The sequence below is a fragment of the Centipeda sp. (in: firmicutes) genome (assembly GCF_057271695.1).
The window spans coordinates 1-46,701 of record NZ_DBHIVL010000007.1 but is presented as its reverse complement, the minus strand read 5'-3'; the positions used below and the strand labels follow the sequence as shown (position 1 = coordinate 46,701).

At 58.2% G+C, this 46,701-nt stretch carries 47 protein-coding genes; 9 read left to right on the top strand and 38 right to left on the bottom strand.

Annotation, left to right across the window (positions count from 1 at the left end; translation table 11 throughout):
• Window positions 1-74: 74 nt before the first annotated feature.
• The 11 genes from ACO6BQ_RS02415 to ACO6BQ_RS02365 all read right to left on the bottom strand — a co-directional run bounded on the left by ACO6BQ_RS02415 (window position 75) and on the right by ACO6BQ_RS02365 (window position 9,625).
• The gene (locus tag ACO6BQ_RS02415) at window positions 75-1,421 is read right to left on the bottom strand and encodes a GumC family protein (RefSeq protein ID WP_489119341.1); all 1,347 of its coding nucleotides are present in this window, start codon (window positions 1,419-1,421) and stop codon (window positions 75-77) included.
• A gap of 17 nt (window positions 1,422-1,438) precedes the next feature.
• On the bottom strand, window positions 1,439-2,197 hold the full coding sequence (locus ACO6BQ_RS02410; RefSeq protein WP_489119340.1) for a polysaccharide biosynthesis/export family protein: 759 nt from the start codon (window positions 2,195-2,197) through the stop codon (window positions 1,439-1,441).
• Window positions 2,198-2,274: 77 nt separating this feature from the next.
• Complete coding sequence (locus ACO6BQ_RS02405; protein WP_489119339.1) at window positions 2,275-3,216, bottom strand: AEC family transporter; 942 nt, start codon at window positions 3,214-3,216, stop codon at window positions 2,275-2,277.
• 100 nt (window positions 3,217-3,316) lie between these two features.
• On the bottom strand, window positions 3,317-4,096 hold the full coding sequence (locus ACO6BQ_RS02400) for a histidinol-phosphatase HisJ family protein (RefSeq protein WP_489119338.1): 780 nt from the start codon (window positions 4,094-4,096) through the stop codon (window positions 3,317-3,319).
• Between the two features lie 2 nt (window positions 4,097-4,098).
• Complete coding sequence (gene rsmA, locus ACO6BQ_RS02395) at window positions 4,099-4,977, bottom strand: 16S rRNA (adenine(1518)-N(6)/adenine(1519)-N(6))-dimethyltransferase RsmA (protein WP_489119337.1); 879 nt, start codon at window positions 4,975-4,977, stop codon at window positions 4,099-4,101.
• Window positions 4,977-5,513: a ribonuclease M5 gene (rnmV, locus tag ACO6BQ_RS02390; protein ID WP_489119336.1), complete on the bottom strand. Its 537-nt coding sequence runs from the start codon at window positions 5,511-5,513 to the stop codon at window positions 4,977-4,979. Before rnmV ends, rsmA begins: the two co-directional genes overlap by 1 nt.
• Window positions 5,514-5,666: 153 nt before the next feature.
• A complete protein-coding gene (locus tag ACO6BQ_RS02385; RefSeq protein ID WP_489119335.1) occupies window positions 5,667-5,966 on the bottom strand; it encodes a DUF2442 domain-containing protein in 300 nt (99 codons plus the stop codon).
• Between the two features lie 5 nt (window positions 5,967-5,971).
• On the bottom strand, window positions 5,972-6,238 hold the full coding sequence (locus ACO6BQ_RS02380; RefSeq protein ID WP_489119334.1) for a DUF4160 domain-containing protein: 267 nt from the start codon (window positions 6,236-6,238) through the stop codon (window positions 5,972-5,974).
• Window positions 6,239-6,253: 15 nt separating this feature from the next.
• Window positions 6,254-6,925 carry a dTMP kinase gene (locus ACO6BQ_RS02375; RefSeq protein WP_489119333.1) on the bottom strand — a complete coding sequence of 224 codons (672 nt, stop codon included), beginning with the start codon at window positions 6,923-6,925 and terminating at the stop codon, window positions 6,254-6,256.
• 1 nt (window position 6,926) lies between these two features.
• Complete coding sequence (locus ACO6BQ_RS02370; RefSeq protein WP_489119332.1) at window positions 6,927-8,378, bottom strand: aminotransferase class I/II-fold pyridoxal phosphate-dependent enzyme; 1,452 nt, start codon at window positions 8,376-8,378, stop codon at window positions 6,927-6,929.
• Complete coding sequence (locus tag ACO6BQ_RS02365) at window positions 8,375-9,625, bottom strand: sensor histidine kinase (protein WP_489119331.1); 1,251 nt, start codon at window positions 9,623-9,625, stop codon at window positions 8,375-8,377. The genes ACO6BQ_RS02370 and ACO6BQ_RS02365 overlap by 4 nt, the downstream gene beginning before the upstream one ends.
• A gap of 318 nt (window positions 9,626-9,943) precedes the next feature.
• Between ACO6BQ_RS02365 and ACO6BQ_RS02360 the strand changes: the two genes are divergently transcribed.
• Complete coding sequence (locus ACO6BQ_RS02360) at window positions 9,944-10,399, top strand: nitrous oxide-stimulated promoter family protein (RefSeq protein ID WP_489119330.1); 456 nt, start codon at window positions 9,944-9,946, stop codon at window positions 10,397-10,399.
• Window positions 10,400-10,445: 46 nt separating this feature from the next.
• Here ACO6BQ_RS02360 and ACO6BQ_RS02355 read toward each other — a convergent pair whose 3' ends face one another.
• From ACO6BQ_RS02355 to ACO6BQ_RS02320, 8 genes are all read right to left on the bottom strand, one after another.
• Complete coding sequence (locus tag ACO6BQ_RS02355) at window positions 10,446-10,970, bottom strand: methyl-accepting chemotaxis protein (RefSeq protein ID WP_488785178.1); 525 nt, start codon at window positions 10,968-10,970, stop codon at window positions 10,446-10,448.
• A 113-nt stretch (window positions 10,971-11,083) separates the two neighbouring features.
• A complete protein-coding gene (locus ACO6BQ_RS02350; RefSeq protein WP_489119329.1) occupies window positions 11,084-12,313 on the bottom strand; it encodes a copper amine oxidase in 1,230 nt (409 codons plus the stop codon).
• Window positions 12,314-12,344: 31 nt separating this feature from the next.
• Window positions 12,345-13,202: a polysaccharide deacetylase family protein gene (locus ACO6BQ_RS02345; RefSeq protein WP_489119344.1), complete on the bottom strand. Its 858-nt coding sequence runs from the start codon at window positions 13,200-13,202 to the stop codon at window positions 12,345-12,347.
• Between the two features lie 6 nt (window positions 13,203-13,208).
• Window positions 13,209-14,129 carry a DNA-binding protein WhiA gene (gene whiA, locus ACO6BQ_RS02340; RefSeq protein ID WP_489119328.1) on the bottom strand — a complete coding sequence of 307 codons (921 nt, stop codon included), beginning with the start codon at window positions 14,127-14,129 and terminating at the stop codon, window positions 13,209-13,211.
• Between the two features lies 1 nt (window position 14,130).
• Complete coding sequence (locus ACO6BQ_RS02335; protein WP_489119327.1) at window positions 14,131-15,426, bottom strand: gluconeogenesis factor YvcK family protein; 1,296 nt, start codon at window positions 15,424-15,426, stop codon at window positions 14,131-14,133.
• Window positions 15,427-15,429: 3 nt separating this feature from the next.
• Window positions 15,430-16,341, bottom strand: coding sequence for an RNase adapter RapZ (gene rapZ, locus ACO6BQ_RS02330; RefSeq protein WP_489119326.1), 912 nt, complete (start codon window positions 16,339-16,341; stop codon window positions 15,430-15,432).
• 11 nt (window positions 16,342-16,352) lie between these two features.
• Window positions 16,353-17,147, bottom strand: coding sequence for an HAD family hydrolase (locus ACO6BQ_RS02325; RefSeq protein ID WP_489119325.1), 795 nt, complete (start codon window positions 17,145-17,147; stop codon window positions 16,353-16,355).
• Between the two features lie 4 nt (window positions 17,148-17,151).
• Complete coding sequence (locus ACO6BQ_RS02320; protein ID WP_489119324.1) at window positions 17,152-17,985, bottom strand: Cof-type HAD-IIB family hydrolase; 834 nt, start codon at window positions 17,983-17,985, stop codon at window positions 17,152-17,154.
• Between the two features lie 134 nt (window positions 17,986-18,119).
• Between ACO6BQ_RS02320 and ACO6BQ_RS02315 the strand changes: the two genes are divergently transcribed.
• The 4 genes from ACO6BQ_RS02315 to fumC all read left to right on the top strand — a co-directional run bounded on the left by ACO6BQ_RS02315 (window position 18,120) and on the right by fumC (window position 21,276).
• The gene (locus ACO6BQ_RS02315) at window positions 18,120-18,569 is read left to right on the top strand and encodes a hypothetical protein (protein WP_489119343.1); all 450 of its coding nucleotides are present in this window, start codon (window positions 18,120-18,122) and stop codon (window positions 18,567-18,569) included.
• Between the two features lie 434 nt (window positions 18,570-19,003).
• Window positions 19,004-19,342 carry a NusG domain II-containing protein gene (locus ACO6BQ_RS02310; protein WP_489119323.1) on the top strand — a complete coding sequence of 113 codons (339 nt, stop codon included), beginning with the start codon at window positions 19,004-19,006 and terminating at the stop codon, window positions 19,340-19,342.
• 1 nt (window position 19,343) lies between these two features.
• Window positions 19,344-19,829 carry a Gx transporter family protein gene (locus ACO6BQ_RS02305; RefSeq protein WP_489119322.1) on the top strand — a complete coding sequence of 162 codons (486 nt, stop codon included), beginning with the start codon at window positions 19,344-19,346 and terminating at the stop codon, window positions 19,827-19,829.
• Window positions 19,830-19,911: 82 nt separating this feature from the next.
• Window positions 19,912-21,276, top strand: a complete 1,365-nt coding sequence (gene fumC / locus ACO6BQ_RS02300) for a class II fumarate hydratase (protein ID WP_489119321.1) — start codon at window positions 19,912-19,914, stop codon at window positions 21,274-21,276.
• 64 nt (window positions 21,277-21,340) lie between these two features.
• Here the strand turns inward: fumC and ACO6BQ_RS02295 are convergent, their stop codons facing one another.
• Complete coding sequence (locus ACO6BQ_RS02295; RefSeq protein WP_489119320.1) at window positions 21,341-22,033, bottom strand: Crp/Fnr family transcriptional regulator; 693 nt, start codon at window positions 22,031-22,033, stop codon at window positions 21,341-21,343.
• Window positions 22,034-22,195: 162 nt separating this feature from the next.
• Between ACO6BQ_RS02295 and ACO6BQ_RS02290 the strand changes: the two genes are divergently transcribed.
• Both ACO6BQ_RS02290 and ACO6BQ_RS02285 read left to right on the top strand, forming a co-directional pair.
• On the top strand, window positions 22,196-23,560 hold the full coding sequence (locus ACO6BQ_RS02290) for an FAD-dependent oxidoreductase (protein ID WP_489119319.1): 1,365 nt from the start codon (window positions 22,196-22,198) through the stop codon (window positions 23,558-23,560).
• Between the two features lie 13 nt (window positions 23,561-23,573).
• The gene (locus tag ACO6BQ_RS02285) at window positions 23,574-23,927 is read left to right on the top strand and encodes a hypothetical protein (RefSeq protein ID WP_489119318.1); all 354 of its coding nucleotides are present in this window, start codon (window positions 23,574-23,576) and stop codon (window positions 23,925-23,927) included.
• A 184-nt stretch (window positions 23,928-24,111) separates the two neighbouring features.
• On the opposite strand, the gene ACO6BQ_RS02280 is transcribed toward ACO6BQ_RS02285, so the two are convergent.
• From ACO6BQ_RS02280 to ACO6BQ_RS02195, 18 genes are all read right to left on the bottom strand, one after another.
• Window positions 24,112-25,737, bottom strand: a complete 1,626-nt coding sequence (locus ACO6BQ_RS02280; RefSeq protein ID WP_489119317.1) for a peptide chain release factor 3 — start codon at window positions 25,735-25,737, stop codon at window positions 24,112-24,114.
• 8 nt (window positions 25,738-25,745) lie between these two features.
• Complete coding sequence (locus ACO6BQ_RS02275) at window positions 25,746-26,498, bottom strand: exodeoxyribonuclease III (protein ID WP_489119316.1); 753 nt, start codon at window positions 26,496-26,498, stop codon at window positions 25,746-25,748.
• Between the two features lie 12 nt (window positions 26,499-26,510).
• The gene (lepB, locus tag ACO6BQ_RS02270; protein WP_489119315.1) at window positions 26,511-27,038 is read right to left on the bottom strand and encodes a signal peptidase I; all 528 of its coding nucleotides are present in this window, start codon (window positions 27,036-27,038) and stop codon (window positions 26,511-26,513) included.
• A 71-nt stretch (window positions 27,039-27,109) separates the two neighbouring features.
• The gene (gene rplS, locus ACO6BQ_RS02265; RefSeq protein WP_485654935.1) at window positions 27,110-27,451 is read right to left on the bottom strand and encodes a 50S ribosomal protein L19; all 342 of its coding nucleotides are present in this window, start codon (window positions 27,449-27,451) and stop codon (window positions 27,110-27,112) included.
• Between the two features lie 117 nt (window positions 27,452-27,568).
• Window positions 27,569-29,374, bottom strand: a complete 1,806-nt coding sequence (locus ACO6BQ_RS02260; protein ID WP_489119314.1) for a GGDEF domain-containing protein — start codon at window positions 29,372-29,374, stop codon at window positions 27,569-27,571.
• Between the two features lie 56 nt (window positions 29,375-29,430).
• Window positions 29,431-30,516, bottom strand: coding sequence for a 3-dehydroquinate synthase (aroB, locus tag ACO6BQ_RS02255; protein WP_489119313.1), 1,086 nt, complete (start codon window positions 30,514-30,516; stop codon window positions 29,431-29,433).
• 1 nt (window position 30,517) lies between these two features.
• Entirely contained in the window at window positions 30,518-31,039 is a 522-nt protein-coding gene (locus ACO6BQ_RS02250) for a shikimate kinase (protein ID WP_489119342.1), read from the bottom strand.
• Entirely contained in the window at window positions 31,036-32,205 is a 1,170-nt protein-coding gene (gene aroC / locus ACO6BQ_RS02245; RefSeq protein WP_489119312.1) for a chorismate synthase, read from the bottom strand. Before aroC ends, ACO6BQ_RS02250 begins: the two co-directional genes overlap by 4 nt.
• A gap of 160 nt (window positions 32,206-32,365) precedes the next feature.
• Window positions 32,366-32,911 (bottom strand): type 4a pilus biogenesis protein PilO, encoded by a 546-nt coding sequence (pilO, locus tag ACO6BQ_RS02240; protein ID WP_489119311.1) that lies wholly within the window; start codon window positions 32,909-32,911, stop codon window positions 32,366-32,368.
• A 9-nt stretch (window positions 32,912-32,920) separates the two neighbouring features.
• Window positions 32,921-34,093, bottom strand: a complete 1,173-nt coding sequence (locus ACO6BQ_RS02235; protein WP_489119310.1) for a PilN domain-containing protein — start codon at window positions 34,091-34,093, stop codon at window positions 32,921-32,923.
• The gene (locus ACO6BQ_RS02230) at window positions 34,071-34,535 is read right to left on the bottom strand and encodes a hypothetical protein (RefSeq protein WP_489119309.1); all 465 of its coding nucleotides are present in this window, start codon (window positions 34,533-34,535) and stop codon (window positions 34,071-34,073) included. Before ACO6BQ_RS02230 ends, ACO6BQ_RS02235 begins: the two co-directional genes overlap by 23 nt.
• A complete protein-coding gene (locus tag ACO6BQ_RS02225) occupies window positions 34,525-35,058 on the bottom strand; it encodes a prepilin-type cleavage/methylation protein (RefSeq protein ID WP_489119308.1) in 534 nt (177 codons plus the stop codon). The genes ACO6BQ_RS02230 and ACO6BQ_RS02225 overlap by 11 nt, the downstream gene beginning before the upstream one ends.
• Window positions 35,018-35,404 carry a type II secretion system protein gene (locus tag ACO6BQ_RS02220; RefSeq protein ID WP_489119307.1) on the bottom strand — a complete coding sequence of 129 codons (387 nt, stop codon included), beginning with the start codon at window positions 35,402-35,404 and terminating at the stop codon, window positions 35,018-35,020. The genes ACO6BQ_RS02225 and ACO6BQ_RS02220 overlap by 41 nt, the downstream gene beginning before the upstream one ends.
• A complete protein-coding gene (locus ACO6BQ_RS02215) occupies window positions 35,385-35,903 on the bottom strand; it encodes a prepilin-type cleavage/methylation domain-containing protein (RefSeq protein WP_489119306.1) in 519 nt (172 codons plus the stop codon). Before ACO6BQ_RS02215 ends, ACO6BQ_RS02220 begins: the two co-directional genes overlap by 20 nt.
• Window positions 35,903-36,472, bottom strand: a complete 570-nt coding sequence (locus tag ACO6BQ_RS02210) for a prepilin peptidase (protein ID WP_489119305.1) — start codon at window positions 36,470-36,472, stop codon at window positions 35,903-35,905. Before ACO6BQ_RS02210 ends, ACO6BQ_RS02215 begins: the two co-directional genes overlap by 1 nt.
• Before the next feature lie 12 nt (window positions 36,473-36,484).
• Window positions 36,485-36,901, bottom strand: coding sequence for a competence type IV pilus major pilin ComGC (locus ACO6BQ_RS02205; protein WP_489119304.1), 417 nt, complete (start codon window positions 36,899-36,901; stop codon window positions 36,485-36,487).
• Window positions 36,879-38,543, bottom strand: coding sequence for a biosynthetic-type acetolactate synthase large subunit (gene ilvB, locus ACO6BQ_RS02200; RefSeq protein WP_489119303.1), 1,665 nt, complete (start codon window positions 38,541-38,543; stop codon window positions 36,879-36,881). Before ilvB ends, ACO6BQ_RS02205 begins: the two co-directional genes overlap by 23 nt.
• Window positions 38,544-38,767: 224 nt before the next feature.
• A complete protein-coding gene (locus ACO6BQ_RS02195) occupies window positions 38,768-39,640 on the bottom strand; it encodes an RpnC/YadD family protein (RefSeq protein ID WP_489119302.1) in 873 nt (290 codons plus the stop codon).
• A 266-nt stretch (window positions 39,641-39,906) separates the two neighbouring features.
• On the opposite strand from ACO6BQ_RS02195, the gene ACO6BQ_RS02190 reads away from it, so the two are divergent.
• Both ACO6BQ_RS02190 and ACO6BQ_RS02185 read left to right on the top strand, forming a co-directional pair.
• On the top strand, window positions 39,907-42,063 hold the full coding sequence (locus tag ACO6BQ_RS02190) for a PTS sugar transporter subunit IIABC (RefSeq protein ID WP_489119297.1): 2,157 nt from the start codon (window positions 39,907-39,909) through the stop codon (window positions 42,061-42,063).
• Between the two features lie 431 nt (window positions 42,064-42,494).
• Window positions 42,495-46,701, top strand: a 4,207-nt coding sequence (locus ACO6BQ_RS02185) for a beta strand repeat-containing protein (protein ID WP_489119294.1), incomplete at its 3' end; no start/stop codon positions are given.

Genomic DNA, 46,701 nt, shown 5'->3' with positions numbered 1-46,701 from the left:
ACTCTGTGACCTGTTTTCGTGTGCCTTTATTTACCGGCTGTACTTTCAACCTTATGCTCTCCTCCTTTCCTGTATTATGCTTCACGCCGATAGGCAAGCAGACTGTACCCCATGGCAAGAAGAACTCCCGTTACAAAGCCAATCGCTGTAATCAATTTCTTCCGTGGTGCAACAGGTCTCTCGATGTCAGGCAAATTCGCCGCATCGATGATCTGGATATCCATGCTCTCCATCGCCGCCTGTATCTTGTTCTGCTCGTACTGCTTGACGAGGTTCAGATAGACCTCATTCTTAATCGTAGAATCACGGCTAAGACGCATATACTCCATGACATCATCTGGGAATGTGCCAAGCTCTTCTTCCTTCTTCGCCTGCTGCTCTTTCAACGCGCTCTCACTCGCCGTTGCAACAGCAAGGTTGACGGCAGCAAGTGCACGGCTACTGAGAAGCTGCGACTGCGTCGGGTTTAGTGTTGTTGCATCGGATTCAACCGTCGCACGCACTTCTGCGTCGAGGCTGTTCTGCAGTTGCTCTAATTCCTTTTGCGCACGCTGAACGCTCGGATGAAGATCAGTATAGTTCTGCTCAAGGCTGACGATCTCAAGGCGCTTGGCTACAATCTGGTCGCGAATCTTTTGTACGATAGAGTTATCCGAGATGTTATACGCCTTGCTTGCGGACTTCTGCTCGCCGAGTTTCTCGTTCGCTGCGTCAAGGGAGGCCTGTGCCGACCGTGCGGCGACCTCTACTTCTCCAATCGCCTTATCGTATGCCGCCATTTGCTCGATCGCAGCCTTTGCCTGATCGTCAGGGCTATACAACTTGTGTTCACGACTAAACGCGGCCAGTTTCGCCTCCGCCTCCTCAGTTTCACGCTTTGCGGTTCCAATGCGTTCATCGAGAAATTTCATGAGGAGTGACTGCGTCTGCTGGTTCATATCGGTCTGCATGAGAAGGAAGTTATCTACCACAGCTTGTGAGATTCTCTGTGCTTCTTCGGGCGTTTTACCGCGTGCAGCAACCTCAATGAGATTCGTTCCCTTTGTATTGCGAATATCAAGGTATCCCTTTGCAAAGCCCTTCGCGTCGGGTTTCTGATCCTCCTCAAAACCAAGAGAGTCGATAATCGGATCAAGCACAGTTCGGGTTTTCATCAGCTCGATATAATTCGTGGTCGGGGAGGAAACACTCCCGCCGCCTATGCCAAGTGCAGCCATCGCAGCAACTGTCCCCGAAATGTCAACCTTTGCCGCGCTGCGTGTCTGGACAAGTGTCGTGGACTCATACTGTTTCGGCAAGACAAACGCAATCACGAGAGCGACAAGTGCGCAGATTGCTATAATGCCAAAGAGAACGACCTTGTGATCCCCCATCACCCGAAAGAGGCGCGAGAGGTCAATCGTGTCTTCATTGTGTTCCATAAGCTATTCCTCTCCCCTCAGTCCTTCATTGCCTTATACATCGTCCACACGTTGATATACGGCAAAATGTCCTCATCAAACTTGATGCCGTTCGAGCGCGGCACGTAGACGATATCGCCATCCTGCAGAACGACATTCTGTGTGAGATCGTGTTTCTTGATATAGTTCTTGATGTTCAGCGTCTTATAGTACATGGTATCGCCCACAACGCGCAGCACCTGTACCTGCGTGCTGCGACCGCGGCGTTTGATGCCGCCGGCAGAGGAAATCGCTGCATATGCGTTGAGATTATCCACACCGAGATCGTGTATGCCCGGTGAGCCGACCTCCCCCATGACATAGACCTTACGAGGGCCATAGGATTTCATGATAAGTGACATGTCCGGGAAACGCAGATACTGCCCCATACGTTCCATCAGGATCTCCTTTGCCTCATCCAAGCTCATCCCCGCGAGTTTGACCGATCCTGCATAGGGAAGCTGGGCATAGCCGTCGGGACCAACCATAACATCGCTCATGTCGGCACCGCCGGGGAGTCCGATGACCTGGATATCGATAACATCGTACTTCGTCAGACGATAGGTCTCAAGCAGACGATCCGGTTGGAGCGTCGCGACTTTGAAGTCGCCGCCCTCAACGATATGATACGGCATGTCGCTCACCGCCTCTGCACGGACAGGCATATTACCTGCCGCATATGCGGGCATATCCGACATCGCAGGACAGCCGATCAGCGTACATACACCAACAACCGCAAGACTTTTCTTCCCTATCATGAGTGTCTGACTCCTTTATATCGTAATCCAGTCCTAATTATATAAAATTCAAACAAGCTGTCAAGGTATCCATGTTTTCAAAAAAGCTCCAACATCTTAAACAAAAACACCCAACCAAAGATGGTAAAGCAGGCGAGGGCACTGCTGTAGACGACGCTATTACCCGCAAGCTCGGCATCCGCCTGCATCTGCTGCGCCATGGCAAAGCCGGCGACGGCGCAGGGTGTGGCAAACACGGCGATGAGTGTCACGAGCTCGACACCGCGAAAGCCAAGTACGATTGCAAGCGAAAGCACGATGGCAGGCACAATGATGAGCCGTGAGGCAACCGAAAAGATGAGTTGGCGCAAATGTGCGTGATAGCTCCCACCATGAAAAGATGCACCGAGAATGATGAGTGCAACGGGCGTGGTCGCCGCCGCGATCTGTGCGACAGGCTTCAGCACAGGCGCAGGAATCGGCAGCTCTACGAGGCGACACAGTGCCCCCGTAATTGCTCCCAAGATCATGGGATTCATGAGAACGCTGCGCAGGATCGGCAGGAGGTCAAATCGTCCGCCGCGAAAGGTCTCAAGTACGAGCACACCGAGTATATTATAGATGGGAACGATGACTGCAATCATCATGGTCGGAATCGCAATCGCCGCATCGCCAAAGATGTTGCTGACGAGCGGGATACCCATGAGGACGTAATTGCCGCGAAAGGCCGCCTGGATCATCGGACCTCGCCGCGCATTTTCCGGCTCAATGCGGCAGACAATACACGTAAAGACGAGTGCCGTGAGCAGCACACCGGCCGCACCAAAGAGCATGAGTGTGGGTTGGAATGCCGTCCCCGGATCGGAGATGTAGATGTTGTAAAACATCATAAAGAAGAAGAACACACGGAACACCATGCGATTCATATGCCGAAGTTCTTCCTCACTGAGAAGACGCGAACGTTTCACGAAAACGCCGACCGCCATCAGACAGAAGAGGGGAACAACGCCGCCGAGCGCGACAAAAAAATTGCTGAGCACAAAAAAGCCTCCCCACCCATTCGACTGTATTATAACAGGAAAGAGGTGGAGAGGCAACGTATAAAAGCACTTGCACCGAAGTCGATAAATTCGCTGTGTTTTACTCACAGATCTGCATCTGCCGCTCACGAAACGTAACAATCTGCAAATCAAAGGCGCGGGTAAGCTCACGTGCGCGGTCATAGTTCCGACCGACACCGTCGGGGACGTGTGCATCCGAGCCGACGGTGACATAGCGTCCGCCAAGTTCATAGTAACGGCGATAGATAGGCGCAAGTTCCTTGATGCCACGCGGGGTACCGAGGCGGCGCGTATTGATCTCGATGACGGTATCCGTCTCGACGAGGGCGCGCAGGACGGCATCGATGTCGTCGGTGAAATCCCCGTAGGAAAGCTCTGGATTGTCAAAGGGGGCGTTGCGTGCGATGTAGTCAATGTGCGCGAGTGCATTGATAAAGGGATGCGCATAGATCTCGTCGCGCATGACGGTGAGGTACTCGTGATACATCTCCCGTTTCTCACGCCCCTCGAAGGTCTCGGGATAGTAGAGATCCTTCACATCCAGAAAGTGAATCGAACCGAGCACGAAATCAAATGGAACACGCCGCAGGAATGCGGCATTTTTTTCGCGTGCACTCGCCATCATGCCCATCTCGACACCGAGCGATAGATTACCCTTGGCGCGGAGCGGCTCATACGCCGCCCAATACGCCGCAGGATCGAAGATAAACTCCTCCGTGCCCGCCGATGGAAAGTCATAGTCCAGATGCTCAGTGAATACGAGTCCGAGTCCCTGCTTCGCCGCCTCTCGAAGCGCATCCGCCGCCTTCATCTCAGAATCAGCGGAAAACTCCGTATGAACATGACTGTCAAAAAACATCTTCACACCTCCTGCATCTCCAGATTCCCTACCGCATCGGACAGGCGTGCAAAATCCGCAAGGGAGAGCTGCTCGCCGCGCATATTCTCCGCGATACCCGCCGCCAGAAGCCCCGCACGGCTCATTTCCTTGGTCAGCCCCGCCCCCGTAAGGGCATTGAGAAGTGTCTTGCGCCGCTGCATAAATGCGGCGCGAACGAGACGGAAGAAGAGTTTTTCATCGTGCGGCTGAACCGTCGGTACATCCTGCACCTGGCAGGCGATGACGGCACTCGTCACCTCGGGCGCAGGCAGGAAGGAGCGCGGCGGCACGTCCATGACCATACGCGGAACGGTGAAATACTGGACAGCGATGGAAAGTGCGCCGTAGTCCTTCGAGCCGGGACGTGCCGTCATGCGGACGGCGACTTCCTTCTGCACCATTGTAACGAGCCGCTCGATCGGCAGCCGCTGTTCGAGAAGCGTCATAATGATCGGCGTTGTGATGTAGTAAGGCAGATTTGCGACAACCTTGAATCGTTCTCCCGCAGGAAGCCCGAGCGTTTCCATGATGTTCAGCTTCAGAATATCGCCCGGTATAATCGTGACATTATCGTAGCCCTTCAGTGTCTCCGCGAGTACGGCGGGAAGCTTTTTGTCCAGCTCAACGGCAACGACGCGCGCACCGCTCTCGGCAAGCCCCTGCGTGAGCGTCCCGATGCCGGGTCCGATCTCAAGCACAGTGTCCTCTGGGGAGAGTTCTGCCGCGTCGACAATGCCCTGCACAACACCTCGATCAACGAGGAAGTTCTGCCCAAGGCGTTTGCTCGCACGCAGATGAAATGCGCTGAGAATATGGCGCGTAACCTTGGGGTCGGCGATAACGGGAATACTTGCGTTCATTATAGCTCCTCTATTGCAGATATAAATTCCTCGCGGGTAATCCCGTAGGTGTTCAGACGACGGAGAAATGTTTTCGCGTTGGCAAAACCAAGCCCGAGAACGCGTCCAAGACGTGCTCGCCGTGCGGCGGCATCCTCCGTGCCCGTCAGCCCGTGCGCCATCATATCCGCCATTGAGAAAATCTCTACGGGTGCATCCATCGGTGTCCGCACCTTTTCAAGTGCGGCACGGATTGCTGCAGGGCTTGCCTGTTCGATGCCAATATCGCCATCGCCCAGATTCGTCGCATCCTCGACGGGAATGAAGGCATGACGGGCACGCGGGAACATCTCTGTGAGGCGTGCCCGAATGCGCTCCCCCACTGTATCGGGGTCGGTGAGGACGATGATGCCGCGTTTCTCGTACGCGGCGCGGATGTTCTTGATCGCCATGCTGCGCAGGCGAAAGCCATCTGTGATGATGCAGTCCGCCTCGACCGCACGCCGCACCGCCCGCACATCCATCTTCCCCTCGACAATGATGACTTCTTTAATCACAATCGGCTCTTACGCTCCTTGCTCTCATGAGTCACAGAATTCGCCCCTTCCACCACGCTTCACGTGGTCCCCCTCCCCCGTTATGACGGGGGAGGCTTTTTAGTTTATGGTACACCGACTTCTCCACCATAACACAAGACAGGCTTGAGGGAATTATGCGGATTCCTCAAGTGGATCCTTTACTACAGGGGATTCATAGAGGACAAAGGGATCGATGTCAATACACTTCGACGCATCACGATTTCCTTCGAGATCCCATGCCACAGAGCCATTCATAACGGTCATCGTATTGACAAAAATCTGCTGGTCGCGCAGCCGTGCAAAAACGCCCGTCCCCATGACAAGCTCCGAAGCATCATAGCGTCGCACCGTACCGTCGTTGAAATAGGCGTAGACGATATAACTATCCCCCGGCACAACCTGTAACACCTCGGGGAAAAAACGAGAATCCATCGTGGTCACATCCTTCGCATTGGCGGAACTGGATTGGGAGACTTTCCGCTCTTGACCAATTCCCAGTTCTGCATTAGTTCATCCTGATAGAGAACACACCAAGCAAGAACAATCTTCAGCTGCCTATTGGGAAGAAATCCGCTTAGAACACACGCATTTTGTATATCAATCGCCGCTTTGTTGTCTGCATATTCTGCATGGATATGCGGCGGGTTGTGGTCGTTGTAGTAAATCGTGATACGAATGCCAAAGAACAAACTGATTTCAGGCATATTACGCCCTCCCATTCACAAAAATCTCTGTACCTCCCCATACAGTCTCTCATGAATCTCCTCGATCGGCAGCGGCTCTCCATCCATACTTGACGGAATCCGCACCCAGCCGTAACGCACGGCTAGGAGGACGTAGGCATCGTGGGCACGTGCGAGGTAGGCGGCATCGCGCTCGTGGATGTCGGGCGCAGCCCCCTTTGCCCTCGCACGCGCCGCAATCAGGCGCTCTGCCGCGCGCGGCTCCATGTCGAGGAAGAAGACGGCATCGGGCACGGGCAATCCCATCTTGCGGAACTCAAGATCACAGAGCCAGTCCAGAAACGTGTCGCGTTCCTCCGGATCTATGAGCTTCACCGCCTGATGCACCATGTTGGACGTGGTGTAGCGGTCAGCAAGTATGATCGCTCCCGCCGCATAGTCCCTCCCCCACTTTGTCCGATAGGAGGCGTAGCGGTCAACGGCAAAGAACGTCGACGCGGCGTATGCGTTCACGTCATCCGCATGTGCGCCAAAGTCGCCGCGCAGATACATCCGCACGAGCATGGAGGAGTCCGCCGCGTAGTCAGGAAATGTGACAGGCACAACACGATGCCCCTCGCGCACAAGCCGCTCCGTGAGAAGCCGTGTCTGCGTCTCCTTGCCCGAGCCGTCCCCCGCCTCGATGATAAAGAGTTTTCCGTTTGCCATATCAGCCTTTCGCAATCACCATGAGTGTTCCGAGCGACGCATCCGCCGCCCCGACAACACGCGCACCGACCGCCTTCATCGCGCGCAGATACGCGAGCGTCGCACCGTCGATCACATCGCCCGGTGCGAGCACGGGAATCCCCGGCGGATAGAACACAATCGTCTCTGCCGCGACCCGCCCCTCAGCCGCCCCGACATCGATATGCTCACTGCGTGCAAAATACGCATCGCGCGGCGCGAGAGCCGTCTCCGGAATCGCCGGCAGTGCCAAAAAGGATGCTGCCCCGCGTGAAATACACAGCGGAGCATTCTCCTCTGCCAAGCCCCGAAGTGCCGCAAAAAGACGTTCCGTCTCCCGTTCCCCATCCGCGTACGAGAGGAGCAGCAGCACATTCCGTGCATCGGCAAGCTCGCACGCGATACCGCGCCGCCGCAGTTCCGCCTCCGCCGCAAAGCCCGAGAGTCCGAGTCCCGTAACCTGCACCGTGATCTTCAGCGGATCGAGTGCCGCCATCCCGTCCGCACCCATGTGCTCTGCGCCGAATGCCCAGAGCCCTTCGATTTCGTTGATGCGGCGGCGCAGCTCCTCTGCTGCACGAATCGCAACGGCGAGACGTTCCCGCCCCTCTCCCGCCATCTGTGCGCGTGCGAGATCGAGCGAGGCGAGCAGGATTTCATTTGGACTGGTCGACTGCACAATGCCCGACGCCGCACGAATCCGCTCCGTCGGCACGCGTTCGCCGCGTGCGAGGAGCATTGAGGTCTGCGTCAGCGAGCCGAGCAGCTTGTGTGTACTCTCTGCCGAGAGATCCGCCCCCGCCGCCATCGCAGACGGCGGCAGTTCATCGGAGAACGCAAAGTGCGCCCCATGCGCCGCATCCACGAGGAGGAGTTTATCCTGTGCGTGGAGGAAATCCGCAATGGCAGCGAGCTCCGTCGCCACACCGTAGTACGTCGGATAGACGAGGAGCGCGGCGCGTGCCTCGGGGTGCTCGCACACGGCACGTTCCACGGTACGCAGCGACACCCCCATCGCAATGCCGAGCCGTGTGTCAATCTCCGGCTGCATATAGACGGGACGTACGCCCGTAAGGATCATCGCCCCCACAACCGCGCGGTGCACATTGCGCGGTACGAGGAGCACATCTCCCGGCGCAAGCGCAGCGAGCAGCATTGTATGGAGCGCGCCCGTCGTCCCATTCACCATGAAGTATGCCGCATCCGCACCGTACGCCTCTGCCGCCAGCTCCTCCGCCGCACGGATGCAGCCCGTCGGCAAATGGAGATCGTCGAGCTCTGCCGAGAGCGAGACATCCGCACGCAGCCCCTCCTCTGTAAAGAAGCGGTGCAGCAGGGGGTGAGCCCCGCGCCCGCCCTTGTGCCCCGGCGTGTGACATGGCAGAACACCAAGTCCCGCATAGCGGAGCACAGCCTCGGCGAGCGGCGCGTTCAAGCGTCCTCCATCATGCGATTCTGCACGCGCAGATGCACCTTCGTTCCCTTGCCCGGCTCGGAGAGAATCTGGATCGCCGCACCGATGATCTTCGCACGCTCCTCCATACCGATCACACCGAAGTGACGCCCGCGCAGACGCCGCTGCGTTTCCATGTCGAGCGCATCCGGCTTCTCCTTTTCCTCCGGCACACGGTTCGTATCGAAACCGACGCCGTCGTCCGCAATCAGCACCGTCAGAGCCTGTGCCGTATAGTGCATGCGCACACGCACCTTGTCCGTTTTCGCGTGATGCACGACGTTGTTCAGAGCCTCCTGCACAATGCGGAAAATGGCAATCTCCACATGCTTCGGCAGCGCGTAGTGCGTCCCCTCAAGGCTGAACGTCCCGCGCAGCTTGCCGCGCTCGCCGAACAGACGAATCAGCTGCTCCACCGCCTGCGGCAGCCCCAGATCGTCAAGTGCCATCGGACGCATATCGAAGATGATCTGCCGCACACCCGTGAGGCATTTGCGAAGCTCGCCGCGCAGCTCCACAAGCGTCTTTTTCGCCTCATCCATATCCTGATCCATGAGGCGTTCCGTGATGGTCGTCATAAAGAGCACGTTCGCAAGTTCCTGTGCGGGACCGTCGTGGATCTCGCGCGAGATGCGGTAGCGCTCCTCCTCCGTTGCTTTGATGATGCGCGCACCGACGAATTTGTCCTTCTGCACCGCCTCGATCTTCCAGAGCACACCGCTCACCTGCGTGCTAAGATAGCTGAGCACCGAGCCGATGGAGAGTGCCATATGCTCCGCACGTGCTACAACATTGTAGAGATAGCGCAGACGGATCTCGAGTTTGTCGCGCTCCACGCGCATCGTCTGCTCCTTCTCGCGCTCGATTGCGAGATTGATCTGGATGATTGAGACCGTCTCGTACGCACTGCGGATCTCATCCTCCGTGTGCTCGGCAAAATTGCGGCTCACCTCTGCAAGCCGCTGCTTTGCCTTCTGCTCCTCTGCGGCAAGCGAATCCACACGCGCGATTGTCTCCGCGACACGCTGTTTCAACTCCGTCAGACGCTCCCGCGCATCATCCACCTCGCTGCGTGTATTCTGATAGATGTCGAAAATCTGTGTCTTATTGTCCTCAATCGCATCAATCGTACTGGTCAGCAGTCTGCGCAGCTGCCCCTCCTCGAGGCCTTCCCCGATCTGCTCCTCCGGCAGGTACGCATCTCTCCGCCGTCTTCCACTCGTTCGCATCGCACCCTCCTAAGGGAATCGCTGATAAAATGAAGTCCGTCAGATTGGCGTAGATTTTTTCGTCCGAACAAGGAGGCAAACCGGACGCATAGCCAAAGCTATGTGGAGGATTTGCCGACACAGTGCGGGCAAAAAAGATGCGTCAAGATGATGGTGCTGAATTTATCAGGGCTTCCTAAGCACTCCAATATTTTTCATTGTACCCCATTTCAGGGCAAAAGTCACGCAGACTTGCTTTTTCCTTAAAAAATCGGTAAAATATCGGAATGGAGAGAAATACAGTCCTACATATATGAGACGAAAGCACAGGTGAACGCAATGAGCATCTTTTCCCGCTTCCTCCCGAAGCGCAAGCCCCCCGAACTGAAGAACAACATCCCGAAGGAGAAAGAGAACATTCGCAAGACCTTCGGTGTCTATTGCAGCAAGCATCACAACCCGAAGGGCGGCAAGCTCTGCCCCTCCTGCACGGCACTGCTCGCCACCGTCTTTACGAAGATCGACCGCTGCCCCTACGGCATCACGAAGCCGATCTGCGACCGCTGCGACCGTCCGTGCTTCGGTGCGAAGGCGACACAGGAATTCCTCACCATCATGAACAGCACGCAGCGCGGCATGTTCCTGCGCCACCCGATCATGACGATCAAGCACAAGCTGGCGAGCATGGGGGTCGACTACGCCAAGTACCAGCAGGAAAAGAAGGTCAGCGACAAGGTAAAGGCAAAGGAGAAGGCGGCAAAGCCGCGCGCAAAGGAAAAAGAGAAGAAGAAATAAGCATAGAAAAAGCCTCCCCCGTATCGACGGGGGAGGCTTTTTTCGATTATGCAAGGTTGCGGATGTAGTCCTTGAGCTCGTCCGCCGCGCGCGTCACGCGCGAGAGGTTCGCCGTGATCTCCTGCGTCGATGCCGCCTGCTGCTCACTGATGGAGCCGGTCGTCTCGATGGATTTCGAGATATCCTCGACGGCGCGGTTCATCTCGTTCAGCGTGACCTGGATGCGCTCCGTCGCCTCGCGTGACTGCTCAGCGAGCTTGCGTACCTCCTCGGCAACAACGGCGAATCCGCGTCCCTGCTCACCGGCACGCGCCGCCTCAATCGCCGCATTCAGACCAAGCAGGTTCGTCTGTCCCGCGATGTTCGTAATGAAGTCGATGACCTTGATCGTGTCGGCATTGCGCTCCTGCAGGAACTTCGCCTGCTTGACGGACTCCTGCCCTGCACTTGCGAGCTCCGTCGCGCTCTTTGCCACCTGCTCGATCGCCTCGTAAACCGTCTGCGTCGAGGTTGCGATTCGCTCAATCGCTTCGAGCAGGCGCTCGTGGTCAATCTTCGTCTCTTCTGCCATTTTTTGCTTCCTCCCTGATCCACCCGTGTCTGAATGATTTCATTGCAGTGTTTGCTATGTTTTTAATTCAACGTACATAAGAAAAACCCTTCTCCTATGAAAAAATTTATATGTTATTTTTCAGGCATAAGGATGATATTCACCGGCAGATTCGATGCGCCCGGCGGTGAATACTCGAACGCCACAGACTGTCCGGCCGCATACGTCCCGAGATCGGAAAGCTCCGTGTACTGCGTCAGAAAGAGCAGCCCCTCCTCACGCGCCTGTACGACATTCGGTGCTTCCGGCAGTGTCTGATCGCCGAAATAGGCACGCGTCGCCGGTGTCTGGAGGAGAGCACGCTTCCCGCCGCTCTCGACGCGCATTGCGCCCGCATAGACTCCGCCCAACGGACTGAGGAAGTAGCGTATATTTTCACGTCCCATCGTCGGAATGTCGATCTGATAGAGGATGCCATAGTTGCCGTAGTTCACGACCGTCGATCCATCCGTCGCATCGATGCCGTGCCGATAGACATCGTGAAGATTGTCGCCGATGGGGAAGTAGACAGCGCCGTCCATCGAGGGGCGATACGGTTTCTGTGCTGTGATGACGCGGTTCATCCCGTGGAACGTCCCGCGCAGGGCGATCTCATCGCGCGGCAGGACGCGCGCGATCCGCAGAAAGGCAAAGGGATCGACATCCGCGCCATACATGATAACCGAGACGCGCACGGGCGCATTCGTGTGGAAATCGTAGACTCCGTAGACGAGCTGCCCCGGCGCGAGCAGGGTTTCGTTCATTGTGGGCACGAGAAGGCGCGGACGCTCCTTCGTCACATAGATGCGCTCGTTCAGCTCGTGCGTGTCAAAGTAGCCGATCTGCGTCTCCTTGCCGACATGCAGATAGTCCGTACTCGGTGCAGCGGCAGCCCCGCGCATCACGGAGACGGTCGCAAGATCCGCCTCCGTCTCGAGGACGACGGCGAGCTTCTTCGGCTGTGCCGTATCATTCAGATGATAGTAGAGGACGCGCGCGTCCCCCGTCACCATGTCCCGATAGAGAACCCCGACCTCCTTGACATACTCGGGGCTGTCGGAGAAAAGCAGCGTGCCGCCCGTGTCGTAGGACTCCACCGGCCAACGGTGCATGAGGTGCGATGTACCGGGCGAAAAGATACGGTTGCGCGGCGGCTCCGTCGATCCGAGAATATGCGTGATGCGGTCGCGGATATTCGCCTGTGCCGTACCGCGCTCGCGTACAATCGTCGTACTGCCGTCATGCTTCGCCGCGTATGCCTGCCCCGCCGCACAGACGAGTGCAAGCGTCGCCGCTGCTATTCTCCAAAACCTTGCCTGTTCCATCGCCCCTGTTTTACACTCCCTTCATTTCTCATTACTCCCCACGCAACACCATGCGCAGGTGTGCGATACCATCGCGCACGCCGTCCGGCAGCTGCGCGAGGCGCACATTCAGACGCGCCGCGATGTCTGCCTTCATGAGGCGCAGACGAAACTCTGTCCGCCCGAAATGCGGCCGTGGAATATTCACACGATGCAGGAGATACGGATTCGTCTCCACATTGTTCAGCCCCGCCTCGCCCGTCACCGCCGTCAGGTAGTCCTCCTCGGCAAGCATCGCAACAATCCCCGCATCATACGCCCCCGTCGGATAGGAGAAGCTGTAGATGGTTTTCAGCCCCTTCCACTCGAGCATCAGCTTCGAGAGCCGCAGCTCCTCGCGCTGTTTCTCGGGAGGCAGTGTCGTCAGCGGAATGTGGTTCGCCGTGTGGCTGCCAATCTCCATACCGCGCCGCTCCATGTCAAAGAGATTGTCCCATGTCATGTAGCCCGGAAGACCGATATCATTCGTCACCACATAGAACACCGCTTTCATGCCGCGCTCTTCGAGCATGGGCAGAACGACACGGTGGTTGTCCTCGTATCCATCATCAAAGGAGAGGATGACGGGTTTTTCGGGCAGCTCCTGTTTGCCCTTGCGCGCACGTGCATAGTCCTGCGGCGTGATCGTCGTATACCCCTCCGCCGCGAGGTAGTCCAGCTGCGCGGCAAACTCCTCAGGCGGCACGACGTAGCGTCGTTCGTCAGCAGATGCGTCATCCTTTACCATATGATACTCGAGAATGGGAAAGCCCGTCGGCAGCGTTGCCGTCAAAATCCATGCGGCAAACGCAGCAAGCAGCAGCACAGGCAGAGGCAGCCCGCCCGAAAGCTGCCGTGCGATACCTCTCATCAATACTCAAACCTCCTCTGCCATCGTGCATAATTTCCGCAGACGATGGCTCATGCCCGACTTGCTGATGTGACACAGCGCGGCGAGCTCCGTCATGCTGATCTCTGGATGTGCGCGGCGCATCTCTGCCGTCTCACGCAGCTCCTCGGAGAGCGCGGCGAGCCGCCCCGCAGCCGCGAGCCGCTCGATTGCCGCCAGCTGATCCGCAGCGGCATCCACGGCACGTTGGAGATTCGCCGTCTCCACATTGACGAGACGGTTCACCTGCGCACGCACCTCCTTGAGGTTGCGCGCGACCTCAATTTCCTCCGCCGCCTCCTCCGCACCGATGAGCGCAAGAAAGTCCATGACGGCATCGCTCTCCTTGAGATAGACGACGTACGTCTCACGCCGGTCAGTCATCCCTACAGGGAAATGCAGCCGGCGCAGGAGTGTGTGGAGCGCACGTCCCAGTGCCGCGCTCTTTGCCGTGATTTCGAGATGGCAGCGTGCCTCGGGACGGTTCACACTGCCGCCTCCCAGAAACGCCCCGCGCAGATACGCCGCGCGGCAGCACTTTTTCCGCAGGAGCTGCACATCCGTGCGCAGCGTCTCGCCGCCCGTGAGAAAGCCGAGGCGTATGAGGAGCGGCGTGACGCCCTCCCCTGCCGCAATGTTGACAATGTATGTGCGACGACGCAGCTGCGGCGTGCGCTCCATTGCAACTGAGGTCGCAAGCGAGGCATCCATCGCGCGCAGCAGACGGATCATGCGGCGTGCGACGGCGGCACTCGCGGCCTCAAAGCGCAGCCCGAGACCATGCTCCCCGTCCGTCCCCATGGATGCGCCCATGCGCAGGAGCGCGGCAAGCTCTGCCGTGCGGCAGCAGTCACGCTCCGCATCTGTACGCGAGAGCGCATTTTTGACATCCGAGGCAAACGACGGCATTTCAGCTCACCCGCAGATCGTAGATCATGCGCATGACGTTGCGGCTGAGCTTGTCGGGATCGTGCCGCACCGCATCGGACTGGTTGATGATGTCCGCCGCGACGAAACCGATGCCAAGCGCATTGATCGCCGCCTCGTCTACCGCAACGGGCGCAATCCCCTCCGCCGCATATTTCTCGCGCAGTTCGTCCGAGATCGGCGCACTGTTCACGAGCATGAAGTCGATTGCCCCGCGCCCCGCGTGCTTGATGATTGCCTCTACGTGCATCGCAGCGGTATAGCCGTCCGTCTCGCCCGGCTGCGTCATGACGTTGCAGATGTAGATCTTGAGTGCGCGGCTTTTCCGGAGCTCCTCGGCAACGCCATTGACGAGGAGATTCGGCATGATACTCGTGTAGAGACTGCCGGGGCCGAGGATGATCGCGTCCGCCGTACGAATCGCCTCGAGTGCGGACGGGACGGGCTTGACATCCTGCGGATAGAGGCGCACGCGGCGGATGCGTCCCGGCACCTCCGGGATGTGCGACTCGCCCTCGACGACCGTACCGTCCTCGAGAATCGCATCGAGGCGCACGGACTGCTTCGAGGCGGGGAGCACGCGCCCCTTGACCGCGAGAACCTTTGAGGATTCGCGCAGTGCCGTCTCCATATCTCCTGTGACCTCCGCCATCGCCGCGAGAAAGAGATTGCCAAAGCTGTGCCCTGCGAGATTGCTCTGCCCCTCAAAGCGATGCTGAAAGAGCTTCTCCATCAGCGGCTCGGTATCGGCGAGCGCGACGAGACAGTTGCGCAGGTCACCGGGCGGGATAATGCCGAGCTCCTCGCGCAGCCGCCCCGACGAGCCGCCGTCATCCGCAACCGTCACCACCGCCGTCACATTACTCGTCAGTTCCTTGATCCCGCGCAGGAGCACGGACAGACCATGCCCGCCGCCGATCACCGTGACCGCAGGGCCGCGGCTCAGGCGTGTTTTTTCATAGACAAGATCAACGAGGCGCGCCGATGTCCCTTCGGGCATCAGCGCGGTGATGACGGAGCGGATGATGTGCCGCGTGGCCAACAGCATAAGACCGCTGCCGAGAAGTGCAATGAGGCCGCCCGCAATCGCCGTAAAGCCGTAGTCATAGCTGCCCTGCCATGTATAGACAAAGCGGAAGATCGCCTCCTCGATGCTGTCAATGTATTTGTAGTTGAAGATCAGTGCCGCTCCAAGCCCGACGCAGAGCGTCCCGATGGCAAAGACAAAGAGCCATCGTTTGAACCCCATGCCGGGATAGAGCCATTTTATGAGATGCATCCGTCAGTCCTCGCTCACATGCTCGTGCACCTCATTCTTCATGAGGTCGCGATGTTCGAGATGCGCCGCATAGCTGCCCTTGATGCAGTCGTAGAGATGCTTTGCGATAAAGACACTGCGGTGCATACCGCCCGTGCAGCCGATGGCAATGACGAGCTGCGTCTTGCCCTCCTTCACATACTGCGGGAGGAGGAAGTCGATCATGCCGTCGAGGTACTGCTCGAATTTCTGCGTCACCTCCCACGACGCGATGTAGGACGCAACCTGCGGAACAGTACCGCTCCTCTTGCGCAGCGCGTCCACATAGAACGGATTCGGCAGGAAGCGCACGTCAAAAACGAGATCAGCGTCGAGCGGAATACCGTACTTGAACCCGAACGAGAGGATGTTGACGTTCATCTCCGCATCCCCGCCGTGCGTATCGTAGTGCTGACGGATGATGTCGCGCAGCTCCGACTTGCGCAGATTCGATGTGTCAATCAGCTGTGTCGCTCGCGCACGGATGGGGGCGAGCTGTCCGCGCTCGCGCGTCACGCCCTCCGAGATGCGCGCATCGGGCGCGAGCGGATGGGGACGGCGCGTCTCCTTGTAGCGGCGGATGATCACATCATCGGACGCCTCGATAAAGAGCAGCTCATAGGAGACATCCCCCGCATCCAGTTCGCCGAGAATCCGCACAAAGTCATCGAAGAACTCGCGGCTGCGCGTGTCCACCACAATTGCCGCACGGCTGATCTGCCCGTGTGTCTCACGGCAGAGGTCAATGAATTTCGGAATGAAGACCGGCGGCAGGTTATCCACACAGAAATAGCCCAGATCCTCCATATAGCGCGCTGCGAGCGACTTCCCGCCGCCCGACAGTCCCGTCACGATCACAGGGCGGAACTTCTCCGCCGTACGCTTCGTTTCTCCCATTGCCGATCACCTCACAGTACAAATTTCTCAATCGCAAGCGCGATTCCGTTCGCATCGTTCGATGCCGTCACATAGCGGGCGCGTTCCTTTGCCTCGGCCAGCCCGTTCTCCGGTACGACGGAGAACGCCCCCATCTCGAGCATCTCGAAGTCGTTGTCCGCGTCGCCCGCGACCATGACCTCGTCGAGGGTCAGCCCCATCGCATCCGCGAGAGCCTGCACACCGACCGCCTTGTTCACACCCAGCGGATTGATGTCGACGCTCGTGCCCGTATTCTGCTGCGGCACAAGGCGGTCGCCAAACTGCGCCCGTATCTCGCGCACATAGGCAGCAACGCCGTTTTCCATCTCACGCAGAACGAACTGCGGGACATTCTCCGTATAGGGCAGATAGTCATTGCCGACCTCTGTCACCACGAAGTTCGCTGTCGTGCGATAGGCGGTAAAATAGTCCGCACGGTACTCCGGTGCGTAGATGGCGATGCCGCTGTACCAGTTCACATACCAGTTTCGTTCATAGGCAAAGGTCAGGAACTCACGCGCGAGTGCAGGATCGAAATAACGTGCAAAGACAGGTTCTTCCTCCGCGCGTCCAACGTAGCCGCCGTTACAGCAGATGACCGGTGCATCGGAGGCGAGGAGGCGCGTGAAATAGAGTGCCGAGCGCAGCATCCGCCCCGTCGCGATCGTCACCGTGACACCACGTGACATGGCGCGTGCAATGATGTCCTTCGTGCGCGTCGTGATTTTCTTGTCCGACGTGAGGAGCGTCCCATCCAGATCGAGTGCAATGAGCTTGATCGCCATTCCGTTACCCCTTCATGGGCACGGGCGCATCCGCCCCCATGCCGAGCACATAGTGATAAATCGCCGCCGCGAGACCGTTCTTCTCACAGGTCAGCGTCTCGTAGTCCGTCACCTCTTTCACCTCGGGGAATGCGTTCCCCATGGCGATGCTCCTCCCCGCCGCCTTCAGCATGGGAAGATCGTTGTACGCATCGCCGATCGCCATCGTCTCCTCAATCGCGATGCCGAGCTTTTCCGCGAGGGAGCGCAGTGCCGATGCCTTCGAGATCCCCTTGGGAACGATCTCAATGAGGCAGTCCGCCGAGCGCGTCACATCCACGCGTTCGCCGAACGCAGCGAGCACCGCCTCTGCACGCGCGAGCGTCACCGCGAGCTCCTTCGTCACGAGGAGTAGCTTGCAATTCCCCTCCGTGTGCGCAAAGAGCCCATCCCAGCCGACCGCCTCGCCCGTGAGCTTCTGTGAGTTCTCGTAAAAGCGGGACTCATCGCATGCCTCCACATAGCGCAGAACACCGCCGCTGTAACTCTGGATGTACCAGCCGCGCGCCTTGCAGAACGCGATGATGTCGTGCGCGAGCGCGGGATCGACCGTGTGCTCCTCGTAGACGCGTCCGCTCGGGCTCTTAATCAGCCCACCGTTGTAGGAGATGATGGGGACATCCACACCGAGTGCGCGGGCAACGGGCAGAGCCGCCTCGAACATGCGCCCCGTCGCAATCGTCACCGTGACACCCGCCTCCACCGCGCGGCGCACGGCGGCAATATTCTCCGCCGACACCACATTCCCGTCCGGCAGCATCGTCCCGTCCAAATCCGATACGAATAATTTGATCGCCATATTATCCCCCTGTTTCCCATTTCCATCAGTTGCTGACAAAGTGCTTTCCCCTATGTTATAATACCCCGAAATGATTCATCGAAAGGAGGAGCATCTTGCAGAACGTATTCCGCAATTTTATCATCCTCGTCGGTATGCTCCTCATCCTCACGGGCATCTTCGGACTCTCCTACACCTACCAGATCGACCATCGCACGGCACGCAGTCTCTCCGCGTATGCGCGCATCGACTTTCAGGCATCCTATACCGGCGAGGGGCGGCTTGAGGGTGCGACCCTCGCGCTCTGGGACTACCGCTTTGACGAGGCAAAACTCCTGCCCGATGTCGTTCTCTACACAGACGGTGCCGCATGGGAGATGAAAGCCGCCACCAAGTACACGCCGCGTCCCGTCGAGGGAGCAGACAGCCCCTACAAGAATGAAAACAAATTCTTCGTCGAGCTTCCCCGCGCCAGCCTCCCCGCTGTCCGCAAGGCGACGGGCATCCGCCTCCGCTTCTACTACGACAACGGGCAGACCATCGATCTGCCGCTGAACGAGCCCGACCTTGCCTACTGGCAGCGCGAACTCGGGAAAGGCATCTGACCGATGCGCATCTCTGCTTGAGACATTGTAACACCTCCACCGAAATTTTTCCAGTCACCGCATTCTTGATCTCACTCCCATTTCCGCTATGGCGAAATTCCCATATACACTTGAAATGCTTTTCTATCAATGCTATAATGATCATGAATCAGAGGTGGGCATGCGCCAACCAAATAGAAAGGCCTCGGGGAGTGATGACCCCGAGGTCTTTTTTGTGCGCTGATGAGACGCACCCGGCTGATGCCACAGTGGAGGCTGCTTCTACCTCCTCAGCCTCTGCACAATCAGTGCGCCAAGAACACTCCCGACAACACTGATGAGCAGCGAAAGCAATAGATCAGAGATGTGCACGTCACCAACCCCCCTCCCGTGCCTGATTGACCGGATGAGAGCCGTGGCAAGGGGATTATATCACATAAGGAAAGGAAACATCAATGAAGAAACACGACCTCGTCCTCATCGGCGCACTGCTCCTTCTCTGTGGGATCGGTGCCATATTTTTTTTCACACGCACGGACAAAGAAATGCGTCATGCCGTTATCACACAGGACAACGTGCAGCTCTACGACATCCCGCTCACGGGGCACACGGGCACGGAGGACATCGTCATCGCGGATGGGGACGGAGCGAACACGATCCGCATCGAGGATGAAAGCATCGCCGTCGTCGATGCGGACTGCCCCGACCTCGTCTGCGTCAAGACGGGAAAGGCATCAAAAAAAGGCGACGTGATCGCCTGCCTGCCACACAAGCTCCTCATCGAAGTGAAGTAATATGAACCTTCACCGCATGACGCGCATTGCGCTGCTCACAGCACTCTCCCTCATTCTCTTTGTACTTGAGGGATTCCTCCCTCTGCCGCTGCCCGTCCCTGGCGCAAAGCTCGGGCTCGCCGCCATCGTCACACTCATCGCACTCCATCTCCTGCCGACACGCGACGCAGCACTCATGCTCACGCTGCGCATCCTCCTCGCATCCGCTCTCGGGGGAGGACTTGCGCCCATGCTCTACAGCTTCGCGGGCGGCGTGGCGAGTTTCGCGGCAATGATGCTGCTGAAAAAGCACACGCAACTGTCCATCGTCGGCATCAGTGCGGCGGGCGGCTTCCTACACAATATGGCGCAGCTCCTTGTTGCCGCCGCCGTCATGCAGACGACCACCCTCTTTTTCTACGCTCCCGTGCTCGGCTTCGTCGGGATATTGACGGGCATCGGCATCGGCATCGCTGCACAGACAATTTTACAGAAAATTTTACGATAAATATTCTCAATTTCAATATTTTGTGCTATACTACATTTCACAGATTTTTCTTTCTACAATGAATTTAAGGAGGACAATCCAAATGGAGTATCGCATCGAACACGATTCCCTCGGTGAGGTCAAAGTGCCCGCAGACAAGTATTGGGCGGCGCAAACGGAGCGCAGCTTCGAGAACTTCCCCATCGGCATTGAGAAGATGCCCGCCGAGATCATCCACGCGTTCGGCATTCTAAAGAAATCCGCCGCCATCGCAAACAACAAGCTCGGCAAGCTCGACGACAAACGTCTCGATGCCATCAAAGCGGCGTGCGACGAGATCATCGCCGGCAAACTCGCGGAGCACTTCCCCCTCGCCGTCTGGCAGACGGGCAGCGGCACGCAGTCGAACATGAACGTCAACGAGGTCATCGCGAACCGCGGGAACGAGATTGCGGGAGAGAAGATCCTGCACCCGAACGATCACTCCAATATGTCGCAGAGCTCGAACGACACGTTCCCAACGGCGATGCACATTGCAGCGGTCATCGCCATTGAGGACGGGCTCTTCCCGAGCATCGACCTCCTCGCCGATACCTTCCGCCGCCTGATGAAGGAGAACGAAGGTATCGTCAAGACGGGACGCACGCACCTGCAGGATGCCGTTCCCATCTCGTTTGCACAGGAGATCAGCGGCTGGCTCGCGATGCTTGAGCAGTCGAAGAAGCAGCTGCAGGCATCGCTCCCCTTCCTCCACGAGCTCGCACTTGGCGGTACCGCCGTTGGCACGGGGCTCAACACGCCCAAGGGCTTCGATGTCGCCGTTGCACAGGCAGCGAGCGAGCTGACGGGCAAGAACTTCGTCACTGCACCGAACAAGTTCCACGCACTCACGAGCAAGGATGCCGTTGTCTTTGCACATGGCGGTCTCAAGGGGCTCGCCGCAAACATGATGAAGATCGCGAACGACATCCGCTGGCTCGCCGCAGGGCCGCGCTGCGGTCTCGGCGAGATCACAATCCCCGCGAACGAGCCGGGCAGCTCCATCATGCCGGGCAAGGTCAACCCGACTCAGTGCGAGTCCGTCACGATGGTCGCCGTACAGGTCATGGGCAACGACGCCACCATCGGCATTGCCGCGTCACAGGGCAACTTCGAGTTGAACGTGTTCATGCCCGTCATGATCTACGACTTCCTCCAGTCCGCACGTCTCCTCACCGACTCCATCAAGTCGTTCAACGACCGCTGCGTCACGGGCATCACGGCGAACCGCGAGAAGATGCACGAGAACCTCCACCGCTCGCTCATGCTTGTCACGGCGCTCAATCCCTACATCGGCTACGAGAACGCCGCAAAGACCGCACACAAGGCATTCGACGAGAACATCAGTCTCAAGGAGGCATGTGTCGCCCTTGGCTTCCTCACCGCCGAAAAATTCGACGAGGTCTTCCACCCCGAAGAGATGGTGTAAGATTTACGTTTCCTCACTCAAAAAGACCTGCTGCAAAAAAGCGGCAGGTCTTTTTGAGTATTTCCTAAACTGCTAAAAAATCCGGATTGAGCACACGCAGGGTCTTGCGGTCGTAGTCGATGATCCCCTCGTCGCGCAGATGGCTCATCTCGCGGCTGAGCGCGCTGCGCTCCACGCCGAGATAGCGCGCGAGCTGCGTCTGGTTCAGCTCACGCAGTCCTTCTCCGCCCTCGCTCGAAATGGCTTGGAGATAGACACTGAGCTTTGCGCGGATGCTCTTCTGCCCCATGATGCGGATCTTGTGCTGATAGAATATGCCCTTCTGCGAGATCCTGCGCAGCATATTCAGCGTGAACCGCCAGAGATGCGGGTCACTGCATGAAGAACGCTCGTAGAGCTGTCGGAACTGCAGACGCAGGATCAGCGTATCACTGAGTGCCTTGACGAACATACGGCTCGCCGCAAGATTCGCCCCCTCCATCGTCTCGCCGAAACTCTTGCCCGCTTCGAATATATTCATGTCGATCTGGTCGGCGTTCTCGTTGAGGAACGACACCTCGATTGCCCCCGTGAGGATGATGCCCGTCACAATCGGCGCACGCCCCATGCGCATGATGTCTGTGCCTGCCGCATAACGCTTCAGCTCGCCACCGAGCGCATTCAGAAGTTCCGGCAGAGCTTCCGCAGGGATTCCCTCGAACAGATCGTGCTGCAGCAGGAGTTCTGTATGCGGTGCCAGTATTTCACGCGTCAGCATAGTCCACTCCTTTCCATGACAGAGAATAATTCTCTATCATTATAGGAGGAATCCACGAATTTGTAAATGAGACGCACATTTTTTCCCACAATCTTTCTCTTCATTGTCAAAAATGCTATAATGGCAGCAGTCATACAACGTTCAACAGAAATGGAGCATACCATGCAGAACACATCATATCAAAATCTCATCATCGGCTTTGGCAAGGCGGGCAAGACACTCGCAGGCTTCCTCGCAAAGAGAGGCGAGACGGTCGCCCTCGTCGAGCGGTCAAAGGAGCGTTACGGCGGCACCTGCATCAACGTCGCCTGCATCCCGTCGAAGTCGCTGGAGTACAGTGCGCGGCTCTCGGCAGCGGCGGGCGGCGACTTCGCGGCAAAGGCGGCGCGTTATCGTGCGGCGATTGCAGAGAAACGCCGCCTCACAGCGATGCTGCGCGAAAAGAACTACGCCAAGGTGACGGGCACGGGTGCTGTCGTCATTGACGGAGAAGCATCCTTTGTCGATGCGCATACCGTACGCATTGTCGGCGCAGACGGAGAGCAGACCATCACAGCAGACCGCATCTTCATCAATACGGGTGCACTGCCCTTCGTCCCGCCGATCGAGGGTGCGGCAGAGAGCACGCACGTCTACACAAGCGAGACGATGATGGAGCTGGACGAGCTGCCCGAGAAGCTCGTCATCATCGGCGGCGGCTACATTGGGCTTGAGTTCGCATCGTACTACGCGAACTTCGGCTCGTCCGTCGCCGTCGTGCAGGACGGCGACGCCTTCATCCCGCGGGAAGACACGGAGATCGCCGCACGCGTCCTGCAGCATACAAATGATCGAGGCATCCATATTCTGATGGGGGCGAAGGTACAGCGCATCGAGGACAATGCCGGCGGTGCGAACGTTGTCGTGCAGACGGCGGACGGAGAGAAGACGCTCGCGGCGAACGCCATCCTCATTGCAACGGGTCGCCGCCCGAACATCGAAGGGCTGAATCTTGCGGCGGCGGGCGTTGCTGTGACGGAGCGTGGAGCGGTCGCTGTTGACGAGCACCTGCGCACGAACGTACCGCACATATGGGCGATGGGCGATGTCGCGGGCGGTCTGCAGTTTACCTACATCTCCCTCGACGATTTCCGCATTGTAAAGGATCAGCTTGCGGGCAGCGGAACACGCACAACGGCAAATCGCGGAGCCGTCCCCTACTCCGTCTTCCTCGACCCACCCCTCTCACGCGTCGGCATGACGGAGGCACAGGCGGAGGCGGCAGGCTTTGACGTACGCATCCTCCGCCTTGAGGTCGCCGCCATCCCGAAGGCACAGGTCTACAAGAAGCCCGTCGGCATTCTCAAAGCAGTCGTTGATGCAAAGACGGACACGATCCTCGGTGCTCATTTCTTCTGCCCCGAGTCGCAGGAGATGATCAACCTCATGAAAATGGCAATCGAGCACGGCATCACTGCCGCCGTGCTCGGCTCTGCCATCTACACCCACCCGACCATGACCGAGGCACTGAACGATCTGTTCAGCTAAAAAGGAGACGACGATGACATTCGCGCACAAAGCCACGCGGTACTGCCTCGCCGTCCTGTTCGCCCCACTGCTCTTTCTCGGTGCGGAAGCTGGGGCGGCACCCATACAGTCGCCAAGAATTCCCCCGTCCGAGCACACCGAAATTCGGCAGCTGACAATGGAGTTCCGCCACCCCGTCGCGGACGGTGCACGCGCGGAGACCGTGACGAATCCCGCCTACAACATCCTCATCGCCTATGCGGACGGACGCAGCCTCTATATCACCTCGGAAGGACAGACGCTGAACGAACATGAGACGGGTGTCGAGGATGCCCTCCTCACATGGGCAGACGAGGCATTTGCCACAGGCGGGAAACAGATGCCATGAGCATATGGGGTGGATATATCGGTGACATCGCCCTTTTCCTTGGGCTTGCCGTCCTTCCGCGCCGTGCTTTTGGAGGGACATCCGCCCCCGATGGCCGGGTATAAGAAAAGACCTCCGGCGAAATGAATCCATATAACAAGCGGGAGATATTGCCACTACGACAATATCTCCCGCTTGTTTTCTATCATGCCTCTCTGCGATCGAACGGTACCTGTCCGAGCTGCAGATCGGGGTTGTTCTCGCGAATCCAGCCGAGCGCCCACTCGTTGCTCACGAGGAGAACGGGGTTGCCCTTCCTGTCATGGACGAACATACCGCGATCCGCACCGCGCAGATCGGCGGGCTTGATCGTGCGCCCGTCGGGGAACGCCAGCCAGCGTGCCGTCTCGAACGGCTGCATCTGCATGGTGATCTCCGTGTTGTACTCGTTCTTCAGACGGTACTCAAGCACCTCAAACTGAAGTGTACCGACCGTGCCGACGATGTAGCTGTCAAGCCCCGCACCGACCTGCTCAAAGAGCTGAATCGCGCCCTCCTGCGTCAGCTGTTCGATGCCCTTGACGAACTGCTTGCGCTTCATCGTGTCCTTTGCCGCAACACGCGCAAAGCGCTCGGGTGGGAACACGGGGAAGTCCTCGAACTTGAACTTGTGCGCGGGGTCGCAGAGCGTATCCCCGATGCCGAATACGCCGGGGTCGAACAGCCCCACGATGTCGCCGGGATATGCCGTGTCGATGATCTGGCGATCCTGTGCAAGGAACTGCTGCGGCTGGGCGAGCTTGATGAGCTTGCCCGAGGGCGCGTGCCAGACGCTCATGTTGCGGTCGAACTTGCCCGACGAGATGCGGATAAACGCAAGGCGGTCGCGGTGCGCGGGGTTCATATTTGCCTGGATCTTGAACACGAAACCGGAGAATTGCTCATCGTCCGGTTCGATCATGCCCGCCGAGGACATACGCGGCGCGGGTGTCGGTGCGAGCCTGATGTACTCCTCAAGGAAGTTCTGCACGCCGAAGTTCGTCATCGCCGAGCCAAAGAACATGGGCGTGAGTTCGCCCGCATCCACCGCTGCACGGTCGAACTCCTCGCCCGCGTCGCGCAGTAACTCAATGTCGTCAAAGAGTGCGGCGGCAGCCTCCTCTCCGACGCGCTCCTTCCACGCGGGATCATCCATCTCGAACACCTCGGAGACACGCGTCTCCTGTCCGTGCGTCACATCCTCGGCAAAGAGCTCAATGCGGTTCTTCTCGCGGTCATACACGCCGCGATAGGTGCCGTCCGTGCCAATCGGCCAGTTCATCGGATAGGAGCGGATGCCGAGAACATTTTCGAGCTCATCCATCAGATCGAGTGGAGCCTTGCCAAAGCGGTCGAGCTTGTTGACAAAGGTGAAGATGGGGATGCCGCGCTGACGGCAGACGCGAAAGAGTTTGCGCGTCTGCGCCTCGACCCCCTTCGCCGCGTCGATAATCATGACGGCACTGTCCACCGCCATCAGCGTTCGATAGGTGTCCTCGCTAAAGTCCTGATGCCCAGGGGTATCGAGGATATTGATGCGATAGCCGTCGTAGTCGAACTGCAGGACGGAGGACGTGACGGAGATGCCGCGCTGCTTCTCGATCTCCATCCAGTCGGATACGGCGTGACGCTGTGTCTTGCGCGACTTGATCGAGCCGGCGAGGTGGATCGCCCCGCCGTAGAGCAGCAATTTCTCGGTCAGCGTCGTCTTACCCGCATCCGGATGTGAGATGATGGCAAATGTGCGCCGTTTTGCGATTTCGCGCGCGAGTTCTTCTTTCAATTCTGCCATAGTCTCCCCTATTTCAACGTCAATGATACGGGGCAGTGGTCGCTCCCGAATACATCCGCATGGATCTCTGCCGCCGCGATGCGATCCTTCAGCTCCTCCGAGACGAGGAAATAGTCGATGCGCCATCCCGCGTTCGTCTCACGCGCATGGCGCAGGTACGACCACCACGTATACGCACCTGTCTTGTCAGGGTACAGGGCACGGAAGGTATCGACGAATCCCGCAGCAAGGAGCTCCGTGAATTTGCCGCGCTCCTCGTCCGTAAAGCCCGCATTGCGCCGGTTGCTCTTCGGGTTCTTGAGGTCAATCTCCGTGTGTGCGACATTGAGGTCGCCGCATAGGGCGACGGGTTTTTTCGCACGCAGGTCAAGCAGGAACGCACGAAAGGCATCCTCCCAGACCATGCGGTAGTCGAGCCGTGCGAGCGCGTTCTTCGAGTTCGGCGTGTAGACGGTGACGAGATAGAGATCCTCGTACTCCATCGTAATGACGCGGCCCTCGTGATCGTGCACCTCGATTCCGATCCCATACGTCACCGAGAGCGGCTTTATGCGCGTGAAGATCGCCGTGCCGGAGTAGCCCTTTTTCTCCGCACTGTAAAAATACTGCTCATAGCCGGGCAGATCGAGGATCGCCTGTCCCTCCTGCATCTTCGTCTCCTGCAGACAGAAGGCATCGGCATCCAGAGCCTTGAAGGACTCCATAAAATCCTTCTTGAGAGCAGCACGCAGTCCATTGACGTTCCATGATACAAAACGCATATCGTTCCTCCGTCAGAGCGTCTTATACTGTGAAATCGGCCAGAATACAAGGAGCGCCTTGCCCTTGATGAGATCGTACGGCACAAAGCCGACGTCGGCAAAGCGGCTGTCCTCGGAGTTGTTGCGGTTGTCCCCCATGACGAAGATGCGCCCCTCGGGGACGGTCGACTTCGGATACTCGCTGCGCGTCTTTTCGAGGATGTAGTCCTCCGTGAGCAGCCGGTCGTTGACGAGCACGCGCCCCTCGCGGATCTCGATCGTATCGCCGGGGGTCGCGATCACACGCTTGATGAAGTCGCGGCTCGGGTCGCGCGGATACTGAAAGACGAGGACTTCGCCCTTCTCCGGTGGACGGAAGCGGTAGATGAATTTATTGACGACGAGACGCTCCTCCGACTCGAGCGTCGGGCGCATCGACGGTCCGTCGACGACATAGAGCTCCACGATAAAGGTACGGATGAACATCGCAAGCGCGACAGCGACAACAATGGATACGATCCAATCCTTGATCTCCGATGCAGTTGATGTTTCCTGTTCCATAAAAGCCTCCTCTCATACGGCGAATACAGCAAAAATAGGGACTGCCGCAGCAGTCCCTATCCATCGTACAGTTAACGCTTTTCCCGAATACGAGCCGCCTTGCCCGTGAGTCCGCGCAGATAGTAGAGCTTCGCACGGCGGACGATACCGCGGCGCGTCACCTCGATCTTTGCGATACGCGGGGAGTGCACGGGGAAGAGACGCTCAACACCGACCCCCGATGCAATGCGGCGCACGGTGAATGTCTCACGGACACCCGCGCCCTGACGCGCGATGACAACGCCCTCGAACACCTGAATGCGCTCGCGCGTGCCCTCGACAATGCGCGCATGGACGCGAACCGTGTCGCCCGGCGCAAACTTCGGGATGTCGGAGCGGAGCTGCTCCTTCTCAAGGATCTCGATGATATTCATATGTTTTCCTCCTTTGTTCGGACGTTCATAGTCGGCTCATGCCGCCCAGCGGACCATCCACACACATACCCAGTGACTATAGCACAAGATGCGCCGTCGTGCAAGAAAAATTTTTCATCAGCGTGTGTGCGTTCCCGGTCTGCCGCTCTCCTGCTGCGCTGCGCCCTCTTTTTGCTGCGCCTTTGGGCGCGTACGACGCGGCGGCATATGTGCCTTCCAATCCGGCTCGCAGGTGATCTGATTGCGTCCGTTCTCCTTCGACTGGTAGAGTGCCGTATCCGCACGCTTGACCATGTGGTCTGCCGTGTCCTCGGATGTGCCGTACCAGACAGCCACACCGCCGCTGCACGTTACCTGATCCGACGGATGGATGCGCGTCTCGGAGACCGCCTCACGGATCGTATTTGCAAACGCCGTCGCCTCCGTCCCGTCATAGTGGAGACAGAGCAGGATGAACTCCTCGCCGCCCCAACGGATGAGGATGTGGCGGCGGTCGAGGAATCCGCTGATCGTCTGCGCAAAGCCCACAAGCACCACGTCGCCGACATCGTGTCCGTAGGTGTCATTGATCTTCTTGAAATGATCGATGTCGAACATGATGAGCGCAAACGGCTCCTTGATCTCGAGCGAGATCCGCATAAAATCACGCGTCGCCGCCGGGAATTTGTTGCGGTTGAACGCGCCTGTAAGAGGGTCAACCTCCATCTTTTTCGTCACAATACTGACCTCGTTTTCGAGACTCGCAGAGAGGTCGGCGAGATAGTGTTCGTACGCCGCACGTTCCAAAATCAGTTGGACAATGAACAAACTGATCGTATAGATGCCAAAAGGGAAAAAATAAATATGCCACGCAAATACACGATACTGAAGCGACAATTCATCGATCACAGCAAGGACGGAGAGCGTTCCAAACGCGATGAGAAGAGGACGGCAGTACTTGTTTCCGTCCTGGTGGCAGTTCCACAGCCAGAAGCCCGTCATGAGACCGCAAACCACAAGCGCAGGACAGAAGAAGAAGCCCATGAGATAAAGACCGTTATGACCGAGGAACTCGAGCACTGCAGCGATGCCAAAGATGAGCACATAAACGACGGTGACGCACAAAACCTTTCTTTTGTAATCGTCGTCAATGATGCGGTAGATCAGAAGATTCGCTGCAACGGGAATAAGATAAGAGGAGACGAGTTCCAAGTTCCACAAAAAAACAGGCCAGTCTGCCCAGAGAAGCACAAGGCTCGAGGAACTGATCATCCAGACAAAGAGCACAAGGAGCAGAACAATCAGGCATAGGTACACATCCCTGCGTTCCTTCTCCGTAAAGAAGTAGACACCGAGCAGCATGATGAAGATCACGAGTGCCGTAATGCCGCTCACGTAGGGGAGATCATAGAGAAAGATATCCTCGATCAAAGGGGCGACCCGATCCAGTCGGATGCGGTCGAACTGCCCAAGCACCCAGATGTTGTCGGAGTGTACCTGTATATAGAGCTGACGACCGATCGCCCATGCGGGCAGGTCGATGAGATGCCACTTGCGCCCGTAGGAGGAGCCGTAGCGATTGGGATTGAAATCGCCATAGCGGTAAATGGACACGCCATCCAGAAAGATCTGAATCGCTTGATCAACCGTGGAAAAAAAGAGACTCTCATCGACATCGGTATCCGGCGGAATATAGACACGCACCCAGATATAGTGCGTTCCCTCGGGAGCCGCGACGCCAAACTGCGGGTTGAACCGCCGCCAACGGCCCTCCTCCTTCGGAAATGCAGGAACTGTACGCGCGGCTTTTTCATCTGCAGAAGGCGCAGAGGGCTGCCAGTACTCCCACACAAGCGACGAGGTCTCAGCCGAGGCCGCATGTCCCGTGCACAGGAGCAAGACAAATAGAAATATCTGCAATAACCTACACAATCGCTGCTTCATCCGCCGATCACCTCCTTACTTTTATTCGTTGTGAAATGAAGTAAACTTAAATAGACCTAGGAAGAAAGTCCCGATAATATTTTGCGTACGATCTCCTCCGGCACGTCACTGTGTACGCAGACGCGTCCGATCTCCTCCGCGAGCACCCAATGAATGCGACCGCCAACGGTTTTTTTATCATGAAAAAGATCGTCGTACATCGCATCTGCCGTCACGTTCTCAGCAGAAAGAGGCAGCCCCATTGCACGGATCAACCCGATCATGCGAGCCGCGTCCTCCTCCGCGAGAAGCCCCATCTGTACACTGATATCTGCCGCACCGACCATACCGATCGCCACAGCCTCACCATGACGATAGCGCACATAGCCCGTCTCCTTCTCAATCGCGTGTGCGATCGTATGGCCGAAGTTCAGGATGCGGCGCAGCCCGCCCTCGCGCTCATCCTGCCGCACGACATCCGCCTTGATCGCACAGGAACGCGCAATCATATGCGCCGCCGCAGCCGGTTCGAGAGCGAGCACGTCCGCGCAGTGCCCCTCGAGCCACGCAAAGAAGTCTGCGTCGTAGATGATGCCGTACTTGATGATCTCCCCGAGCCCCGTCGCAATCTCCCGCGCGGGCAGCGTTCGGAGCAGGTCCAGATCCATAAAGACGGCATCGGGCTGGTAGAACGCACCGATGAGGTTCTTGCCGTGCGGATGATTGACGGCGACCTTGCCGCCGACGCTTGAGTCCACCTGCGCGAGCAGGCTCGTCGGCATCTGGATGAAGGGCACGCCGCGCATATAGGTCGCCGCGACAAAGCCCGCGAGGTCGCCGACCACGCCGCCGCCGAGTGCAATGATCGGAGACTTCCGATCGAGTCCCAGCTCGATTGCACGCGTGAAAAGCTCGTTCGCCTGCATGAGACTCTTCGACGACTCGCCCGCAGGAATCGTGACGATCTCCGCACGAACACCCGCGCGGGCGACGAGCTCCGCAGCAGCATCGGCGCAGAGCGGAGCAACATTCGCATCCGTGACAATCATGCCCTGTGCAGAATATCCTGCCTGAGATATGAACGAAACAATTTCGTCACCGATGCCGCTGCCGATTACGATCGGATAGCTGCGTGCTCCGAGTTCGACGATTACCTTACGCATATCATTTTCTCCAAATCCGCGTCGCCTGCACGATGTACTCCGCCACCTCGAGCGGGGCGCGCCCGCTCGTATCAACCGTAATGTCCGCTGTCTCGTAGAGCGGTCTGCGCTCCTCAAGCAGACGCGCCACTGCCGCACGGCGATCCCCCGCATCGGCGCGGTCAAGAACAGGACGTTTGCCACGTGCCGCCGTGCGCTGGAGAATGGTGTCCACATCGGCGGTCAGTGCCACGAGGACGCCGTTTTCGCGCAGCAGTGCCACATTCTCCGCATCCTTGACCGTACCGCCGCCCGTCGCAATGACGAGGTTTGTACGTCCTGCCGCGTCGCGTACGGCTTCCTTTTCGCGTGCACGAAAATACGGTTCGCCGTGCTGTTCAAACATCGCAGGAATGGTCATACCGCATTGCGCCTCGATCTTCTTATCGAGATCGTGAAAGGCACAGCCGAGTCGCGCGGCGAGCAGACGGCCGACGCTCGTCTTGCCTGTCCCCATAAAGCCGATCAATACGACGTTCTTCATAGCCTCTGCCATCGGCTTTCCAGCCGCGTACGATAGGCGGCAAGAGAGGCATGGAGGTCGGTCATGGAGTCTGCATGGAACTGCGTGCAGATCGCATCTGCAAGTGCGAAGGCGACCATCGCCTCGCCGACGACGGAGGCGGCGGGCACGGCACAGGCATCGCTGCGCTCCTTGCTCGCCGAGACCTCCGCGCCCGTTGCAAGATCGACCGTCTTCAGCGGGGTCATCAGCGTTGGGATGGGCTTCATCGCCGCACGCACGATGAGCGGTTCTCCGTTCGTCATGCCGCCCTCAAGCCCGCCCGCACGGTTTGTCCTGCGATAGGGACGACCATCTGCGCCCCGATAGAGTTCATCGTGAATCTCGCTGCCGGGCAGATGCGCACACGCAAAGCCCGCACCGATCTCCACCCCCTTGATTGCCTGAATGGACATCAGTGCTCCTGCGAGTTTTCCATCGAGACGCGCGTCCCACTGCGTATGCGTCCCAAGTCCGACGGGCAGTCCGCGCACGACAATCTCAAACACGCCGCCGAGCGTGTCGCCCGCCGCCTGTGCCTCGTCGATGCGGGCTTTCATCTGTAGTTCTGCCGCAGAATCGCAGCAGTTCAGATCCTCACTGTTCGTCGCGCCGATATCTTCGTCACGGATTGCCGCACGGTCAACCGTCACGCCGCCGATCTCCGTCACATGGGAGACGACAGTCACACCGACGGCGGCGAGTAGCTGACGGCAGACCGCACCGACGGCAACGCGCATCGTCGTCTCGCGTGCACTCGACCGCTCAAGGACATCACGCGCATCATGGCGGTCATATTTGAGCACACCTGCAAGATCGGCATGCCCCGGACGAACGGCGGTCACCCGCGCCCCCGACGGCACACCGAAGGGATCCATACGCTCCGTCCAATTTGCAAAGTCTCGATTCACCACTTGCAGGGTGATCGGTGCGCCCAGTGTCTCGCCAAAGCGCAGTCCCGAGAGAACCACGACGCGATCCGTCTCGATCTTCATACGTCCGCCGCGTCCATACCCCTGCTGACGGCGTGCCAGCTGTGCATTAATCTCCGCACGCGAAATACGCAGCCCCGCCGGCATCCCGTCCAGAATCGCCGTCAGTGCCGCGCCGTGCGACTCCCCCGCCGTGAGAAAACGCAGCTGTCCCATCCAAATTCCTCCCCGCAGAACATTTACGAAAGTGTCCCTGATCGCCCCATCATAAAAACAAATTTGATACAACGACATTTTTTCCTGCAAAACACATACGATTTCTTCGTTATTTCGCGAACTTAGGCAATGCTGTGTCACGCATGTCCCCCAAGGCGTCTTAGTCATGACCTGCCCGCTCTGTGTGCGCCGCTATTTTGAGCTGAAGCACGCAGTGCAGTTCATCGCCCTCGCACGTCAGGGAGAAGTCACCGAACGCGATGCCGCGCGGCAGCTCCTGCACGGCATGAAGGAAGGACAGCACATCAAAATACCGTCCGCGAAAACGAAACTCCATCGGATGTACAAAAATGCCCGCACGCGTATCGTTTTCGCGTGGAGAAATCCCCTCGATCGTCACGCTGCTCCTCTGTGCAAGACCTTCCACGGCGCGAATAAACGCCCCCTGCCCGTGCTCCTCGGGCAGCGCATCTGCGACACGCGCCTGACGCGCCCCCAGCTTTTCCAACGCCCGCGTATCATCCAGCAGGAGACGCTGATAGGCATCCACACGTGTGCACGTGGTCTCCGCCGCAGCCCGCTCGGCAAGCGCAGCCGCACGGTATGCGTCAAAATACGGTGCAAGCACAAGCATATAGATGAGGAGGAGGGCAAGTGCCCAGATCAGCGCGAGCTCGATGCGCTGCCGCTCGGAAAATCGTTCCATCACCGCCTCCTACCATTGACTGCGCAGAGCAAAGCGGATCTGCTCCGATGTGCCGTCCACTGTCTTCTCCTGCTCCGCATATTCAAGCGTCATCTGTGCGGAGAAAAAAGTCCCCTCTTCCAGTGCAGCGATCAGTGCCGAAAGTGCCGCATAGTCCGACGCCACTCCCTCGATGCGAACATTCTGTGCGTCTGCATGAATCCCCGTAAGACGAACGCCGTCCACCGCCGCAGTGCCGAGATGCACGAGCAGTGCGCGGACGGGCAGCGACTCGCTCAAAAACGCAGACAAAAGACGCTCGCGCTCGGCAAGGTCGGTGCGCAGTGCGGAGAACTCCTCCATGCGCACACGCTCCGAGGCGCGGAGTGTAAGCTCCTCCACGGCTTGATCGCGCACCGTTCGCTCCGCCAGATAGGCAGCAGCATCCGCCGCAACGCATCCAAGAAAGACCGCCGTCGCAAGTACGGCGATCAACGTTGCTGCATGTGCACGCACGCGTCCAAGAAGCGGCCTCTCGCCCGTCCAATACAGATGCACAGGCGTATCCGCACGCAGGAGCAGCCCCGCATAGATCGCAGGCAGGAGGTCATCCGTCTCCGCCGCACTCTCCCACGGCATACGCGGCTCGCGTGCCGTCTCGACCGCATCCGCCAGCGCACCACCGTTCGGCGGGCAGACGGTCATCCGATGGAGCCCCAGTCCCGCTGCAGCAAACGCGGAGAAGTACATCCGAATGCGTTCCGCATCCACCCATGCCGTCCAGTACCGCTGCGACACCGTGCCCACAAGAGGCGTGCCGCAGAGACAGATGTCCCGCTCCGCATCCGCCGTGCCCTCTGCGTGCAGTGACCAGAGGAGTGCCTCGCGCAGCTCCTCGCCCGCGAGCAGGACAGGCAGCTCCCGCTCTGTGATTTCTGCTTCCTCGTAGGGGAGCGCAAGCCCGAGCGGCAGTTTCTCCCATCCCGCACGCACGAGTTCCGCACGGGCGCAGGAGGCAAGCACCTTCGGCTCTGAGAGGTCTCTGTCCTCCGCCTCCACGATCCGCGACTCTGTGACCGTCCACATCGCCGACGCATCGTCCGATGTGCACAGGTGAGCGAGCACCATACGCTCTGCTGAAGAGGAGAGACCTACAGCCTCACGCACAGCCCACGGCAGTCTAAAACCAACGCCGCCAGACATAGCGATCCCCCTTCTTTTCCATCCGCGCACGGACAATCTTTGCCCGCAGCCACCCCTCACCGTCCGTAATGCGGGGCTCCCCCACATCCACAGCAGCCGCGACCACATGGATTGCTCCCGCGTGTGCCTCCTCGCGCGGCGTTTCGATAAAGACGCGCAACTCGATCTGCGCTGCCATCGGTACCGTCCCCACATCCACCTCCCTGTGCTCGTCCTTGGCAGGCGGCGCACCGTAGACATCCGCCGCTGCCTCAAGTGCCGCAGCAGCCGTCTCCACACCGCTCTCGGCGGCAAGACGCAGCTGCATCTCACGCTCGTACTCGGAGACAATCCCCGCACCGCCGCGCATGAACTGCGCCGCCGCAAGCGCGAGGAGGAGAAGTGCCGTCAGTACACAGAGCCCGATGGCAGAGACCGTGCCGCGCTCATTGTTACGTACCACCCATATCCTCCCGCAGATAGACGCTCGTCGTCAGCGTATATGTGCGCCCCGTCACCATACTGCGCCCCGCCATCTCGATGTGATAGAGACGCGGCGCGTGCGCGTCCGGCTGCACGGAAAATGACGTGATGTGCACCCCCGCATCCGAAAATGCCCCCGTGATCGGAAAGGACGCATCATTGAATACAATTCGACCGTCGCTGAGCCAGTAGCGATCCTTCGCCTCCTGATGCGAGAGCAGCTGGCGCATCTCATAGACGCCGCGCTGACGCTCGCGAACGCGCTCGGAGAGCAGCGCCGACTCCACAATACGCGCAGCGGCAATCTGCATCTCCTGCCGCAGCTCCGCATCGGCAATCTCCTGCCGATAACAGCGGAAGCCCCACACGACCGCAAAGGCGAGAAAGGTCAGGAGAAGTGCAAGAATCGGTAGACTGACGGCGAGCTCCGTCAGCACAAAACCGTCTTCGCCACCGCGCCGGCTATGGAATTGCCCGCGTATGCTGCCGCATCCTCCGCACATAGTCCACCGTCTCCTCGCGTCCAAACACCTGCCACGAAAGCCGCAGCTGCACATCGTAAAAATCCCCCGTCCGCGTGACCACTGTTTCGATCCGATAGGTGCGGTCATTCGCGTGCATCTCCGCCGTGCCGCTGTGCGGCGGTGTCCCCTGATCCAGTGCCGCCTCGCACTGCGAGAACTGTGCGCGGGCAAGGAGAGCCGCCTCCATCCGCGCAGCGGCGTGCTCCTGAACGAGTGCCGTCCGCGTGAAAATGCCAATGGCAGCAGCGGCGGCGAGCACAATGAAGGTGAGCAGAATTGCCTCAAGGAGCACCCAGCCCGCCGCATCACTCCGCATCGTACGCATTTTCCGCTCCCCGCTGCAGACGGATGCGTGCGCCGCAATCAATCACAACGTGCAGAGCATCCTCCTCATAGCCCTCGGCGTAGATCCGTATCGTCATATTTTTGCTCCAGTTCTCCGCAATTTCTCCGTTGCGATGGAACACCACGAGCGTATTGTTCATCGTCATCTGCTCAAAATGAACGAGCGGCAGCGGCGTGTGGACGCGCACATCATCGCCAAACGGACGGCGCAGCACATAGCCGTCGGAACGGATGCGAAGACGCGGCACACGCTCCCATGACGCACGTCCCTCAAGGACGTAGAGCGGCATTGCCGTCATGCGGCTGATCGCCTGTACGCGCCGGAGCTCTCCGATGAGGTGCATCGCCTCGTACTCCACCGCCGCGTGCGCGTAAAAGGACAGAGCCGCAGGAACTGCCGCCGCAAGCAGCGCACTGACGATGGCAAGCGCAATGAGCACATGCAGCAGAGCCATGCCCCGCACATCCAAGCACCGCATCAGACCAGCCCCCAATAGAGCCGCCAGAGTTCTGCCCCCGCAACATAGCCGACATAGCCGCCAACCGCGAGGAAAGGACCGAACGGAATCCCGTCGCGCCGCCCTTTGCGCCGCGTGATGAGGAGCACCGCCGCCGCGATGCCACCGAGCAGAAAGGCGATCCAGACGGCGACGATTGCAGCCTCCCAGCCGAGCCACAGCCCGAGCCCGGCGGCGAGTTTCACGTCACCGCCGCCCAGCCCGCCGCGTGCGGCGATATACAGGCAATAAAATAAGACGCCGCAAAGCGTCCCACCAATTACCGCATTTGCCACAGGCATAAGAGCACCCGTCAGAGAAAAGAGGAATCCCACTGCCGCAAAGGGGAGGGTAATCACATCGTAGAGCAGACCGTCCCGCACATCGAGATAGGAGAGCCAGAGAAGCACCGCCGCAAAGCCCGCACCGCACAGGCTGCGCATCTGCATGCCGCCCGTGAAAAGAATGCCGCTCACGAGGAGCAGCCACAGGGGCAAGAGCAGCAGCAATGTCCGGCGTGCCGGAAAAAGACCGTGCGTCTCCTCCTGCATACTCACTGCCCCCTACTTCTTCGCGTGAAAATCCTCCGCCGTCTTCCCGTCACACGTCGCACGGCAGACATTGTTCTTATTCTCGATCTGATACGTTTTGCCTTCCATGGATATATCCTCATCGCCGACGCGCACATTGCCCGAGGGCGGCTTGAGATTTTTGAGATCCGTCACATACTCCGCCAGATCATCCAGACTTTTGGGATTCTGCCCCTTCGCCGTCTGGTAGAGCACAATCGCCGTGTCAAGCGCCGTGAGATCCGCCTGCACCTTCACCGTATTCGCCGCCCCGATCGCCGCCTGAAAACGCGGTACGGCAATCGACAGAATCACCGCGAGGATCATCACGGCGAGCAGCGTCGAGAGCAGCGAGAAACCGCGCTGTCCGCACGACGCAGTCCGTTCTTTACTTGAAGTCGACAAACTCATCAATGCGTGCACCGCCCTTCGCCATCGGCTCTACGAAACTGCGCCACACATCCATCACGATGACACGCGGGTGCGCGCCATCATCGAGCGCGTTCCTCAGTGCCGCCGCAAACTCCTCCTGCGTCGAAACACGCACTGCCTTGATGCCGAAACTCTCCACATATTTCACATAGTCCATCTCGTGATCGAGCTCACAGGCGATGTAACGCTCGTCATAGAGCACCTTCTGCAGCTGGCGGATCATGCCGAGCCCGCGATTGTTCACGAGGATCGAGAGCACGGGAAGGTTCAGCCGCGCAATCGTATAGAACTCGTTTCCCGTCATCTTGATGCCGCCGTCGCCCGCGATGTGGATCACGCGGCGGGTATCCCCCCATGCGAGCTGTGCGCCCATCGCAGCGGGCAGACCGTAGCCCATCGTGCCGAGACCGCCCGAGGTCAGCCATGTCCGCGGCTCCTCCACCCGCAGATGGAGTGCCGCCCACATCTGATGCTGCCCCACATCGGTTGCGTAGGCGTATGCCTTGCCGCACGTATTCTGCATGACCTGGTTCAGTGCCCACGGCACGGTCAGCCGCCCAACGTGGTAGTCGTAGTCGTGTTCCTCCTGCCACGCACGGATCTGCTCCCACCAAGGGGAGAGCTCCCCCTTCGGTGCCTGACGCATGAGCAGCTTCAGGATCGTCCGCATATCGCCCGCGAGCCCGAGACTGCTGCCGACATTCTTATCGATCTCTGCGGGATCGATGTCGATGTGGATGAATTTGCGGTTCGCTGTGTACTTGCTGAGATTGCCCGTCTGACGGTCGGCAAATCGGCTGCCAATTGCGATGACGAGATCTGCCGCACCGATGGCATGGTTTGCCGCCTTTTCCCCGTGCATCCCGGCAAAGCCGAGCATCTGCGGATGTGTGCTCGGCACCGCTCCCATGCCCATGAGCGTATGCACAACGGGCAGGTGATATTTTTCGATGAACGCCGTGACCTCTGCGGACGTTCCCGCCGAGATCACACCGCCGCCCACGATCACGAGCGGACGCTCGGCAGCTGCGATCTCCGCAGCAGCCTCCGCCGCACAGATCATGAAGTCCGCATCCGGCTTGCCCGGTGTACGCACCTCGGGCTTCTCTGCCGTATAGGCAACCTCCTCGAAGAAGAGATTACGCGGCACGTCAATGAGCACGGGTCCTTGACGTCCCGTGCGAGCGAGTGCGAATGCCTCCCGTATCGTCGGGACAAGATCCGCCGCATTTTTCACTTTGTAGTTGTGCTTCGTCACAGGCATCGTCACATCGAGGATGTCCGTCTCCTGGAAAGCATCGCGCCCGAGCATGGCGATGTCCACCTGCCCCGTGATCGCAACCATCGGAATCGAGTCCATGTACGCCGTCGCAAGCCCCGTGACGAGATTCGTCGCACCAGGCCCCGACGTTGCGATACAGACACCGACGCGCCCCGTCGCACGCGCATATCCATCTGCCGCATGGGCGGCATTCTGCTCGTGCGTCACGAGAATCTGCCGGATGTCGTCCTGACCGTAGAGCGCATCATAAAGCGGCAGGATCATCCCGCCCGGGTAGCCAAACAGAGTATCCACGCCCTGCTCACGCAGACACGCCAAAACTGCCTCCGCACCTCTCATACGCGCACTCCTCAAAACACACGAAACAATGATAAAGGAAGCACTGATAAATTCAGCCACGCCATCTTGACGCATCTTTTTTGCCCGCACTGTGCCCTCGATCCTCCACATAGCTTTGGCTATGCGTCCGGTTTGCCTCCTTGTTCGGACGAAAAAATCTACGCCAATCTGACGGACTTCATTTTATCAGCGATTCCTAAAATATTATAGCATACGCAAGACAACTATAGCAAGCTGTGCATTTTCCCGATCTCTCGAATTTTTTCAACCGACATCTCCGACACGCGTGCAATCATGTCGAGCGGAAGTTTTTCCTTCAGCATATTGAGAACCGCAGAGATCCGCCCCTGTTCAAGCCCCTGCTCAAGCCCTTGCTCAAGACCATCCTCAAATACGGCTTCACGAAACAGCTTCTCATTCCACTCAAACCCGACCATATTCATCACCTCACGTTCATGTGCTTTCAAAAAATCTTTCATCACATCATGCGCTATACAGTATTGAATTGCTTCACGAATTGCATTTTCCCGTGCCATTCCCTGTCGAATATTTTCCTTCACACGCCATACCAAGAAGGCATAGTCATGAAGGGCGCGGCTTTGATGCAGGAGCATCTTTGCCTTATCGTAGGCAACATTGTGAAAATGAACCACAAGCTCCAGATTAACGCCATCACCCGCCTCGACATACGAATCCGAGAGTTTCATCTCATACGCTTCGGGCTCATTGCCCTCTCCCGTATAAAACACGTGAAACTCCGGCACCGGCAGCCGAATTTTCTTTTTTGCGTAGAGTTCCTTGGGCGCAATGTCCTTCCGAAACTGCTCGCAGACATAATACAAGCAGCGCAGTGGCATATTTCCATTCGGCGTACTCTGATGCTCCAAAAACACAAGATAACGGTCCGCCAACACGAACGAAACATCATTCTTGACCTGCGAGAGAAATGTTCCTTCGAGCGTGACAATCTCAAGCGGCTCTTCCACCGCATACACACATCCGTGCAACGCACCCGCAAGTTCCCTCAAGCGCTCCTCGTTGTTAAAATACATACGGAACACCGAGTCCTGATACTGCCGCCCTCCTACCGCACTCATCGGATCACCTGCCTCAAAACATTGCTTTTTATTATTATACCACATCTTTACAGACAGGCCAAAAGAAACATTCCCACAAAATATTTTCGCTGCTATCCTGCTTCTCAAAATCATCTCTTTACACTCCCGCTCCATCTACGGTATAATTATCGTATATTATTTTATAGATTCCGCAGTTCATCACGCACAGGTATTTTTGTTTGTACTGCCCAAAGGGGAGGGCGCGTACAGGGGATGACTGCGGAGGGAAAGGGGTATAGAGAAACATGAAGGATGAAATCTTTAGTGTGCTCCAACGCGTCGGACGCAGCTTCATGCTGCCGGTCGCGATCCTGCCGATCGCCGGCATCCTGCTCGGCATCGGCGCGTCGTTCACGAACCCGACGACGATTGAGACGTACGGGCTCGGCGGCATCCTCGGCACGGGCACGGCACTGCACTCGCTGCTCACGATTATGGCGAGTGCGGGCAGCACGATCTTCGGCAATCTGCCGATCATCTTTGCCGTCGGTGTTGCCATCGGCATGGCAAAGGCGGAGAAGGAGGTCGCAGCACTCTCGGCGATGATCGCGTTCTTCGTCATGCACACCGCCTGCAACGCCATGCTGAAGCTCGGGGGTCAGATCCTGCCGGACGGCTCGATCGCACCGACGGTGCTCGAAGGAACGATTGCCGCATCGTGCGGCATCATGTCGTTCCAGATGGGCGTGTTCGGCGGCATCATCGTCGGCATCGGCGTTGCATGGCTGCACAACAAGTATCACAAAATCGTTCTGCCGAATGCACTCTCCTTTTTCGGCGGTTCGCGCTTCGTCCCCATCATCTCGACGATAGTCTTTCTCTTCGTCGGCATCGCGATGTACTTCCTCTGGCCGCTCGCCCAGCAGGGCATCTTCGCCCTCGGCGGACTTGTCACAGGCACGGGCTACATCGGTACGCTGATCTTCGGTATTATCAAGCGTGCGCTCATCCCCTTCGGGCTGCACCACGTCTTCTACCTGCCGTTCTGGCAGACGGGCGTCGGCGGCTCCATGATGATCGACGGTCAGCTCATCCAGGGCGGTCAGAACATCTTCTTTGCGCAGCTCGCCTCGCCGAACGTCGCGCATTTCAGCGCGGATGCAACGCGTTATTTCTCCGGCGAATTCATCTTTATGATCTTCGGTCTGCCGGGCGCGGCACTCGCCATGTACCACTGTGCTCGTCCCGAAAAGAAGAAGGTCGCGGGCGGTCTTCTCCTCTCGGCGGCACTCACCTGTATGCTCACGGGCATTACAGAGCCGATCGAATTCTCGTTCCTCTTCGTAGCACCCGCTCTCTTTGCGGTACAGGTCGCACTCGCGGGCGCGGCATACATGATCGCACACATGCTGGGCATTGCCGTGGGTCTCACGTTCTCGGGCGGACTCCTCGACTTCTTCATCTTCGGTATTTTGCAGGGGGAGGCAAAGACGAGTTGGATGTACGTCATCCCCGTCGGCGTGATCTACTTCTTCCTCTACTACTTCATCTTCCGTTGGATGATTCAACACTTTGGCTTTAAGACGCCGGGGCGTGAGGACGACGACGAGGAGACAAAGCTCTATACAAAGGCGGACTACAAGGCACGCGAGGGCGCAGGTGGATTCGATCGCGAGGGAGGCTTTGACGCAAAGAGTGCGGCGATTGCACGCGGGCTTGGCAGCAAACGCAACATCACGTCGGTCGACTGCTGCGCGACGCGTCTGCGCTGCTCGGTTGCGGACTCCTCGCTCGTGAATGAAAAGCTGCTCAAGGCGACGGGCGCGGTCGGCGTCATTGTCAAGGGCACGGGCGTACAGGTCATCTATGGGCCGCAGGTTGCCGTCATCAAATCGAACCTCGAAACCTATCTTGAGACAGCACCCGAGGTCGAGCCGGAGGACGAAGCACCTGCCGCAGCCCCCGTCGAGGAGCATCCCGCCGCAGAAGCATCGCCGGCGGCTTCCACAAGCGAAAAGCGCACGCTCTGCACCCCTGTCACGGGCACGGTACATCCGATCACAGAGGCACCCGATGAGGCATTTGCGAGTAAGATGATGGGCGACGGCTTCTTCATCTACCCAAGCAAAGGCGAGGTCGTTGCACCCGACGACGGCGAAGTGGTCTTTGTCTTTGATACGAAGCACGCCATCGGTATGAAGAGCGCAGACGGCACGGAGTATCTCCTGCACATCGGCGTAGATACGGTTGCACTTGGCGGGCAGGGCTTTGAGGTCTTCGTCGAGTCGGGACAGCAGGTGAAGAAGGGCGACAAGCTCATGGCGTTCGACATCGACTACATTCGTGAACATGCAAAATCCGATGCTTGCCTTGTGATCTTCACCGGACTGCCCGAGGGGACATCCATCGAGATGACCGCTGCGGGCGAGGTCACGGCGCTCGATCCCGTCGCAAAGGTCTGATATCCGAGGAGGTACGGAGCACACAGCCCCTCAAAGGGGCGTAGATAGCTCGTCCGAACAAGGAGGTTTTGCCGACAAAGAAAAACAACAGCACAACGGTCCGCCGATGGGCGGTGTGTGCATTGCATAATGATGAGAAACCGCTCGCATCGGGCGGTTTTTGATTGGCTCCCCCTTGCTGACACATACCGAAAAAGAGGAAGGATTGCTGTATTCCTTAAAATTACATTGACAACAGATGCGTAAAACAGTATATTAAGGACGATAGTACTAAAAGAAGACACGGATACAATGACGTCTGTCGAATTGGTGTAGATTGTTGTCCGCCGAAGTGCGGGCAAAAAAGATGCGTCAAGATGATAGGGCTGAATTTATCCGTGCTTCCCTAAAATTTGATCGGTAAAACGGAATGGTATGAAGGGGGAACTCTCATGTTTCACGGAATGAAGAACAGACGGCAGTTGTCACTCCTCATTGCGCTTGCATTGTCCGCGGGGGGGGGGGGGGGGCAGGTGCTTTCTGGTTACGCACACGCGGCAGATGTGACGGGACAAGAGGTGTCCTATCGTAACGGGGACACTTTGCCCATAGGTCCGCTTGTAGGCGGAGAGATCAGCATGGGTGGCTCGGATCGCGGGGACGTACATGATAATACGCTGACGGTTGAGGGGCTGGATATCCATGGGCGCAATGTGTACGGCGGAATTACGCAGGCGATCGCCGGCGATGCCACGGGCAACAAAGTCATTCTGATAAACATGCCGGACTTTAGCGGTTCCCTTACTGTAATTGGCGGCTGGTCGACAAACGGCAAGGCGACGGGGAACACCGTTACCCTGAGCGGGTCAGCAGGGCCGACGGGCTATGGAATGCACGGCTATGCAGCTATACTCGGTGGATACAGCGGCAAGTCGGGAGCAACGGCGGCAGACCATACGCAGGGCAATACGCTGAAGGTGACGGCAAAGAACAGCGCGGCGAAAACCATTGCTCACTTTGAGAAGATGAAGTTCGTCCTCGGGAGCGGCATCGACTCCGGGGATACGATGCTTTCTATACGGGACAGTGGGCAGGCTTTTGACTGGGGAAATATCAGCGTCGACAACGCCGCCGCATGGATGTCCGGCGCACGCGGCACCAAGAGGGTGACGCTGTACACAGGGCCTAGCATACAGCTCAGCAACTATAATGCCGCTGCAGGGACGACCGCCGGGGATTTTGAGTATGGGATACGCTCCAATACAACGACACCTGCAGCGAGCACGGTTACAGCGAGCCAGATCTATTTCGAAGGAAACCAATTTAAGAATGCAAAGATAACATACAACAACAAGACACCAAGTGCGGATGATGAGAGCAAGGGGGTCTATCATACACTGCCCGCGACGACGGCAGCGTATTCGGGTGCGATCTATGCGGGAACATCGACGCTCGGCAATACAACGACCGGCAACGTGTTGACAGTGGAGGGGCTGGATATTAGTGGACGTAGTTTGTACGGCGGATACAACCAGGTCGTCGGCGATGCCACGGGCAACGAAGTCATTCTGAAAAACATACCGATGGTTTCCTCTTCTTTCTACGTATACGGTAGCTGGGCGACAAGAGGCAATGCGACGGGGAACACCATCACATTGAGCGGGACGGATGCCAGTCTGGCCTCCTATGCAAATCTATACGGTGGAGCCACCCAGGGGTTGGTGAACAACTACAGGGAGGGAAACACCCTGCAGGTGACGGCGAAGAACAGCGCGATATTTCGCGCTTCGTGGTTTGAGAAGATGAAGTTCGTCCTCGGGAGCGACATCGACTCCGGGGATACGATGCTTTCTATACGCGGCCATAATGTGAGTTTTGACTGGAAGAACATTACGGTTAGTGGCCTGCCCGCGTGGGTGAATAAGCTCAAGGAAAGTGGCGTCAATAATCCGACGGTAACGCTCTATAGGGGAGTGGCAATCCCGATTAGAAACTACCGCCCCGCTTTGATCGGTACGGTCGATGATTATGAGTTTGGCAAGAGGGCAAATACCACCGGAACGGGGACGGTTGGCGTTTCCGTGCTCACCCTCGACGGCAACCGTTTTCAGAATGCAACGGAGACCCCGACGGCGAGCGCGACGGATGTGCATGCGGGGATCTCGATCTATGGGAATACGACGAATCATAATACACTGAACCTCCAAAAGAACGGTACGACACCGCTCAACTTCACCAATGCACGCGCGGGCTATACCAAGGCGTTGAACGGCGGCGCAGAGAGTAACACGCTGAACCTCCTCGCCGGCGGCTCGGTGACGAACGGCTATGCGGGCTATACGGAGGGCAAGAATCTGCTCGTGGATCCGACGGACGAGGACGATCCGACGGCGGTCGACACCACCAAGCACGCCGACGTGAAGAGCAACACGGTCAACATCAAGGGCGGTACGCTGAATGCGGGCGGCAAGATCTACGGTGGGTATATCGCCGTAAATCCGTCCCTTACTGCGCCGAACAATGTCTCGGCGGGCAATGCCACGGGCAACACCATCAACATCGAAAACGGAACATTCGGCGGCAGTACCGAAATCTACGGCGGCTATACGAACGGCACGGGCAAGGCGACGGGCAACACCGTCAACCTCGGCAAGAGTGACGGCACGTTTAATGCGCCCACACTCAACAACGTCTTTCTCTACGGCGGCAAGAGTGTTTCTACGGGCGATGTCATGACGGACAACACGCTGAACGTCAACACGCAGAACATCACGGTGCGCGGCGTTACGAACTTCGGCAAGACCGTGTTCAACCTCAACAGCACCACCGTTGTCAACCATCCGACACCGAATACCCTTCTCACCATCAGCGGCGGTCCCACCACAGGGCTTGACTGGGCGGGGGTCGAAGTGAACCCCGGCGGCACTGCCTTCACGCCGAGCACGTACAACGCGCGTCTCTTTACGGCGATGCACAACGGCTCCGGCATCACATTCAGCAACTATGCACCGTATGGAGCCAAGGAAAAGATCGTCGGGGATCAAGAATACAGCATCGACACGGCGAACCATACGGCGAGCGCACCGGATGTCTACATCAACGGCTATCAGTTCCGCAATCACACGGCGACATACAGCGAGGCGACCGCTCATCCCGACGCATGGGCAGGGCGCACGGCGAGCGGACAGACCGTCACGAACAACCAGCTGACCTTCACAGGGAATGCAACGAACGCCTACGGCGGACTCGTCGAGAACAAGAAACACAACAGCGACGGCACGTATCAGACGGCGGGTTCTGCGACAAAGAACACGCTCGATGTCACGGGCGGCACACTTGCCAATGCCTACGGCGCAAAAGTCACGGCAAAGAACGGCAGCGCCGATGCGAACAACGTCCATATCGGGAGCACTGTCACGGGCTCCGTCTACGGCGCGGAACTCACGGGGACGGGCATCGGTGACGCGACCAAGAGCACCGTCAAGATCACTGCCGGAACGGTCGGCGGCGATGTCTACGGCGGCAAGGTCGCAGGAACAGGCGCAGCGACGGGGCATACCATCAACCTGTATGGCGGAGCTGTCACAGGCAGCGTCTACGGCGGACACACCGCATCGGGGGCGACCATGGGCAACACCGTCAATCTCGGCAGCGGCACCACAAACAGTGTCACCACCGTTACGGGTACCATCTACGGCGGCAATCAGACGGCGGACACCGATAACGTTCTGAACGTCAACACCAACGCGACGGCGGGCAACATCGCCAATTTCGGCATGGTGAAGTTCAATTTCAACAGCACATTCAACCAGGCGAATCCCATGCTGAAGCTTGTCGGCGGTGCTGTGACCAACCTCGACTGGAACAAATTTATCCACACAGGGGATGCACCGAGCGGACAGTCCGTGCTGATGGAGAACAACAGCAACATCATCCTCAGCAACTATCGCGGTGCGAAGGAAATCTCCTCGAACGGAACGCATGAGTACACCATCGATACCGACACAAATGCAGCAACGGCAAAGCAGATCCTCTACGGCGGCTACCAGTTCAAGGATGCCAATACCACACCGACGACCGGCGATACGGGCAAGGATGTCTGGGCGGGACGCTCCGTCATCGGCAATACCACGACCAAGAACACCCTCACGATCAACGGCACGAACCATCGGGATGCCTACGGCGGCTGGACGGCGGGGACGGGCACGACCGCTGCGGCAAAGAACGACAGCACCGTCAACACCGTCAACCTCAAAGCGGGCTCCGTACGCAGCATCTACGGCGGTTTTACCTCCGTACAAAGCGGAAACGCAACGGGCAACAAGGTAAATATCGCGGGCGGCAGTGTCACCGGAACGGTACACGGCGGTTCTCTTTCCCATGCCGCCGCGACGGGCAATGCCACGGGCAATACCGTCACCATCACCGGCGGCACGATGGGCGATGTCTACGGCGGCTTTACGGCAGGGACGGGAGCTACTACGGGCAACACCGTCAACCTTGGCAGTGAAGCAGATGCCGTTGCTTCGAGCACCACAATCGGCACCATCTACGGCGGCAACAAGGCGACCGCAACGGACAACACGCTCAACGTCTACGACACAGTCACGGCGGGCAACATCAAAAACTTTGACCAGGTGAACTTCAAGTCGACGAGCC

Excerpts from the sequence above, each read along its gene's own strand:
- ACO6BQ_RS02415 (WP_489119341.1), bottom strand. The coding sequence starts at position 1,421 with ATGGAACACAATGAAGACACGATTGACCTCTCGCGCCTCTTTCGGGTG.
- ACO6BQ_RS02410 (WP_489119340.1), bottom strand. The coding sequence starts at position 2,197 with ATGATAGGGAAGAAAAGTCTTGCGGTTGTTGGTGTATGTACGCTGATC.
- ACO6BQ_RS02400 (WP_489119338.1), bottom strand. The coding sequence starts at position 4,096 with ATGTTTTTTGACAGTCATGTTCATACGGAGTTTTCCGCTGATTCTGAG.
- rsmA (WP_489119337.1), bottom strand. The coding sequence starts at position 4,977 with ATGAACGCAAGTATTCCCGTTATCGCCGACCCCAAGGTTACGCGCCAT.
- ACO6BQ_RS02385 (WP_489119335.1), bottom strand. The coding sequence starts at position 5,966 with ATGGATTCTCGTTTTTTCCCCGAGGTGTTACAGGTTGTGCCGGGGGAT.
- ACO6BQ_RS02380 (WP_489119334.1), bottom strand. The coding sequence starts at position 6,238 with ATGCCTGAAATCAGTTTGTTCTTTGGCATTCGTATCACGATTTACTAC.
- ACO6BQ_RS02375 (WP_489119333.1), bottom strand. The coding sequence starts at position 6,925 with ATGGCAAACGGAAAACTCTTTATCATCGAGGCGGGGGACGGCTCGGGC.
- ACO6BQ_RS02365 (WP_489119331.1), bottom strand. The coding sequence starts at position 9,625 with ATGCGAACGAGTGGAAGACGGCGGAGAGATGCGTACCTGCCGGAGGAG.
- ACO6BQ_RS02360 (WP_489119330.1), top strand. The coding sequence starts at position 9,944 with ATGAGCATCTTTTCCCGCTTCCTCCCGAAGCGCAAGCCCCCCGAACTG.
- ACO6BQ_RS02355 (WP_488785178.1), bottom strand. The coding sequence starts at position 10,970 with ATGGCAGAAGAGACGAAGATTGACCACGAGCGCCTGCTCGAAGCGATT.
- ACO6BQ_RS02350 (WP_489119329.1), bottom strand. The coding sequence starts at position 12,313 with ATGGAACAGGCAAGGTTTTGGAGAATAGCAGCGGCGACGCTTGCACTC.
- ACO6BQ_RS02345 (WP_489119344.1), bottom strand. The coding sequence starts at position 13,202 with ATGAGAGGTATCGCACGGCAGCTTTCGGGCGGGCTGCCTCTGCCTGTG.
- whiA (WP_489119328.1), bottom strand. The coding sequence starts at position 14,129 with ATGCCGTCGTTTGCCTCGGATGTCAAAAATGCGCTCTCGCGTACAGAT.
- ACO6BQ_RS02335 (WP_489119327.1), bottom strand. The coding sequence starts at position 15,426 with ATGCATCTCATAAAATGGCTCTATCCCGGCATGGGGTTCAAACGATGG.
- rapZ (WP_489119326.1), bottom strand. The coding sequence starts at position 16,341 with ATGGGAGAAACGAAGCGTACGGCGGAGAAGTTCCGCCCTGTGATCGTG.
- ACO6BQ_RS02325 (WP_489119325.1), bottom strand. The coding sequence starts at position 17,147 with ATGGCGATCAAGCTCATTGCACTCGATCTGGATGGGACGCTCCTCACG.
- ACO6BQ_RS02320 (WP_489119324.1), bottom strand. The coding sequence starts at position 17,985 with ATGGCGATCAAATTATTCGTATCGGATTTGGACGGGACGATGCTGCCG.
- ACO6BQ_RS02315 (WP_489119343.1), top strand. The coding sequence starts at position 18,120 with ATGCTCCTCATCCTCACGGGCATCTTCGGACTCTCCTACACCTACCAG.
- ACO6BQ_RS02310 (WP_489119323.1), top strand. The coding sequence starts at position 19,004 with ATGAAGAAACACGACCTCGTCCTCATCGGCGCACTGCTCCTTCTCTGT.
- ACO6BQ_RS02305 (WP_489119322.1), top strand. The coding sequence starts at position 19,344 with ATGAACCTTCACCGCATGACGCGCATTGCGCTGCTCACAGCACTCTCC.
- fumC (WP_489119321.1), top strand. The coding sequence starts at position 19,912 with ATGGAGTATCGCATCGAACACGATTCCCTCGGTGAGGTCAAAGTGCCC.
- ACO6BQ_RS02295 (WP_489119320.1), bottom strand. The coding sequence starts at position 22,033 with ATGCTGACGCGTGAAATACTGGCACCGCATACAGAACTCCTGCTGCAG.
- ACO6BQ_RS02290 (WP_489119319.1), top strand. The coding sequence starts at position 22,196 with ATGCAGAACACATCATATCAAAATCTCATCATCGGCTTTGGCAAGGCG.
- ACO6BQ_RS02285 (WP_489119318.1), top strand. The coding sequence starts at position 23,574 with ATGACATTCGCGCACAAAGCCACGCGGTACTGCCTCGCCGTCCTGTTC.
- ACO6BQ_RS02280 (WP_489119317.1), bottom strand. The coding sequence starts at position 25,737 with ATGGCAGAATTGAAAGAAGAACTCGCGCGCGAAATCGCAAAACGGCGC.
- ACO6BQ_RS02275 (WP_489119316.1), bottom strand. The coding sequence starts at position 26,498 with ATGCGTTTTGTATCATGGAACGTCAATGGACTGCGTGCTGCTCTCAAG.
- lepB (WP_489119315.1), bottom strand. The coding sequence starts at position 27,038 with ATGGAACAGGAAACATCAACTGCATCGGAGATCAAGGATTGGATCGTA.
- rplS (WP_485654935.1), bottom strand. The coding sequence starts at position 27,451 with ATGAATATCATCGAGATCCTTGAGAAGGAGCAGCTCCGCTCCGACATC.
- ACO6BQ_RS02260 (WP_489119314.1), bottom strand. The coding sequence starts at position 29,374 with ATGAAGCAGCGATTGTGTAGGTTATTGCAGATATTTCTATTTGTCTTG.
- aroB (WP_489119313.1), bottom strand. The coding sequence starts at position 30,516 with ATGCGTAAGGTAATCGTCGAACTCGGAGCACGCAGCTATCCGATCGTA.
- ACO6BQ_RS02250 (WP_489119342.1), bottom strand. The coding sequence starts at position 31,039 with ATGAAGAACGTCGTATTGATCGGCTTTATGGGGACAGGCAAGACGAGC.
- aroC (WP_489119312.1), bottom strand. The coding sequence starts at position 32,205 with ATGGGACAGCTGCGTTTTCTCACGGCGGGGGAGTCGCACGGCGCGGCA.
- pilO (WP_489119311.1), bottom strand. The coding sequence starts at position 32,911 with ATGGAACGATTTTCCGAGCGGCAGCGCATCGAGCTCGCGCTGATCTGG.
- ACO6BQ_RS02235 (WP_489119310.1), bottom strand. The coding sequence starts at position 34,093 with ATGTCTGGCGGCGTTGGTTTTAGACTGCCGTGGGCTGTGCGTGAGGCT.
- ACO6BQ_RS02225 (WP_489119308.1), bottom strand. The coding sequence starts at position 35,058 with ATGTGCGGAGGATGCGGCAGCATACGCGGGCAATTCCATAGCCGGCGC.
- ACO6BQ_RS02220 (WP_489119307.1), bottom strand. The coding sequence starts at position 35,404 with ATGCGTACGATGCGGAGTGATGCGGCGGGCTGGGTGCTCCTTGAGGCA.
- ACO6BQ_RS02215 (WP_489119306.1), bottom strand. The coding sequence starts at position 35,903 with ATGCGGTGCTTGGATGTGCGGGGCATGGCTCTGCTGCATGTGCTCATT.
- ACO6BQ_RS02210 (WP_489119305.1), bottom strand. The coding sequence starts at position 36,472 with ATGCAGGAGGAGACGCACGGTCTTTTTCCGGCACGCCGGACATTGCTG.
- ACO6BQ_RS02205 (WP_489119304.1), bottom strand. The coding sequence starts at position 36,901 with ATGAGTTTGTCGACTTCAAGTAAAGAACGGACTGCGTCGTGCGGACAG.
- ilvB (WP_489119303.1), bottom strand. The coding sequence starts at position 38,543 with ATGAGAGGTGCGGAGGCAGTTTTGGCGTGTCTGCGTGAGCAGGGCGTG.
- ACO6BQ_RS02195 (WP_489119302.1), bottom strand. The coding sequence starts at position 39,640 with ATGAGTGCGGTAGGAGGGCGGCAGTATCAGGACTCGGTGTTCCGTATG.
- ACO6BQ_RS02190 (WP_489119297.1), top strand. The coding sequence starts at position 39,907 with ATGAAGGATGAAATCTTTAGTGTGCTCCAACGCGTCGGACGCAGCTTC.